Source organism: Gelidibacter sp. (assembly GCF_035515035.1).
Classification (GTDB): domain Bacteria; phylum Bacteroidota; class Bacteroidia; order Flavobacteriales; family Flavobacteriaceae; genus Gelidibacter.
In genome coordinates this window covers 1-48053 of sequence record NZ_DATJCA010000119.1, presented here as the reverse complement: position 1 = coordinate 48053, position 48053 = coordinate 1, and the positions used below count along the sequence as shown (strand labels likewise).

The following is a 48053-nucleotide window of genomic DNA, read 5'->3' as shown; positions in this document are numbered from 1 at the left end:
TTGGGTACTTCGGCATGGTATGCTCCTGGAGCTGCGGTTAGCGGATTGGTTCAAGCAATTGCTTGCGATCAAAAGAAAATGTTCCCATGTTCTGTCTTGTTGGAAGGTGAATACGGATTGGACGATATCTGTATTGGTGCTCCAGTAATCTTAGGGCGCAACGGTATTGAGAAAATAGTAGAAATTGAATTGAACGATGCCGAAAAAGCGCACATGCAAGAAAGTGCCGAAGGGGTTCGTAAAACCAATGATTTATTGTAAAAAGTTGCACAACTCTGCAGCTTATAGTGTCTGACGTCAAGAGTTGTCACTATTTTAGTTAGCTGTAATACATATCACCTAAAGACAAAAGTAAACACATGAAAAAAATATTATTTATAGTAGCCGCAACCTTGAGTGTAACGATGTTCGCTCAACAACAAATTGATGAAGGCGTTGTTATTTCAAAGCAAACCATGTCCAGTGATAATGAGCAAATGAATGCTCAGTTGGCCATGTTGGGTGATATGATTACAACCACATATTTCAAGAATGACAAATCGCGTTCTGAATTAAGCAATCCGATGACTGGAAATACGGTTTTTATTGCAGACAATAATTCCAAAAAGTCATTAGTGCTTATGGACAATGCCATGATTGGTAAGAAATATATGGAATCGGATATTTCAGCGGCCGAAGAGGATTTAGAGAATGTTTCGGTTGAAAAAACAAACGAAACAAAAACGATTCTTGGTTATGAATGCACAAAATACAATGTAGTCATGAATAAAGATGGGGCAGAGGTAAAAATGGAAATTTATTCAACAGATAAATTAAAAGCTATTTCTCAACAAGCCACATCTTTTGGAAAAGATTTTTCAGGTTTTCCCATGTATATGAATATGGCTATAGAGCAACAAGGCATGAAAATGAATATGGTCATTGAAGTTACTGAAGTTAAAGCGGAAAAAGTATCTGATGAAAAATTTAGCATGACACCACCTGAAGGTTATTCTAAAACTGAGAATCTTCCAGGAATGTAAGTCATTTGAAATGAAATAATAATACCTAAAGACTGTAGAAATACTCCCGATTGCTATCGGGATTATTTTTTTATATATTTGCGGACTGGTATTCACTGGCAAATTTCGATTTTTGAAATTTCCAATTGGATTCAAAATATAACTATTGAAACATCTTAAAGACATAATATTACAACCAAAATGGTTCATCAGTACGGCACTTATAATTATTGCTGTATTAGGTGGTGTTTTAGGTCAACAAAAATCTACGCTTCCCAATCAGGAAATTGTAGTTCAGTTTGCCAATGCGAGTATTTCCCTAAATGATGCCAAACATACCATTACCATTGTTGAGGAAGAACTGCTTAGTATAGGTGTTTCCCATATTCAGATAAGTAAACAGGAAGATGGTCGATTGGTCATCAGTTACTATAGTGAGACAAATGTTGAGGCCATAAAAAAAATGCTTTCTCAGCAAAGTGAACTTGCTTTGGGCTTTATTTCTTCTGATAAAAATGAAAAGCCATTAAAATTCCCTTCCAAAGAAGGAAGCATAGCTTATAATCTTGATGTTTATGAAATTCAGCAAGGTCAAAATTCAATTTCGGATCTTGGTGGGAAATGTGCTTTAGAATTAAAAACGAAGCACCAACGTTTTGTAAATTATAATTTTTATATTCCTTCGTGTGTCGCATTTCTAACGATCAATGATCACACTATAAAAGCTAACTTTAGCTTTCAAAGGTACGCTGCCATTGCAAAGGAATATCGTTCTCGTAAAATCCCAGAGGTCAGGGCAGGTCCTTTATCTTAAGGGGTTTAAAGTTTCATTAGATTTTAATACTTCCCTTTTTATATCCGAATCCAACAATGAGATGTTCAAATAGCAGGTCTCATTCCTATTAAGCTGCTTAAGCTTTAAACAATTCGTACATAATCATAAAAAACAATTGTCAAATCGTCCGTAAACTATATATTTGCGCGTTAAAAAATTTGACTTAAAAAAATAAAATAATGCAAAACAAAGGATTAGTAAAGCTGTTTGCTGTGTTATTTGGGTTGGTAAGTATTTATCAGCTATCATTTACATTCAAAGCTAACCAAATTGAAAATCGTGCCGAAGAAATTGCTGCACGTAAAACTGACGACCCCATTCAACGGGCTGCTTATGAAACCAATTATTTAGATTCACTATCTAATCAAGAAGTCTTTAATCTTGGTATTGCCAACTACACCTATAATGAGGTAAAGGACAAAGCCATGAATTTGGGTCTTGACCTTAAAGGTGGGATTAACGTAATTCTTGAAATTTCCGTAAAGGACATTTTAAAAGGGCTTTCAAACAACAGTAAAGATTCTGTTTTCAACAAAGCTTTAGATGATGCGTCTGAACTTCAAAAAACCAGTCAGAATGCTTATGTTGACGACTTTTTTATCGCTTTTGATAAAATAAAGGGCGATCAAAAATTGGCGTCTCCGGATATTTTTGCCAATAGAACCTTAAGTGAGGAAATCACCTTTGATATGTCTGATCGTGCCGTACAGCCCATCATCAGACAAAAAGTAGACGAGTCGATTGTCTCTGCATTTGAGGTTTTGCGTAAACGTATTGATAAATTTGGAGTGACTTCTCCAAACATCCAGCGTTTAGGAAACACAGGGCGGATTCTTGTTGAGCTTCCTGGGGCAAAAGATGTAGAGCGTATCAAAAACTTATTGCAAAGTACTGCACAATTAGAGTTCTGGGACGTGTATAAAGGTGAAGAGTTCCTTCCATTTTTGGCACAGGCCAATGAAGTTCTTAAACCTTTAGTCAATAAAGAGGGCAAAAGTGAGGTTGCCGATTCCGAAATTGTAACGGACACCATTGACGATGCCGATAGCAGAATTAAAGAATTAACTGGTGTAATTGAAACCGATTCTACTGACGTTGGGGAAAATCCTATTTTAGATTTATTAAGAGGTTACGGTTCTGGCGGTCCAGTTGTGGCAACTTTTGAAGCAAAAGACAAGGATTTGATCATGGATTATTTGAACATGCCACAAGTACGTTCTTTATTGCCAGCAGATCAACGTTACGTGAAATTTGCATGGGGTATCCAAGCTAAAAACAGTGAGTTTGTTGACTTATATGCCATTAAAGGCAACAGAGAAAACACACCTGAATTGAGTGGTGCGGTGATTACAGATGCACGTCAAGCCTACAACCAAAGAAATCAACCTACGGTAAGTATGCAGATGAACAGTAAAGGGGCCAAAATCTGGGAAGAAATGACCGGAAAAGCCTATACGCAACAAAGTCAGATTGCGATTGTTCTTGATGATATTGTGTATTCTGCTCCAGGGGTGACTACAGGTCCTATTTCTGGTGGGAATTCCGAGATTTCAGGGTCATTTACCCTTAATGAAGCTATTGACTTGGCCAACGTTTTAAGAGCTGGTAAATTACCTGCAAAAGCGGACATTGTCCAGGCAGACGAAGTTGGTGCCTCTTTAGGACAAGAAGCTATTGAAAGCGGTACATCTTCATTCTTAATTGCACTATCATTAGTATTAGTGTGGATGATCGTCTATTACGGTAAAGGTGGTTTATTTGCTGATATTGCCTTATTGTTGAACATCTTATTAATTTTTGGCGTTCTGTCTGGATTAGGTGCTGTTTTAACCCTTCCTGGTTTAGCTGGTATTGTTTTGACCATTGGTATGTCGGTAGATGCGAACGTCATTATTTTTGAACGTATTAAGGAAGAACTTGCCAAAGGAAAGGGGCAACGTGAAGCCGTCAAAGATGGGTTTAGTAATGCCTTGTCTTCCATTTTAGATGCCAACATTACTACCTTATTAACCGCCATTATTTTATTTGTATTTGGTACAGGCCCTATCAAAGGTTTCGCAACAACCTTAATTATTGGTATTGTAACTTCATTGTTTACGGCCATCTTCATCACAAGATTATTGGTGGATTGGTATGTTGATAAGGGTAAGAATTTAACTTTTACGACAGCAGTTACCAAAGGTCTTTTCCAAAATATGAATATCGATTTCATCAGTAAAAGAAAAGTATCCTATATTGTATCTGCCATTGCTATTGTTTTGAGCTTGTTTTCTTTGTTTACCAAAGGCTTGGACCAAGGTATTGATTTTGTGGGAGGTAGAACTTTTCAAGTGCGTTTTGCGCAGGAAGTGAATCCTGAAGAAGTGAAGGCTGACGTCTTGGAAGCTTTTGGAAGTGCTGAAGTCAAAACAATTGGAAGTTCTCATCAGTTAAAGATTTCTACTAAGTATTTGGTAGATGTCAACACTGCCGAAGCCGATGAAAAAGTACAATCAGAACTTTTTGAAACTTTAATCCCATACCTCCCTAAAGGCATGACCTATGAAGACTTTAAAGTAGGTTCAGGCGATAAGAAGGTAGGACAGATGTTTTCAAGTAAGGTAAGTCCAACCATTGCTGATGATATCAAAACGGAGTCGTTTTGGGCGGTCATTGGATCTTTGGTGGTTGTGTTCTTATATATTTTGTTACGATTTAAAAGATGGCAGTTCTCTCTTGGTGCGGTTTCTGCCGTCTTCCATGATGTTATTATTGTATTGGGTATTTTCTCATTCGCTTATACATTTATGCCATTCTCAATGGAAATTGACCAAGCGTTTATTGCAGCAATTTTAACGGTGATTGGATACTCCTTGAACGATACGGTAATCATCTTTGACCGGGTTAGAGAGACCGTGTTAGAACGCGGTGGCTTTGCAGGTGGACGTAATATCAATTTTGCAATCAACAGTACCATTAGTAGAACGTTGAACACCTCATTAACAACTTTGGTTGTATTATTGGCGATGTTCCTATTAGGGGCGGATTCATTGAGAGGATTACTATTTGCTATTATAGTTGGTATTGTAGTAGGAACCTATTCATCGATTTTTATTGCGACACCATTAATGTATGATACCTTAAAGAATAAGGGTGAAGTTATTGACGAAAATTCAAAAATATAAGTTCATTATAAAGTAATTAAATTGAAAAATGCCACTCATTGAGTGGCATTTTTTATGCTTTAAAGTGGTCAGACTACAATTTTTTAGCTTTGTTTGAACTGCTCAGAGGACAATTCAACACAATAGTTAATTTCTTATTAACGTAATCTTGATTGGATAAGTTACAAAGGTCTAAAACAGATGTGATATTTATGAAATCTCTTTTTCGTAGGTTGGAAATTCTCATCAAGGAATTTAAAGTATTTGAAAATGATACGATTGACCTGGAAACAATATTTCTCTTGGGATTTATCAAGAAGTAAAGACAAATAAGGTTACTTACTTAATCTTTAAACTCTAGGGTTCTACTGTAAAATCATCAAGAGAAGTTTAATTCAATTTTAACTTTCCCCTTCTGTTGGATCTTTGGACGGATACGAAACTTCAACTTCAACTTCAACTTCAACTTCAATTTCATCATCTATAACTTCACTCGACCTTACTATACTCAATTTTATCGCCTACAGCCAATTGCCATTGATCTGCCAAGCCCGCATTGATTTCCAAAACATATTTTGCAGGAACATTGGAGGGCAAAGAGCTTTCGTTATTGGGCTGTGCATTCTTTTGGAAACTCACGATCTTCTTATTGGCATCAATATAAATAATATCCAAAGGAATGTGGGTGTTTTTCATATAAAATGAGCGTAGATCCTCATCAGGAAACACAAACAGCATGCCTTGGAGTTCTCCCATTTCATCACGGTACATAAGCCCTGTTTGGGTTTTGTACTCGTCATCAGCGATTTCTATATCTAAAGTCTTAATGATGCTGTCATTAGCTGTTTTTAGTACCAGCTCAGCTTCTTTTTTAAATTCAATGACCAACGGCTTGATCGTTTTTTGCTCCTCTTTACAGCTTTGAAACTGCAAAAAGGAAATACCTAAACCAGCCAGTATTACAAATTTGAATACATAATTTCTCACTATGCCAACTGTTTTTTTGGTTTATAAATAAACATAAAATACAATCCAATAAGAATAAAAGGAATGCTCAACATTTGACCCGTATTTAGGGCTGAAGTTGCTATGTATTCGTGTTCGCTCTGTGGTTCTTTGACAAATTCCACAAAAAATCGTATGGCCCAAAGCATCACCAAGAAGAACCCAAATAGAAAGCCTTGTTGTTCGCTTTTTTGGGTCTTCCAATAAAAGAGCCAAAGTGCAATAAATACAAAAATATAACAGAAGGCTTCATAGAGCTGCGCCGGATGTCTCGGAAACGCTTCTCCGTTTTGTGCAAAAACGACCCCAAAATCAGTGCCGGTTGGTTTCCCTACAATTTCGGAATTGATAAAATTTCCAAGCCTCACAAAAACAGCACCGGCGGCCACAGGAATAACTACGCGGTCCAAGATCCAAAGAACTGATTTGCGCAATACTTTTTTGTTGTAGAGGTACATGGAGATGATCATGCCAATGGCAGCACCATGACTCGCCAAACCTTGAAATCCTGTGAATTCGAATCCGCCTTTAAACTTAAAGGGTAAAAATATGCTGAAGAAATCTTCGGAAAGCAATTCGCGTTGGTAAAAAAGAACATGGCCCAAACGAGCGCCAAGCATAATGCCTATAACCGAATAGATAAATAAGGAGTCTAAGGATTCTTCGGATTGACTTTCATTTTTATAAATGCGCTTCATGATAAGAAAACCTAAAACGAAGGCTACAATCCACATCACACTGTAAAAGTGTAATGTAAAACCAAGAATATCGATACCTTTAGTAGGATCCCAGACAAATTTAAGTGCGTGCATGAAGTAAAATTTAATTAGAAGAGTAAATATAATATTTTGAATAGTAATAAGCGCCAATGCTATTGATTTTTACAAAAGCTTTAGTAAAACGGCTTCCACTATAACTTTTAATAAGAAGTTAATTTTGTTATATAGATATCAGATGTGTGATAGGGATAAAGCACGTGTCCTTATTCTTGTTTGTCTTTCCTATCTGGGACCGGATCATATCCGAATTTTCCCCAAGGATGGCAACTGAAAATTCGTTTTGTTGCTAGCCAGCCGCCTTTAAAAAGCCCATGTTTTTCAAGAGCTTCCTTAGCGTAGGCAGAGCAGGTAGGTTGGAACCTGCAACTAGCGGGAGTCAATGGTGAAATAAAGGTTTGGTACACCTTAATAAGCAACAAAAACGGATATGTCAATACTTTTTTCATCTCAGTGAGTATGGCCTTATCCTTAAGAAAGGAATCTTAATTAGTCGTGAACGTGGTTCCTTCCTTACCGTCGTTCAATTGTATGCCTGCAATAGCGAGTTCATCCCGGATCTTGTCGGAGGTTGCAAAATCTTTATTTGCTCTGGCTTCCTGTCTTAATTGGATTAAAAGTTCTACTGCACCTGATAGTTTCTCTATATTGCTTTCTGATTCCGTAACATTGACCAGTCCTAAGACATCAAATGCAAAGGTGTGAACCGTTTTCTTCAGTAGTGTTAAATGGTCTTGGGTAATGGTGGCAGTTCCTTCTTTTATTTGATTGATGAACTTAACCGCTTCAAATAAATTTGCAATAAGTATTGGCGTATTGAAATCGTCATTCATCGCGTCATAACACTTTTGTTGCCATTCCTCAATCTTAAATGTTGAGGTGGATGATGGGGTCAATTCATCCAAAGCATTAATGGCGTCCATCAACCTTAAAAAACCTTTTTCGCTTGCTAAAAGTCCGTTATTTGTAAAATCCAAGATGCTTCTATAATGCGCCTGAAGCATAAAAAATCTCGCAACACTTGGAGAGAACGCTTTGGTGAGGTGTGGATTATCTCCTGAGAAGATCTCAGTAGGCAAAATAAAATTCCCAGTGGATTTTGCCATTTTCTTGCCGTTCATAATCAACATGTTGGCATGCATCCAATAATTGACTGGCGCTTTATCATTGCAGGCTTCGGCTTGGGCAATTTCACACTCGTGATGCGGAAATTTCAAATCCATTCCACCCCCATGGATATCGAACTGTTCACCCAAATATTTTGTGCTCATCGCGGTACATTCTAAATGCCAGCCAGGGAAACCATCACTCCATGGAGACGGCCAACGCATAATATGTAGTGGTTCGGCTTTTTTCCAAAGTGCAAAGTCTTGTGGATTTTTCTTGTCGCTCTGACCATCAAGGTCACGGGAATTATGCATCAGATCTTCCAGGTTTCTCTTGCTTAAAATTCCGTAAGGTTTGGTTTCGTTATATTTTATAACATCAAAATAAACCGATCCATTGACTTCATAAGCCAAGCCTTTTTCAAGTATGACCTTGATGATTTCAATTTGCTCGATAATATGACCCGTGGCAGTAGGCTCAATACTTGGTGGTAAAAAGTTAAATTTATTAAGTACGTTATGAAAATCCACAGTATAGCGCTGCACAACTTCCATCGGTTCGATTTCCTCTAAACGTGCTCTTTTTGCGATACGATCTTCACCAACGTCCGCATCATTTTCTAAATGTCCAGCGTCTGTAATATTTCTTACAAATCGGACTTTATAACCCAAATGTTTTAGATACCTAAATATCACATCAAAAGACATAAATGTCCTCACATTTCCCAGATGCACATTGCTATATACGGTCGGTCCACAAACATACATCCCTACATAACCTTCGTTTATTGGTTTGAACGTTTCTTTTTCTCCTGATAATGAATTGTATATTTTTATGTGATTGTCTTTGTAAAGTGGCATTCTCTGTAGTGTTTGTTGTGGGTTGTTTGTTACGGATCAATAGTTTTTGTAATACTTAAATGGTTTTCTTCGGTTGATAATTCATAAGTGGGACTTTGGATGTTACCGCTAATTAGAAAGCCTCTATCGCTATCTATAGATTTTCAAAGGAAACTTTAGGTATAATCTTAAATGCTTGAATTGTTTTACTAAAAGTAGTTTATTGTATCAGAATTAAAAAATAAAATGCGATTGACAACTTACAACTTTACAGCATTCCATTTAAAAATCAGTGTCTAATTTAATGTAATCTAAAAATTCGCGACGGGTTTCTTTGTTCTTAAACAGGCCACCAAATTCTGAAGTGACTGTACTGCTTGCCACATCTCTAATACCACGTGAATTGACACACAAATGCTTGGCATCAATTACACAAGCCACGTCTTCAGTACCAAGTGCTTCTTGCAGTTCTTTCACAATTTGAATGGTAAGACGCTCTTGAACTTGAGGGCGTTTGGCATAGTAGTCTACAATTCTATTCATTTTAGAAAGTCCTATTACGGTGCCTTTGCTAATATATGCCACATGTGCCTTGCCGACTATGGGCAGTAAATGGTGTTCACAAGTGGAGTATAAAGTGATATTTTTCTCAACCAGCATTTCACCATATTTATATTTATTATCAAAAGTAGATGCATTTGGTTTTTTATCCGGACTCAAGCCGCCAAATATTTCTTTAACAAACATTTTTGCAACACGTAAAGGAGTTCCTTTAAGACTGTCATCATTCAAATCTAGGCCTAAAGTCTCCATGATATGTCTCACGTCGTCTTTGATAATGTCTATTTTCTCGTCGGGAGATAATTTAAAAGCGTCACTTCGCAAAGGAGTGTCGGCTGAGCTGCCTATGTGGTCATCACCAAAGGCATCAATATCTTGAATGTTTTTATCTGTATTCATAGTCGTTTTGTAAATCGATCAACGTCACAAACCCTGTTAAAGGCGCAATTTTAGATGAAATAGGGTGCAAAGATAAACAAAAATAAAACCATAACATTAGGTTGCCTACATTATTGCTTTTGCATATTCCTGAATTTAAAACCTAATTCAATAGGGAACCATCTGTTTAATTCTGATGTTTTCAGAATCCCTAGTGGTGTTAAAAGAAAAAGCATCCTCGGGTTGGAGAATGCTTTTTTCAATATATTTTAAAATCTTAGAGACTAAAACCTAAAGTCAATGTGAAATTTGAGTTTTTGGAATTTATATGTGCTGCATCGGTTAAACCTACGGCGTATAACTGTTGGTTATAATCTCTTTGCGCGTGATCATAAGCAAGGTCTAATTTGACATTCCCAAAATTAAAGCCCAAGCCAACAGAATATCCATTTAAATCGCCATAAAAAGAATTATTCTCATAAGGGCTTTCCTCCAATCTGTACCCACCTCTAAGACTGACTTGCTTAATTCTATACTCCCCACCAATCCTATAGGTGGAGGCGTTTTTTAAGGTGTTATTGATAATGCCGTTCTGGACCGAAAAATAAGGATCAGATGTTGGTTTGAATTTTGTGTTAGCGTAATTCTTTAAGGAATAATCAAAACTGATCAAGCCTTGGTCGCCAAAAATATAAGCTAAACTACCAGTAACTTTTCCTGGGGTTTGTAGTTTGTAATCTGGATAAACGTTGACAACATAAGGATCGATTATTTGCGAAATATTTGAGCCACCTTCATTTCTAATTGTTCCAAGATATTGTGTGGTCTCTTCTGATATGGTGTACCAAGTAGGGGAGTTGTAAGACAATCCAGCCCGGAATTCTTCATTTATTTTTGCAATGGCACCCACTTGAAATGAAAACCCATTACCAATAGTCGACAGGGCATTTTGAAACCTCACATCCCTTACAAAAGAACCAGAATTATTGTTTGTTTCATGGAGGTCTGTGAATTTATCGTAATTGATGAAATGAGAATTCAAATTCAGTCCAATATAGAAATTTTCACCGTATTGAGTGGACGCATTAAAGCTGAATTTTCCATTATAGCCTGAAGCGGCATAGACATAACCTTGGTCGAAGCTATTTCCAACAATATTGGACGTGTAGGTTGTGTTATCATCTGCGTCCATTCCAGGCTCAAGAATATAAGACTCGTAACCTAAAAAGGCTTGTTGATTTGCAAACCCGTACAATCTATTGATTTCAGAATACGCGGTGGACAAACTTTCATTATCAAGAGCGGACATTTGATCCAATCTTACCCCTTGTGCATAACTAAGGAAATACTCGCCAATAGAGTTGGTCGGATTAATACCTCTAACATTCCAAGAATTCTCAAAATTGGATATTTTATCGTACGCAACACCTAGTGAAAATTTTTTCCAAGGAGAATTAGAGTTTGTATTATTAAACACAAAAACTGCACCTGTTTGATTCAGGTCAAATTTGGAATCTGATGACGAACTTGCCCCGTTGAAATAGTTAAGTTCATTCTTAGTACCTAAATTTGATATGGATATTGAAGCATGGCTTGTCGTGAAAACTGACGATCCCGCAGGGTTGATGCTCACGGCAGACATATCGCCACCAAGCGCTCCAAATGCCCCACTCATACTTCTAAATCTTGCAGTCCCCTGGACTTCATCATGTGAATATCGCACGGCATCAGAAATATCCTGAGCCATTATACTAGACATAGATAGGACAGCTATGAACAGTAAATTTAACTTTTTCATATTTTCAATTTATTTATTCTGAATTTTACTATCTGCCACCACGTCTTGATGACCCACCAGAACTTCTTGCCGGAGCAGAAGATCTTGAAGGAGCACTGCTAGAACTTCTCACGGCAGGTGAACTTGAGCGTGCGGGTGCTGAGTAATTTGAATTGCTCCTTGAGCTTGGTGTAGAAATATTGTTCCCACCACCTCTTGTAGAACCACCGCTACTTCTAGTTCCGGAATTATTAGTTCTGGTTCGTGGAGTCGGTTGAGTATTTCTATTGGTATTAGTTCTCGTAGCTGGTTGAACGTTTCTTCTATTGGTATTGGTATTCGTATTGGTTCTTGTAGCCGGTTGAGCATTTCTATTTGTACTGGTTCTAACTCTAGTGTCTGTAGTAGAACTTCTTCTATTGATAGTGGAGTTCACTGGATTTTCTCTTGAACTTCTAGTTGAAGAATTGATTGTACTTCGTCTTCCACTATTTGAACTATTCAAATTGGAGCTATTATTGTTATAGGTTGATGGTCGACTTGAATTGGTGTATGCACTTCCACGTCTTCCTTGAGTATATGATACATCTCTACCGTAGCGATAATAATTACCATAATATGGATAGTTGCCATAGCCATAGTTATAACCGTATGCGTACCCATAGCCATAACCATAGTACGGATAATATCTTGGGTAGTAACCATAATAATAAAAAGGATCATAGAAACCTGAATAACCCCAGCCTATGTAGCCCCATCCGCGATAAGGAGTATAATAGCCGTATCTGTAAGGATACCAACTGCTGTTGTTATAATAGATGTTTATATCTACGTTTTGACTGTTCTGGCCCCATCCAGCGTAACTGTCTTCATATTGGATGTCCCCACTGTCATCAGAATAATTTCCCTGATAATCGTCAATATTGGTGAAAATAACGTTTTCATTTTGAGCTATTTGCCCAAATTGTTGTGATTTCTCTCCGAAAAATTCTTTGTAGTAGCTATTGTTATTAGCTGGAGCCTCTTCATAGTAGACTTCATACTGAGGGACTTCAGAGCTGTAAATACCATCGTTTTCATACCCAGCGTACTGGTATGAGCCACAAGAAGCTAATACGAAATGTAAGCTTAGTGCAACAAAAAATGGCAACTTGCGATATATGTTAGATTTAAATGGCATATCTATTTGTTTTTATTGTTGAACATTACAAAAATAGTTAGTTTTGTCGAACTATTTATTTATTTAACATAAGCACAACTTTTGTGCCAAAACCCAGGTAATGAGTAAGAATCTTACAAGTAGAGCGGAAGACTATTCCAAATGGTACAATGAATTGGTCGTAAAGGCAGATTTAGCTGAGAACTCGGCAGTTAGAGGCTGTATGGTTATTAAACCTTATGGCTATGCTATTTGGGAAAAGATGCAGGCAGAATTGGACAGAAAGTTCAAGGAAACCGGTCATCAAAATGCTTATTTTCCACTTTTTGTACCAAAAAGCTTGTTTGAGGCCGAAGAGAAGAATGCTGAAGGTTTTGCAAAAGAGTGTGCGGTGGTTACCCATTACCGTTTACAAAACGATCCTGACAACCCAGGAAAGTTACGTGTGGATCCAGAGGCAAAATTGGAAGAAGAACTTGTGGTACGACCAACCAGTGAAGCCATTATTTGGAGTACGTATAAAGGATGGATTCAAAGCTATAGAGATTTACCCATTTTGATCAATCAATGGGCCAATGTGGTGCGTTGGGAAATGCGAACCCGTTTGTTTTTGAGAACTGCCGAGTTTTTATGGCAAGAAGGGCATACGGCGCATGCAACTAAGACAGAAGCTTTGGCAGAAGCGCAATTAATGAATCAAGTGTATGCTGATTTTGCTGAAAACTTTATGGCAATTCCTGTAATTCAAGGTGTGAAAACGGAAAGTGAGCGTTTCGCAGGTGCTGAAGAAACCTATTGTATCGAGGCCTTGATGCAGGATGGAAAAGCATTGCAGGCGGGAACCTCTCATTTTTTAGGCCAAAATTTTGCCAAGGCTTTTGATGTGAAATTCACAAACAATGAAGGTAAGCTCGATTATGTTTGGGCAACTTCTTGGGGAGTTTCTACGCGATTGGTCGGTGCCCTGATCATGACGCACAGTGATGATAAAGGTCTCGTGTTGCCTCCTAATTTAGCACCCATTCATGTGGTGATTGTTCCCATCCATAAAACTGATGAGCAATTGGAGCAGATTGGTGCTGTGGCCGACAGCTTAATACGTGAATTTAAGAAAAGAGGCATCAGTTATAAGTATGATGATCGTACAACACACCGTCCTGGGGCGAAATTTGCCCAATATGAATTGCAGGGCGTGCCTTTAAGGATTGCCATTGGACCTAAGGACTTAGAAAATAAAACGGTGGAATTGGCCAGAAGAGATACCTTATCAAAAGAAAATGTTTCCCTTGAAGGATTAGTTGATAAAATTGACGATTTGCTCGTAGAAATTCAGGACACTTTATTCAAAAAAGCATTAGAATTTAGAAATTCGCATATTACTGAAGTAGATACCTTTGAGGAGTTTAAGACTGTTCTTGAAACCAAAACAGGCTTTATTTCAGCACATTGGGACGGTACTCCTGAAACAGAGGAGAAGATTAAGGAGCTCACTAAAGCTACAATAAGATGCGTGCCTTTGGATCAGAAAAAAGAGGTTGGAAGCTGCGTGTTTACTGGAAAAACTTCTAGCGGTAGAGTGCTATTTGCCAAGGCTTATTAAAAATTTTAAAAAATAGTTTGCATAGGCCTTGCAACATTTAAAAATAGTTGTATTTTTGCATCCGCAATGAAACATTGTGAGTTCATTTGAAAAGTTTGCATATTGATAAAAAATGTTATTAATTTGCACCTTGAATAAACAAATGGCCCGTTCGTCTATCGGTTAGGACGCCAGGTTTTCATCCTGGTAAGAGGGGTTCGATTCCCCTACGGGCTACAATTTTTTAAAAAGAAAGAAAGAAAATGGCAAATCATAAGTCAGCATTAAAAAGAATCAGAAGTAGTGAGTCAAAGCGTTTAACCAACAGGTATAAACACAGAACTACCCGTAACGCTATTAAAAAGTTACGTGAAATGGAGAATGCGGAGGAAGCACAAACGTTGCTACCTACAGTTTCTGCTATGATTGATAAATTAGCTAAGAAGAATATTATCCACAATAATAAAGCCGCTAACTTGAAGTCTGGTTTGGCTAAGCATGTGGCTTCTTTGTAAGAAAATAAGAGATTTAATTTCTATATAGAAAATCCATTCGTTATGAATGGATTTTTTTGTGCGCCAAATTGAGCCATTGGAATATAAAAAAGCCCTAAATATTATTTTAGGGCTTTACTCATTTTATATACTGAAGGACTTCTTATCCATTCATAGACACTAAAAACTCTTCATTGTTTTTGGTCTTTTTGAATCTATCGTTGATGAATTCCATAGCTTCAACAGGATTCATGTCGGCAAGGTATTTACGCATCACCCACATTCTTTGGATGGTATTCTCATCCAATAAGAGATCGTCTCTACGTGTGCTTGAAGACGTTAAATCAATAGCAGGGAAAATACGACGGTTTGATATTTTTCTATCCAACTGTAACTCCATATTACCGGTTCCTTTAAATTCCTCAAAGATCACTTCGTCCATTTTAGAACCTGTTTCGGTTAAGGCTGTAGCGATAATGGTCAAGGATCCGCCATTTTCTATATTACGTGCTGCTCCAAAGAAACGTTTTGGTTTGTGTAATGCGTTGGCATCAACACCTCCACTCAATATTTTTCCAGACGCAGGTTGTACTGTATTGTAAGCTCTAGCCAAACGTGTGATGGAATCCAGAAGAATGACCACATCATGTCCGCACTCTACCAAGCGTTTTGCTTTTTCTAAAACGATATTGGCAATTTTAACGTGTTCATGGGCTTCCTTATCAAAGGTTGACGCAATCACCTCACCGCGAACGTTACGTTGCATATCGGTAACCTCTTCAGGGCGTTCGTCTATGAGTAAAATCATTTGGTACACTTCAGGATGGTTTGCAGCAATAGCATTGGCAACATCCTTTAAAAGCATGGTTTTACCTGTTTTCGGTTGCGAAACGATCATGCCCCGTTGTCCTTTTCCAATTGGTGAAAACAAATCCATGATTCGTGTAGAAATCGTGCTCTGTCTTTCCGCAATATTGAATTTCTCCTGAGGAAATAAAGGGGTCAAGTGTTCAAAAGACACGCGGTCTCTCACAACCTCTGGTCGTTGACCGTTAATTTTACTTACTTTAATTAATGGGAAATATTTCTCGCCTTCCTTTGGAGGTCTTACATGTCCTAGAACGGTATCTCCAGTTTTTAAACCAAATAATCTGATTTGAGATTGGGATACATAAATATCGTCAGGGGAGGAGAGGTAATTATAATCTGATGATCGTAAAAATCCGTAGCCATCTTGCATGATGTCCAACACACCTTCACTTTCAATAATCGCATCGAATTCAAAATCGGGTTCTCTGTAACGGTTTCTATTGTCTTTATTACCGTTATTTACTTTAGAGGCTGCATGAGTGCTGCTATCACGATTATGGTTGTGATCTTTAGAACTCGATTTGTTGCCATTAGGTTCACTTGAGCGCTGATTCCTGTTGTCCTTAGCTTGGGATTTGTTGGCACCATCTTTTTCTTTTGGCGTGTGCTGTTTTTTATCGCGAACCTCTACATTTTTAGGGTTAGGCGATTCCTTTCTAGAATTGTCTGAAGCATCACTAGCCGAAACCGCTTTAGATTCTTGCTTTTTAGGTTCAGGTCTTTTTATTTCAGGCCTTTTAACTTCTGGTTTTTTAACCTCCGGTGTTTTTTCTTCAGGCGTCTTTTCTTCAGGCGTTTTTAATTCTACTTTGTCGTCTGGCAACTCCATTTTTTGTTGTGCCTTATTTGGAGTTGGCTTTTTTTCAACACGCTCTCTTTTTTTCTTTAGAGGTGGTGTTGATGCTTTAGGAGCTTCGGGCTTGATATCGGTTTTAGTATCAGTGATGGCTGTGATTTCAGTTTTCACTACCTCCGGATTTGCCGCTTGTAAATCTAGGATTTGGTAAACTAGATCTAATTTTTTAAGCGTACGGTACTTAGGTACATTTAACTTTTGAGCTATTTCCTGTAAGTCAGAAAGCTTCTTTTCTTTTAATTGCGAAATTTCAAACATGTATGTTTATGAATATTTAGTATAAAAATTGAAATTGGATTTGATCCGAATCTTTTTTCAAGATTAAGAAGAGGAAAAAACCGAATGTAATTTTGAAGATTTAACAGCTTATTACTCTGCGAGTAACAGAATGTTAATGCAATAATACAATTTTATTTTAAAAATTACTGTATGAATCAAAAAGAAACTGTTAATTTTGGGTTTTAATTTTTTAGATCAAACCATGTTACAGCGCATTCAAACCGTTTATTTACTTATAGCAGCCATTTTTTCTTGCGGCTTGATATTTGTATTCCATTTATGGACCAATGCCGAAGATGTTCCTGTATATGCCCAAGATGAAATGTTGTATTTGGCTATGTTTTTTGGATCTGCTGCATTATCTTTGATTTCTATTTTTAATTATAAACACAGGAAGTTCCAATTTGTTTTGGGACGACTCAATATCATATTGAACTTTATTTTATTAGGATTATTTCTATATCTATTGCTAATGGCGCCTGGAGAGAGTGAAATCTCAGAGAAAGGCGTTGGGATTTTTATTCCTATTTTTTCTATCGTGTTTTTGGTGTTAGCCAATAAGGCCATAAAAAAGGATGAGGATCTTGTAAAATCTGTTGATCGATTGCGATAAGCCTATTATCTTAATTTTTTTAGTGCGTAAACCCGAGGTGAAGATCTCGGGTTTTTTTAGTGAAACCCATATTCCAAAAGCCGAAGGCGCATTGGAATTTGCTGGTTGAACTAATCCCGCCCCTTGGCGGGATCTCAAAGTGATTTATTTCTGGTGAAAGCCGAAGGCGCATTGGAATAATTTCCTCCCTTATTCTTTTCCAGAGGACGGAAACTGTTGCGAAGTGGTGAAACGAAATCTTTGCAATAATCATTCACGAAAAAAACCACTCAGGTTTTTGAAATCTCTGAATGGAACACTGATGAGGCTAATTTTTTATGATTTTTGTTGAAGTCTTCATAGAAATCAGCATAAAACTGCTCCATCTGCGTCATCACTGTTCTACTCTGTTGAACCATCTCATTTCTTAAACTCGATCACCTCCAAATTATCAATTTTTCCTCCATCAATCGTAAAACGCAACATCGTTCTTACTTGTTGGAACCCGTGTTTTCCAATGGCACCGGGATTCATGTGGAGCAGATTCAATTTTTTATCTGGCATGACTTTAAGAATGTGCGAATGACCGCAAATAAAGAGTTTGGGCGGATTTTGTTGAAGCAATTCCCGAACGCGTTGGGTATATTTGCCAGGATAGCCGCCAATATGAGTGATGAAAACGTCCACGCCTTCGCACATAAATCGGTTGTTTTCCGGGAATTCCATTCGGGCTTGAGTATCATCAATATTACCGTAAACCGCTCTAAGAGGTTTCAATTTTTTTATGGCATCCGTAACTTTTAAATCGCCAATATCACCAGCATGCCATACTTCATCTGCCTGCTTAACATATTTTAGAATATCGTCATCAATATGGCTGTGGGTGTCCGATAAGAGTAAAATCTTTTTCAAAATAGGATTTTCTGTGTTTTTGAATTCTTAAAATCAACAATCATAAAATCATCAATCATAAATAACTAACTTTGCAATTCACAAAAATAGTGATAAAGGCATTAAACTATCGGTAAGTAATGTATAATCCTATTTTCAAATTTTAGTTTGTTGGAGCACCGGGTTTACAGCCCTAACATTTAATAAACTTTCAAATCAATCAAAGTCGCCTTGAGATATTTTATTGAATTTTCATACAACGGAAAAGCATACCATGGCTGGCAGAAACAGCCTAATGCCATTTCCGTGCAGCAGGTTTTGGAGCATGCGTTGACCACTTTGCTAAGGTTTCCAATAAAAGTTATGGGGGCAGGCCGAACAGATGCTGGTGTTCATGCGGCTCAAATGTTTGCACACTTTGATATGGACGAACCTTTTGATAGGGAGGAGTTGATTTATAAGATCAACTGGTTTTTACCTCATGACATCGCCGTCCATCGTATTTTTGAAGTTAAAGATAAAGCACATGCAAGATTTAATGCACTGAGCCGGACCTACCACTATCGCATTTCCACTACAAAAAATGTCTTTACACATGATTTCGCCTATAAAGTCCATTTGCCTTTAAATTTGGATAAAATGAATGATGCTTGTAAGATATTACTGCAATATAAAGAGTTTCAATGTTTTTCCAAAAGTAATACGGACGTGAAAACGTATTTTTGTGACATTAAAGAAGCGTATTGGGTGTTAAAGGATACCGAATTGACTTTTGTCATAACCGCCGATCGGTTTTTAAGAAATATGGTACGTGCCATTGTGGGAACGCTGGTCAATATTGGATTGGGCAAACTTGAGGTGGAACAATTGCACGCCATAATTAAATCTAAAGACAGGAATGAAGCCGGGTTTTCGGTTCCTGCACAAGGATTGTTTTTAATGGATATTAAATACCCTGATACTATTTTTAACACGATATAATATGAGTGCCAAAAAGAAAACTATAGTTTACGACGTGAGCCTCTTCAAAAGATTGATGCAATACATCAAACCATATAAGCTTGTTTTTGCAATGACTTTATTATTTGTAACCGGATTGGCAATTTTTGGGGCTTTAAGACCTTATGTATTGCAGCAAGCCATAGATAATCAAATTGAAGTTCAAAAATATGATGGTTTTTTGTACTATATCATCATCATGATTGTCCTTTTGTTTCTGGAAGTCATCTGTCAATTACTGTTTATCTACAATTCAAGTTGGCTGGGGCAATCTGTTGTTAAAGACATTAGAGTAAAATTGTTTAAACACATTTTGAGTTTCCGAATGAAATATTTTGATAACTCTTCTGTAGGGGTATTAATTACCAGGACAGTTACAGATATGGAACGTATTTCGGATATCTTTGGGGAAGGCCTTTTTATGATTTTCAGTGATGTCTTGAAAATGTTGGTGGTTGGAGGTGTCATGCTGTTTATGAACTGGAAGCTCAGTCTTTTGGTATTTACAACCTTACCCATTGTTCTTTTTGCCACCAAGATCTTTCAGAAGTATATGAAAATTGCCTTTGAAGATGTGCGTAATGAAGTTTCCAATCTCAATTCCTTTGTCCAAGAGCGTGTTACGGGAATGAAAATCTTACAGCTTTTTACGCGGGAAGAAACAGAATACAGAAAGTTTAAAGAAATCAACGCCCGCCATAGAAAAGGCTGGTTAAAAACAGTGTGGTACAACTCCGTCTTTTTCCCGATTGCTGAGTTTTTGTCGTCATTGACTTTAGGGATGGTGGTGTGGTATGGCGGACTCAATATTATTTCTGACGATTTAGCTTCTCAAGGTGATTTGTTCGCATTTATCATGATGATTCCAATGTTATTCAGACCCTTGAACCAGATTGCAAACAGATTCAATACGCTTCAAATGGGAATTGTAGCCGCCAATCGCGTTTTTGCGGTGTTGGATACTACTTCCCAAATAGATGATACCGGAAAAATTGAAGCCGCACCCTTTATGGGCAATATTAGATTTGAAAATGTCCACTTTTCATACATTGAAAATGAAGAAGTTTTAAAAAATATTTCATTTGAGGTCAAATCAGGGCAAACCATTGCGATTGTTGGGGCTACTGGAGCGGGAAAATCTACCATTATCAACTTGTTGAACCGTTTTTACGACATCCAAAAAGGCAAAATATATATTGATGAGGTGGATATAAAGGAAATGACCTTGACCTCATTGCGAGCTCAAATTGCCGTGGTACTCCAGGATGTATTCCTTTTTGCCGATACCATTTTAAATAATATTACGCTCAATAATCCAGATATTACAGAGGCGCAAGTTCAAAGGGCTGCCAAGGATATTGGGATTCACGAATTTATCATGAGTTTACCAAACGGGTATCATTATAACGTTAAAGAGCGTGGGGTGATGCTGTCTTCGGGACAGAGACAATTGATCTCTTTTTTAAGAGCTTATGTGACCAATCCTAGTATTTTGATTTTGGACGAAGCAACCTCCTCAGTAGATTCCTATTCAGAGCAATTAATGCAAGTGGCTACGGAAAAAATCACAAAAGACAGAACATCGATTGTTATTGCACACCGTTTGGCTACGATTCAAAAGGCCAATAAAATTATTGTTATGGATGCGGGTCAAATTGTTGAAGAGGGCACCCACAAACAATTGCTTCAAAATGAAAATGGTTATTACAGAAATTTATATGAAGTACAGTTTTTAAAGAATGAAGCGGTTTAGTCTTTACATAGATTTCTAACTGTGATGAAAATGATGTTTATTAGGCCAAATCCTTTTTGATCATTTCAATCAGTTCTGCATTATCCTTAAACATCACAAATTCACCATTTTTTATATAGGAAATCTGCCCGGTTTCTTCACTAACGGCAATAGCCAAGGCATCAGTTTTTTCAGTAATCCCGACGGCTGCACGATGGCGAAGTCCAAAACGTTGCGGAATATTTCTTTCATTACTGACGGGAAGAATGACCCGTGTAGCCTTTACGACATTATTAGCAATAACTATGGCTCCGTCATGCAGTGGACTGTTTTTGAAAAAAATACTTTCAATTATGGGTTGAGTCACTGAAATATTCATTTCATCGCCAGAGCTTGTCAAGAAATCGAGATTGTTATTCCGTTCCAGGACTATCAAAGCACCGGTTCTGGTTGAGGCCATTTTTTTACATGCAGAAATAATAACGTCAACATCCGTTTGTACTTGTCCTTCAGTTTTTAGAAAATTAAGATGTCTTAAGAACTTCCGTTTATTTCCAAAGTTTGTAGAGCCCACCATTAATAGAAATTTTCTTATTTCAGGTTGAAAAACCACAATTAACGCAATAATTCCCACGTCCATAAAACCACTAAAGATGGAGCTTAGCAAACCCATTTTGAGGAATGCAGTTAATTTCCATACAAAATAGATGATGATGATGCCAATAAATATATTGATCGCAACCGTACCTTTTATTAGCTTATAGACATAATATAAAAGTATGGCAACGAGGAAAACATCAATAAAATCTATAATTCCAAAATCCCAAAATTTAAGCTCGTCCAATCCAGAAATGTTTTTATAAAATTAAAAAAATATGGTTAATAAATGAACTCGTTTTCATTAATGGTCACATTAGGCGATTTTATTTTTGAGAGTGTTGATTTGAAAGTAATATAATCCTGAAAGGTTAATTGATCATTAATACTCAGCACTAAATCGTAAACTGTTTCCTTTGGCAGTAATTCAAGATCATTCTTGAGGGTCTTTATCGTCGATTTTTTGATTATGGAATCATTATAAAGTGTCACAAATTTAATGTCATTGGGCGTCCTGAAATCCAGAATGATCCGTTTTTCTTTAGAATTATAATAATCTGACGACACGTTGGGAAGTATTGAGTTCATCTTATAAATGATTTTGGTAAACTCTAAAAATCCTAGGTTTTGAATGCTGGTATCGTTGCAAGTAAAGTAATTTTTAGAATTTTCATTTTTGTGAACTTCAGCATTGCGTTTCTTTTCCTGTAACACAACGATTTTTGGAATAACTTGACCTAAAGTGAGTCTTTTATCGATATTGACCAGCCAGTTGGTTGTACTTATAATATTGTTTCTATTGAGTTCAAGGCTGTCTGTTCTGGATTCGTCATAAAAAATATAGATCGGAGAAATATCATGAACTTCAGTAATCTCGGCATTTTCTATTTCAGGAAGTAAAATTGTTTTTTCGTTGTTACAGGAAAAAGTCAAAAGCAGTAAAAGGAGGGATAAATATTTCATGGATTATAAGTTTAATTGCTGCGTCAGTTCAATACATTCCTTAGCTTCTTTTACATCATGGACTCTTAATATAGACGCGTTTTTCTGTAAGGCAAGCGTATTTAGGACCGTAGTGCCATTCAGAGCGTGAGCTGCCGACGTATGAAGAGGTTTATAGATCATCGATTTTCTGGAAAACCCAACTAAAAGAGGTTTCTCCAACATTTTAAATAGTTCTAAATTTTTTAATAACTCATAATTTTGATCCATTGTTTTTGAAAATCCAAAACCAGGATCAACAACCACATCAACAATGCCTAAGGCTCTGGCTGCAGCAATGCGTTCAGAAAAGTAAAAAAGTATGTCCTTAATCAAATGCTCATAACTAACATTTTGTTGCATGTTTTGAGGCGTACCTTTCATATGCATCATAATATAAGGAATTTTTAGTTCCGCAACGGTGGTCAACATGTTTTCATCCATTTTCCCGGCGGATATATCATTGATCATACAAGCTCCCGCGTTGATTGATTGTTTGGCAATTTCACTCCTAAACGTATCCACAGAGATTAGAATATCAGGAAAAGCATCAGTCAGCAGATTAATAATTGGAAGCAATCGTTGTAATTCTTCTGATTCAGTGATATGCGCAGCATTTGGTCTAGAACTATAGGCGCCAATATCAATAAAATCCGCACCTTCGTTCAACATTTTGTCCACTTGCTTCAAAATATCGGCCTCATTTTTATAAACGCCCCCATCATAAAAAGAATCTGGAGTGAGATTTAAAATGCCCATAACTTTAGGAATGGTCAAGTCAATAAGTTGCCCTTTACAGTTTATGGTCATGAGGATGATTCCGATTTTTAAGTTTGAAGTTCAAAGTAATGATGGCGCAAAAGTCAAATTTATGGATATTCAATAAATTATAATTTTATATCTGTAAAACTTTGAACCTTGAACTTTGAACTCTGAACTATTTAGGCGAAATTTACGCAAAATTACCAATTTTCTATGCAAGATACTTCAAAACAATACGATGCTGTTATTGAAAAATGTAGAAATCTCTTTGTTAATAAAATGTCCGATTATGGAAGTGCGTGGCGTATTTTGAGACTTCCGTCCTTAACCGATCAAATTTTTATAAAAGCACAACGCATTCGAGGTTTGCAACAAAATGATGAGCGTAAGGTGGATGAGGGTGAGGAAAGCGAATTTATAGGCATCATCAATTATTGCACGATGGCATTGATTCAATTGGATAAGGGTGTGGCTGAAAAACCGGATATGACCGTTGCAATAGCCACTAAACTTTACGATGAAAAAATAGCCTTGACCAAAGAACTCATGATGAACAAGAACCATGATTATGGTGAAGCATGGCGGGAAATGAGGGTCAGCAGCTTAACAGATCTTATCTTACAAAAGCTGTTAAGAGTAAAACAGATAGAGGATAACGCTGGTAAAACGTTGGTGAGTGAAGGTATTGACGCCAATTACCAAGATATGATCAATTATTCGGTTTTTGCCTTGATTCATTTGAATGAAAACATATAAGCATAGTGGTCTTTACAAACTTCGCTATTGGAGTTTGGAATTTTTAACTTTTTAATTTTTATGAAATATTTAGTAGCAATCAGTAGAATATTTGTAGGCATCCTTTTTCTTATATCGGGGTTTGTAAAGCTTAATGACCCTTTGGGTTTTTCGTATAAACTTCAGGAGTATTTTGGAACTGATGTTTTAAACCTTCCGTTTTTAGAACCTTATGCTTTGGGAATTGCCGTAATGGTGGTAATCTTTGAAGTGGTTTTGGGTATTTTTCTACTTATTGGTTATAAGCCTAAATTTACCGTGTGGAGCTTGTTGCTCATGATTATCTTCTTCACCTTTTTGACGTTTTACTCTGCCTATTTTGATAAAGTAAAGGATTGTGGATGTTTTGGCGATGCGATGCCTTTGACGCCATGGCAAAGTTTTACTAAAGACGTTGTTTTATTGTTTTTTATTCTGATTCTCTCTCTTGGCGTGAAACATATTAAACCAATTTTCAGTAAACTCGGCACAACCATTATTGCGCTTGTAGCTTTCCTTGCCTCACTTTCCTTTGGGTATTATGTGCTCATGCATTTGCCAGCCATAGATTTTAGAGCTTATAAAATTGGGGATAATATACAGGAAAATATGAGGCTTGGACCCGATGCAAAAAAGGCCATTATCGATTATGTATGGACCTATACACTTAATGGCGAAGAGAAAACGTTGACGGACCGCGGACAAGGACCCGCGGCGTACGATGAGATTATTGGGGTAGAAACCAAAGAAATACAAGCTGGAGACCTTCCTAGGATACAGGATTTTTCAATAGAATCTGAAGACGAGGATTTGACTGATTATTTCTTGGAAAAGGATAAATTAGTAATGATTGTGGCATATGATTTGAAATCCTCTGAAAAGGATGGGATGGTAAAATTGAAATCCTTGGCAGATGAAGCGCTCCAAAAGGGATATACAGTGATTGGTATGACCACCTCTGATGAAGCCACAAAACAAAACATTAAGTCGGTGTACAATCTGGACTTTGAATTTTACTTGTGTGATGAAAAAGTTTTGAAAACGATTGTTCGTTCAAATCCGGGGGTGGTCATCTTAAACAAAGGGACGGTGATGCAAAAGAAACATTGGAACGACATTGAGGATTTAAAATTATAAAACAGAATATTAACTAAAATATAAGTTCTTTTTAAAAGGAGTTAAAGATAGAAATATGAGAAAAAATATCGTAGCAGGAAATTGGAAAATGAACAATGGTTTATCGGAAACGGAAACATTGATTAGAGAGCTTAAAATGCAAAACAAGATGGGCGATGTTGAGGTGATGATCGCGCCATCATTCACCAACCTTTGGCAAGCTTTTAATTCGTTAAAAGACAGTTCTATTGAGGTGATTGCGCAAAATATGCATTTTGCAGAATCTGGTGCCTATACTGGAGAGGTCAGTGCAACAATGATAAAAAGTCTTGGTGTTAAAACCGTGATTTTAGGACATAGTGAGCGCCGTGCTTATTTTAATGAAACCGATGAGCTGTTGGCAAAAAAGGTGGATGCGGCCATAAAAAATGAGATGCGTGTTATTTTTTGTTTTGGTGAAGAGTTGAAGGATAGAAAATCTGGAAACCAGGAGCATATTGTTGAAAATCAAATCAAAAACGCTTTATTCCATTTAAATGCGTCGGCATTTGAGAACATTGTGTTGGCCTATGAACCGGTTTGGGCCATTGGTACAGGTGAAACCGCAAGTCCCGAACAAGCACAAGATATGCATGCGTTTATTAGAAAAACATTGGCAGATAAATATGGGAAGGATTTGGCCGAGAACATGTCTATACTTTATGGTGGCAGCTGTAAACCCTCAAATGCCAAAGAGATTTTTTCTAAACCAGATGTTGATGGCGGATTAATTGGAGGTGCTGCACTTAATGCTGACGATTTTTTTGCCATTGTTAATTCGTTTTAATTATAAAACAATCCCGTTTTTGACGGAAATAAGAAATTTGAAAAATGTCCAATACAATTTATATAGGGTATCAGTTTAAGGTAGAACCACTTCAGCCAGGAACAGAAATTTTGATTGCTGAATTGGGTTATGCCGGTTTTGAGAGTTTTGTGGAAACTGACGAAGGTGTTACCGCTTATATTCAAAAGGACGAATGGAATGAGCATATTTTAGAGGATATTCAAATTTTGAAATCTGATGAATTTGAGTTTTCTTATACTTTTGAGGAGATTGAACAAGTCAATTGGAACGAAGAATGGGAAAAGAATTTCAATCCTATTATCGTTGATGATATATGCTCGGTCCGTGCACCATTTCACCCTAAACCAGAAACTCAATACGACATTGTTATTGAGCCTAAAATGAGTTTTGGTACAGGGCATCATGAAACTACACATATGATGATACAGCATATCCTTAAAAATGATTTCAAGGACAAATCAGTGTTAGATATGGGGTGTGGTACAGGTGTTTTGGCTATTCTTGCTGAGATGAAAGGTGCCAAGCCTATAGATGCCATCGATTATGACAATTGGTGTTATTTGAACAGTTTGGAAAATGTAGAACGAAATAACTGTAAACATATTACAGTATTGGAAGGTGATGCCAGTTTGTTGAAAGATCAAAAATATGACACCATTATTGCCAATATTAACCGAAATATACTATTGAATGATCTCGTTTCTTATGCCAAATGTCTCAACCCAAAGGGGACGATTTTTTTGAGCGGATTTTACAATCACGATATTCCCGCCATTGAAGAGGAATGCAATAAACAGGGACTGACCTACGTTGAAAGTTTGGAAAGAAATAATTGGGTTGCTTTAAAATTCGTAAATTAGCTTGAGGACAGATGTCTGATGACCCATGACGGATGACTTTTTCATCGAATAGAAACCTAATAAAAGTAATAAAATGTGCAGACTGATTACTGCATACTTAAGACTAAAAAAAATGAGTACTAAAGAGAAAATTAAAGAAGACCTTCTCGTTGATACCCTAGAACAAAATCAGAACGAGATTGTATTATATAATGATGATGTCAATACTTTTGACTATGTCATAGATACGCTTATTTATGCGTGTGACCATACCCCTGAACAAGCAGAGCAATGTTCCATATTAGTCCATTATAAAGGAAAGTGTACTGTAAAAACAGGGTCTTATGAAGATCTAAAACCGCGCTGTTCCATGCTTTTGGAAGCTGGTTTAAGTGCCGAAATAGTATAATTCAAAAAGACCTCACAACTTTTTATCCCGATACTTAGGGGGCGGTGAGGTCTTATGTTTCTTTAGTTGCACTTTAGCGATTGATTATTATTCGTGACATAGACTGTTCTTGGCTATTCTGTGAAAAATTAATGAGGAAGTTTATCTTTCAATACGCCATAGACGTAAGTACCAAAAATAGCCGCTAAAATAGCAATCAGGATGGTGAAAACTCCTGTACCAACCAAGATGTACATTGGACCTGGGCAGGCTCCAGATAATGCCCATCCCAAGCCAAATAACGTACCGCCTAAGATGTAGCGTGTAAAGCCTTTCTCTTTTTCAGGGACACCCATTAGACCACCTTCAATGTTTTTAAACTTGAATTTTTTAGTAATCAGAAGTAAAATGACTCCTGTGGCAATCGCAGTGCCAATAATGCCGTACATGTGGAACGATTCAAAGCGGAACATTTCATAAATACGGTACCATGATACGGCCTCGGATTTCACTAAAATGATTCCGAAGGCAATTCCAACGAGTAAAAATTTTAAAAATTTCATATGTGTAAATTTATTGTTTTTTGAATGTCAGATGCAGTACTTAACTCACCTTTAGGATCATTAATGATTTGCAAAACGACGGTATTAACCAAAGATTAATGGAAATATTAAGTGAATCATAATTAGTCCCCCAAGAAAAAAGCCGACCACGGCAATTAAGGAAGGCAGTTGCAAATTGCTCAATCCTGTAATGGCATGCCCAGAGGTACAGCCACCAGCATAACGTGTGCCGAAGCCTACCAAGAAACCTCCAACAATTAAAATGGATAATCCTTTGAGGCTAAGGGCGGCATCCCAACTATAAAGTTCGGCTGGCAATAAGCTTTTTCCTGCATTTTCAAAGCCTAATTGGGAAAGACTTTCTACAGTTACAGGATTTAAATCGATGTCAATCGGATTAGATAATAAAAAATGAGCGATAAATCCACCAATTATTGCGCCCAAAACGACTACTAAATTCCATTTTTGAGACTTCCAATCAAAGTCAAAAAAAGGAGTTTTTTTTCCAGCCCCAGCAATGGCGCAAAGGGTTCTCAGGTTGGAGGACATACCAAAAGTCTTCCCAAAATAAATAAGTGTAAACATGATCATGGCAAGCAGTGGACCAGAAACGTACCAAGGCCAAGGTTGTAAAATGTATTCCATTGTATTATTTTTTTTGCAAATGTAAGCGTACTAAGTCAGATTTGTAAGGAATGTTTCCCGAAAATAATCCCTGCGTGAGCTCAACATCGGTATCTAGGACAATCCCATCTTGATTTAATTGCGCAATAAGTCGTCGTTAGAGAAGCTCGAAAGGTTAAATGTGTCAAATTAAAGATGGAAAGGAAGAAGTATTTCGTGATAAATCATAGTAAACACATAAACATTTACAAATTTGAAATAAATTGTTTGGTACTAATTTAATAAAAGTGTTATATTTGCACCCACTTTAAAAGGCCTCGTCCATACTAAAATGTACCCTTCGGTACTGGTGCACTAAAGGTTATTTAAAGTAAAATTAGGCCTCGTGGCGCAACTGAATAGCGCACTTGATTACGGCTCAAGAGGTTACTGGTTTGAATCCAGTCGAGGTCACTAAAAGCTATATCAAATAGCATCAAAACCACGCAAATCTTAGGATTTGCGTGGTTTCGTGGTTTTTAAGGGTTCATTTAATTTGATATGATTTGATTTGAAATGATACCTCAGAGGTTACCTCAAAATTTAAAAGGTTACCTCGGGTGTATTTCAAACTAAAGCGATATCACTCAATTGTTTGTTTGATTTGACGATCGGAATTTAAGTTTAACTTAAAACAGCAACAATTATGAGAACAGTAAAAACACTTGGGATTCACTTTTGGGTCAACAAGCAAAAAGAGATTGATGGTGAAGTACTTCTGTATATGCGAATCACTATCGACAAAAAGCGTGTCAACATTAGTTTGAAACGAAAAGTGCCATTGGAACTTTGGGATTTCAAACACAGGAAGATGATGGGTAATTCCGCTAAAGCGAAAGAAATTAATAATTATTTAGAAGTAACTAAGTCAGAACTTTATAATAAGTATCAAATTCTACGCAACGATAATATTTCTATAACTGCCGAAAATCTGAAAAATGGATTTTTGCAAGAAGGAGTAGAATCAAAAACACTTTTTGAGCTATTAAGATATCATGGGCAAAAAATTGAAAACACTTTGGCTATTGGTTCAATTAGAAATTTTAAAGTAACTGAAGGTTATATTTCACGATTTTTAAAACAGAAAAAGCTTAATGATATTTCTTTATCTAATTTGAACTACGAGTTTTTATGTGATTTCGAGAACTATTTGAATGCCTACTATCCAAAGGGGCATCCTAAGGCGATGAGCCATAATACAGTTACTAAACACATTCAACGCTTAAGAAAAATTGTAACGCTTGCCTATAATCTTGAATGGATCAAAGATGATCCTTTCCGCAGATGGAAATCTTCATTTGATAAGGTGGATAGAGAATTCCTATCTTATAGTGAGCTTTCAAAACTTGCCACGCACCATTTTGAACTTGACCGTTTGGACCGTGTAAGGGATCTTTTTGTTTTCAGTAGCTACACTGGTATTTCTTATGTGGACATTCGGAATTTGACAAAACAAAATGTTTGGATTGGCGATGATGAAGGTCATAAATGGATTACAACGTTTAGGCAAAAAACAAATACTAAAATCAGGATTCCATTGTTGTGCCGTGCAGAACAGATTCTTCTTAAATATGAGGTGCATCCAGTGACAGAGTTTACGGGTAAGCTTTTACCATCAATAACCAATGAGAAAACTAATCTATATCTGAAAGAAATCGCCAAGGAAGTCGGAATTGAAAAAAATCTTACCTTTCACATGGCACGGCATACGTTTGCTACAACAGTGGCATTGAGCAACGGAATGCCAATCGAAACCGTTTCTAAGATATTGGGTCATTCAAAAATCACGACTACTCAAATTTATGCTCGTGTCATGGATCACAAGATAAAATCAGATATGGACGCTGTGCAAAGAAGGCTCGACAAAAAAGCTAGAAAACTTGAAGAAGAACACGAGCTGAAGCTGCTACGAAAAAAAATTGCAGATGCTGAAAAAGACAAATATGCTAAGATGACAAAAGATCAACTCCTTAAGAAGTTAAACAAGATAATTAGCGAAAAATCAGATTAGGAATAATGTGAATTTATTGGTGTTTCAGTTTTTATAGCACAAAATTAAGATAACGTTCTATAGATGCGTTGACAATTCCAATTTTATCTGGCTTAGCTCTATATTGGTAGACTGTAATTGGACTCTTGGATATCTTTTTGCCACAATCATTTTCCCTCCCGTAAAAATATGCTGTGTAGCAATATTAGCTATTTTTTGATGGGCGACAATCTATATGCTGGAAGTTGACTTAAAATGATCAAAATAGTACTTTATTGACGACTTTTAATGGATTTTGTAAATCGTATTACGTATAATCATTTGATTTATAATAAAGTACATTTTGGAGAATGTTAAATGATTGCATTTAATATCAAAGTTTAGGTTACCTATTCGGTTACCTCGGATTTTTATCTTTTAGGTTTTAATTCTATTTTGCGTATGGTTTGACTTTCGTTTTTAATGAATATTAAAAAAACGAACTATGTGAACATCAAATTTATCAATTACCTTCTGGCAGAACGTGTCAAAGAAAATATCTGGCAGTGCACCATGATATGCCAGAATCACTGCAAATGGTAAACGTTTAGAGATCAGTTTGGGTAGGTCTATTCCAATTAAGTATTGAAGTAAAACTTCAAAAGGAATGATTGGAAGATTAAACAAAAGCCAGCAGGTCAATGCCCATATTGAGCAAGTTTACTTTAAATTTTTGGAATGCCAAGACTGTTAAATCTTGAGAAGAAGGCTATAACTGTTCATGCGATAAAAACCTATTACTACGAAGATGGCAACAATCAAAAAACTTTAGTTGATTTAATTAACTACCATAAAAGGGTTATGGCAAACGTTATCAAGCCAAGTACTCTAAGCCATTATTTTACCACAGAAAAATATTTGCTTGAATTTTTTTAAAGTTCCATGAAATCAAAAGATTTCAATTTAATTGATATATCATTTGAATTCATTAGTGATTTCGAATGCTTCCTAAGAAAAAAAAGCAAGTTGAATCATAACGGGGTCATGAAGCACTTGACCAGGTTGAGGAAACTGATAAGTTTGCCTATCAAATTAGATTGTTGGTAAGAAATCCATTTGTTAATTTTAGCATAAGATTTTAAAGATGGAAACGAGACATTCCTAACAAAAACAAATTGACCGCCATTGAGGGAGCAAGCTTCGATTGTCCATGTTTAAAATTTACTAAAGATATGTTTGTTTTTTCCTATTATACAGGCTTGTCTTATATTGATATTCAAAAACTAAATAAAGATCACATTGTCAAATAATGAGGGTGGGCTTTGGATAAGAACCAAACGGGTAAAAATAAACACAGCGGTCAAAATACCCATTTTAGATAAAGCACAAACAATCTTAAATAGATATACCAAACATCATTGTTTAATCGCAAGTGATGCTGTTCTTCCAATATATTCAAATCAAAATACCAATCAATATCTTAAGGTGATTGCAGAGATCCTTAACATTCAAAAAAAGTTGACTTTTCATATTGCAAGACACACTTTTGCCATCTTAATAACCCTTTCCAATGGCGTTCCAATCGAGACAATGGCCAAGCTTTTAGGCATACAAAGTTAACCACAACACAAATATACGCTAGGGTTTGGATGAGAAATTAGTGAAGACATGAAAAGCGTTCAAGAAATTCTGAATTTAAATTCTTAGGATGTGTAAGTTTGATACGTTCTTGCCAGGCATGAAAGATGAAAAAGTGATATTCATAAGATAAGTGACGATTTTAAATCATAAAATGGAATATATCCATTACTGCTTTTATCTGAGTAGTAGAAGCGTTCTATACTTAGGAACTGGAGCTGGCAGGTTTGGGAGTGAGAGTTCTATCAGAATAATAGAATTTTGGTAAATAATCATCTCATTCCTTTGTAAATGGAGTCGAATAAAAGTTAAAAGAAAATTCAAAGTTCTTGGATCTATTGCAAGCAGAGCTAACTATTAAAATTGGTGCTTCAGGCGTGGCAAGTTGAGTTTCTATGCACGGATTATAACTTTGGTGTTGTAGTTAGCAGCTACTCATTTTGAACGGGTTAGTTATTACCTAATTAGGGACATTCGGCAGTGTTTTAATTATTTGATATTCAGACGAATAATCCGTACGTCTAATGAAATAAAGTCCCGAATATGAATCCTAAGCTCTAAAAACGGGCTTTTGAATTTCAAAAGGTATAGTCAAGGTACAAAGATTATCCGAATTCCAGCACAGTTTTCTATTTTCAACCCCTAGGGGGCAGTTTGATGATTTTTATGCACGTTTTCTCCAGAGCGACCTTGGAAAAATCCATCTTGTCATCCCTTGGGATTCTCTGGTCCGCGCCTTCGGTCTTTTGGATGCCGCTAAAGGTCCCTCATACCTATTCTACAAAACTTCAAGTTGTACCTGCAGACCGATGGTTATGCGGGATAAAATGCCTATGGCAAAAAATCAAAGGTAACACATTTAGCTTGCTGGGCACATGCAAGACGCGAATTTGAGAGAGCTCTGGATAATGACAGATCAAGGAGCGGGCATGCGTTGGTTGAAATACAAAAAACTCTATGTGGTCGAGCGCAAGGCAAAAGAACAGGGATTGAATCCAAAGCAGATCAAAGAGCTTACGCTCAAAGAAAGTGGATGTTTTTGCAGATCAATCTCACCCCGCCCAAAAGCCAAATAGGCAAAGCCTTGGCATACTCCCAATCCAGATGGGACAAGCTAACGGCATATCTAACAGGTGGAAACTTACGGATAGACAATAACCTGGTGGAAAACGTGATCAGGCTCGTTGCTCTTGGCAGAAAGAACTATCTCTTTGCGGGATCGCACGATACGGCCCAAAAGGCGGCAATGGCATATAATTTTTTTGCAAATTGTAAAAGACAGGAGGTCAACCCGTATGCCTGACTGAAATATACACTTGAAAATATACAGTCTATAAACCACAAGAACATCACAGATCAATATCCTCATAATTACAAAGAGACGATAGAGTCTACAACATCAAAATAGGGCTACACTAAAATCTTATTGAATTAACCAACATGTAGTTGCTCGGGGGATACATTATAACAGTTTAAATTTAGTAAATTCGAATTAATAACTGTATTATTCATAGGAAGCCTGCAACTCAGGTTAAACTATTAATAAAGCGCGGAGTTCCTCTCGGAATTCCGATTTTAAAAATGTTTATACAAAGACTAATGATTATTTTTGTAATATTGACGTTAGTCCATAACTAACAGTGAAATGAGGAATTATAAAATATTAAAATTTACAAGAGCTATCTTAAATATCTTTTGGTATTTGCAAATAGTAATAATAGCTCTTATTATAGTGATCGGGTTTTTACTGTATTATAATATTGATATAATAGATTTAAATCATTTAAAAGGTTTTAATATTAGTTTTAAAAAAATCACTTTTGTGGAACCATTAATTTACAACGGTGATAATTATGCCTACTCATTAACAAATGGCAAAGGAAGGCTTCATATTACGGATCTGGATCAAAAATTTATATACTTAAGGATGTTGGCAGCAATGGTTGATTCTTTAATTTATTTAATTATAATCTATTTTTTACGTAGAATATTTAAAAATTTAACAGACAATAATTATTTCATTTCAGCTAATGGCTTGTATATTAGGAAAATATCGTTGTTTATTATATTAATGTCATTTGTGGCTCAGTTGATTCAGTACGCGGCTGACTTATGGATAAAGAACACGTTAGTGTTCGAAAGTATTATTATTAAAAATGAGTTTAATTTTAGATTTCAAACAATTTTATTAGGCTTATTAGTATACGTAATAAGTATAGTTTTTCTAAGAGGAGTTGAATTACAAAAAGATAAAGACCTTACCATATAGATGGCTATAATAACAAACCTTGATGTAGTTTTAGCAAAACGAAAGATGACTTTAACCGAACTTTCGGAGAGAGTTGGTATAACCATGGCTAATTTATCCATTTTAAAAAGTGGAAAAGCAAGGGCTATACGTTTTACAACCCTAGAACTTATATGTGAAGTGTTGGAATGTCAGCCAGCTGAACTTCTCGAATATGTTCCTGAAAAATAACTTCATTTAATGGTCTCAAATTAAGTTAAAACTATGCACTTAAGTGCATCTCGCTTTAGCTTCTAAAAGTTTTGACACGAATTTCACGGATTTTCGAGAGCTTACTCATACTCTGAGGATGCCAACTCATTTTACTGTAAATTTCATGAATGCAACAGACTTTCAATCTATTTCAAAAACCTATGGCGCTTAAGTCCATTGATTTAGTTAGTTTAAATTCTTCCAGAAGAACTTTAGAACATATTTAGGGTCAAGATCTCCGTACTCATAAGATTGGGAAAATAGGACGAAAAGTAGGACAGGCGGCATTTAAAAGCTTCAACAGCATATCCTGAGCGATATCAATCCATATCAAAATATACTGAACTACTTTGATGATAGAAGCGCCAATACTTCCGCAGAATCGTTCAATGCCATGATAAAAGCTTTTGGAGCACGGTTCGGAGTTGTTAGGAGCGTAGAATTCTTCCTAATTATAGGCTGACAACAATTTATTCTTAATCTTAACATCACACAACTTTCTAACTTGATCCATACTTATTTATTTTTTTTATCAATAAACGATAATAATGCATTGTTTATCAATAATAAATTTATATATTCACTGCATGAAGTTTCACGCACAAATAAAACACGAATAAATGGATATTAAAAAATACTTATCATTATTGATTTTTGTAATGGTTTTTAAATACATGCCAGCACAAAATGCATATCAAGATATCTCTGTAATTATTGATGTTTCTAACTCGAGCATTCAAGTAGAAAACACATTTGACTTGCCAAATAATGTATTAGATAATGACAACAGTATATATATGTACTTAAATAAAGATTTAATTATTGAAAATCTTAAAGGCGCAAAAATTGTTGCAGTTGAAAATGCTAATAAAGATACACAAAGTTATGTTAATAAGTACTTGTTGACATTAGAAAAATCGTCAAAAAATTCATTTACTATTTTTTATAAGGGAGTTATTAAAGATGCTATTGAGAAATCTGCGGCTGAATATGCACGAGGATTTAGCGAAACAAAAGGAACTATTTCGGAAATAGGAGTTTATTTAGCTGGTTCAACCTATTGGCTTCCAGAGTTTGAAAATAAATTGTTGTCTAGTTTTGATTTAAAAGTGAAAATTGACAAAGATTGGTCAATTGTATCACAAGGTGAGCGGACTAAAAATGAGGTGCAAAAGAATATTAGAAATGTTCTTTACCATTCCCCGGAGCCTATGGATGAGATTTATTTGATAGGTGCGAAATGGGCGGAGTACTCGAAAATGTTAGGTAATGTTGAGGTGCAAGCATTTTTAAGAACTCCAGATAAGGACTTGGCAGATAGATATTTAAATTCAACTAGTGAGTTCTTAACGATGTACGAAAACTTAATTGGGGAATACCCTTATACAAAATTTGCATTGGTTGAAAATTTTTGGGAAACAGGTTATGGTATGCCATCTTTTACCTTGTTAGGTGAGAAAATCATTCGTTTTCCTTGGATATTATATTCTTCTTATCCACATGAATTGCTTCATAATTATTGGGGTAATGGTGTTTTTGTCGATTATTCTAGAGGGAATTGGTGTGAAGGTGTTACAGCGTACATGGCAGATCATTTGATACAAGAGCAGATGGGTAATGGTGCTGAATACAGGCAAACAACTCTTCAAAAATTTTCAGATTATGTAAATGAAGAGAATGATATGCCTATTAATCAGTTTTTAAGTCGAAATAATCCAGCTGAAGAGTCTATTGGTTACGGTAAAGTCTTAATGGTAAATAACATGTTGAGAACAAATTTAGGCGACGATATTTTTATAAAAGCATATCAAAAATTTTATAAAGACAACAAATTTACAAAAGCTTCATTTTCTGATATTCAAAAGAGTTTTGAAGGGGTGTCAAAACAAGATTTATCATCATTTTTTGAACAATGGATTGATAGAAAAGGTACTCCATCTATAGAAGTTTTGAATGTGAATTCAACTCAAAGTAACAATGAATTCAAATTATCTTTTACCTTAAAACAGGTACAGAAGGAAGATGTGTTTAATGTGGCAATTCCTATTGCAGTTTATTTAAATCAGAACTCTGAAGTGATTTGGAAGAAAGTAGATATGAACAAAAAAGAACAGAATTTTAGCTTTACGTTTAATCAAAAACCTCTAAAAATTGAGGTAGATCCAGAATTTGATATTATGCGTAGAGTAAGTCGTAGCGAAGTGCCTTCTTCCTTATCTCAGGTTTTTGGAGCTAAAGCCTTATCACTAATAATTCCTTCTAAAGGAGAATTTCAGGCAACTTATAAAGAATTGGCGAATATATGGAAAGCAACACAAGAAGCACAAGGTAAAATTGCTACAATACTATTAGATTCAGAAATTGAAAAAATCCCAACGGATCAATCTGTTTGGGTGATTGGTTTTGAAAATAAATTCAATAACAATGATTTACAGACCTCTTATGCCTCAAGCTTTGATTCTGAAACAATATACCAAATTAAAAATTTATCAAAAACAGGTGCAATAGTTTATGCAGTACCAAACTCGAGCAATTTAGCTGAAAGTGTGGGTTTTGTTGGTGCAAGTTCTCATGATGCCATAACAGCTTTAAGCAGTAAATTATTGCACTATGGTAAATACGGATATTTGGGATTTGAGGGTGACGCAGCGAACAATGTATTAAAAGGCTCATTGCCAGTTTTAAATTCTCCCTTAAATGTTAGAATTAGTGATGGGGAAATTACAGCGAAAATAATTCCAAGAAAGGCATTATTTGAAACCAAGAGATAAAGATAAAGATATTTAACCAATTTAAAACTTTCGAAATGATCAACCTGTCTAAGTATTCAGTGCTGACATGCATTTTCTCGGTATTGTTATTATCGTGTGCTGATAACAAAAAAAATAAGGAAGCAGACTTGGCAAATGATAAGGAACAAATCGTCACAGAAACGACATCATTTGAGTTGCCAGTTAAAAAGATTCCTAACGCTAGTGGAGCGGAAGCCTATTTTTCGCCCAGTGGAAAATCTGTTATTTTTAATGGTAAAATGGCGCAAGACACAACACATCACGTTTACACTGTAAATATTGATGGAACCGACTTAAAAAAGATCAATGCTTTGGGGGATGATGCATGTTCGCATTATGCGCCAGATGGCGAGCATTTAATTTGGACATCTACAAGAGATAACGTGGAAATGCATCGTGGGAATTACTCCGATCCAGAGGACTACCCTCAAGGGGCGGAGTTATATATGAGTGATTTAGATGGTAAAAACATTGTTAGATTGACAAATAATACGCAATACGATGCTGAGGTTGGCATAAGTCCGAACGGAAAAATTATCTTATTCAGTCGACAAACCGATGGAATGATTGATTTATGGACAATGAGCCCTGATGGAAATAATCAAAAGCAAATCACATTTACAGAGGATCTACAAGAGGGAGGCGCATTTATAATGAATGATAATAAAACTATTTTATTTAGAGCTTGGAAAAAATCAGAAGAAGGACAAGAGAAAATGGACATGCACATATTCACTATTGATATCGATGGAAAAAACATGAAGCAAATTACCCATAAAAGTGGCACACATTGGGCTCCGTTCCCTGCGCCAAATGGAGATCATTTTGCTTATGTAACTGTTTTTCCACCAAATAATTACGAAATTATGTTACGAAGCCTTAAAACTGGAGAAGAAGTGAGATTAACTAATAATGATGGATTTGATGGGTTTCCAACTTTTTCACCTGATGGCAAATTGATGTCATTTTCATCGAGCAGAGGGAATGAAAAAGGAGATCGTTCATTAAAATTATTTGTTATGGATGTTTCGTCTTTAAACCTTGGGCCTAAAGAATAAAATATAAACTTTTGTTATAATAAACACATGAAAAGTATTTATAAATATAGTATAATAAGTGTCTTTTTTGTTTCTGTAGCTTGTAAGAGCGACTTTAACCCGGAAATTACTGTTGAAGATTTAACCAAGACTGTAACATATTTAGCCTCGGATGAATTAGAAGGTAGGCTGCCAGGAAGTCAAGGAGGCGTGTTAGCTGGAAACTACATTGCGGAGAGATTTAAACTAATTGGTGTAAAACCTGCAGGTGAAAGTGGATATTTTCAAAATTTTAATGTAGTAACAGAAACAGAAGCTCCATTGGAAGAGAACTTTTTAAAAATCGGAAATCATACAGCCGAATTGCATAAAGATTTTATCCCTTTTAGTTATTCAAGTAATGTTTCATTAGAAGCCCAGGTTGCAATGGTTGGATATGGTTTTGATATTTCTGAAGATAGTTTGCAGTGGAATGATTATGAGAATGTTAATGTAAGAGATAAATGGGTTTTGCTCTTGAGAAATGATCCAGAGATTAGAGATCCAAATAGTTTGTTTATTCCTTTTTCCGGAGAAAAATCTAAAGTTCTAACAGCGAAAGAAAAAGGGGCTAAAGGAGTTTTGTTAGTGGCAGGTGAAAATGTTTCAAAAAAGGATAAATTGTTAGATTTAGAGATTGACCAGACCGAATCAAACTTAGGAATACCTGCATTTAATATCACTAGAGAACTTGCGAATAAAATACTTGAAAGTGTTGGGAAAACAATTGAAGAAGTGGAAAGTGGATTGGTAAATGAAATGAAACCAAATTCATTTGTTTCGGAAGCTCTGGTTGAAGCTCAATCAAAAATTGTTTTCAAAACAACTGAAACAAGAAACGTAATTGGGATAATTGAAGGGTCGGATTCTAACTTAAAATCTGAATACGTTGTCGTTGGAGCTCATTATGACCATTTAGGTTGGGGTGGTAGCACAACCTCTTCTAGAGAGCCGGATGTTCATGCGATTCACTATGGTGCCGATGATAATGCATCTGGAGTATCAGGCATGCTGGAAATTGCTGAGAAATTAGTGAATTCCTCACTTAAAAGAAGCGTAATTTTAATAGGCTTTGGGGCGGAAGAAATTGGAATTATTGGTTCTAAATATTTCACAATGAACCCAACCATTCCAAAGGATAAAATTGTCGCCATGGTTAATTTAGACATGATTGGAAGATTAAAAGACACCAAAGAAATTACAGTTAGTGGTGTTGGTACATCAATAGAGGGTGAGCAACTATTAGAGAAAATTTTGTCTAAAAAGGAACGAGACTTAGTTTTAGGAGTAGAACAGAATGGATTTGGGCCTTCAGACCATGCAAATTTTTATGTAGAAGATATTCCGGTTTTCTTTTTTAACACAGGTGCTCACGATGACTATCACACGTCAGGAGATGTATTAGAGAAAATAGATTTTGATGGATTACGCAGAATAACAGAATATGCTTATGATTTATCCGAGAATTTAGTAAATTCAGATACCGCATTAACTTTTCAGGAAGCAGGGCCAAAAGGAAAAGCTGCAAACACAAGAAAGGGAAAGGTTGCTTTAGGATTAATGCCATATTTTGGAAAATCAGAAGAAGATGGTTTGCGCGTGGACGGAGTCACTAAAGGTTTAGCGGCGGATAAAGGTGGTATGAAAAAAGGAGACGTCATAGTTGGTATAGCAGGTAAAAAAATACATAATATTTATGAGTATATGGATCGAATGACTAAAATAAGACCAGGGCAAACTATTAATGTTGATGTTATGAGAGATGGGAAGAAAGAAATATTAATTATACAAATAGATCATGATTAAAATGAGTAACATTAACCTTTATAACAGTAACATGAAACAAATTAAATTATCAGCAATTATTTTATTAATAAATATAAGTTTTGTAATAGCACAAAGTCAGCCTGCTTATGAATTGTTCAATCAGAAAGGGAAGATTGCGAATTACGATAAAATGATCAAAGATCTGGCGAAAAGTGATATGGTCTTTTTTGGAGAATATCACACCAATCCTATTTCCCACTGGATGCAAATAGAAATGGCAAAAAGTTTCTATAAAGAAAAAGGCGATAAATTATTTTTTGGTGCTGAAATGTTTGAAAAAGGAAACCAACTCGTATTGGATGAATATTTAGCTGGATTTTATGAAGAAGACAAAATGTTACCTGAAATTACTCAATTGTGGGGGAATTACGCTACCGATTATAAGCCTTTAGTTGAGTTTGCCAAAGAAAAGAAACTTCGCTTTATTGCTTCTAATATTCCACGCCGATATGCTGCCATGATTAATAAAAAGGGAATTGATGTATTAGATGAGTTAAGTTCGGAAGCATTGGCCATGATCGGTCCATTAAAAGAGCATTTTGATGCTTCGGTTTACGCTGACATGAAAGATAAAATGGGCGGACATGTTCCACCAGATATGTTAAACATACAAACTGCACAGGCCGCAAAGGATGCTACAATGGCTCATTTTTCTATAAATAATTTTAATCCAGGTGACTTATATTTCCATTTAGATGGCGCGTATCACTCTGATTATGGAAGAGGAATCATTTGGTGGGTTAATAAAATTAAACCAGGATACGCTATCAAATCTATAACCACTGTTTTGCGATCAGAATGGAATAAGATGACTGATGAAGAAAAAGCTCAGATAGCTAATTATATAATTGTTGTTGCTGATAACATGACGCAGACTAAAAGATAATCACCTAAACTCAACATTATGAAATTAAACTACATTTATATACTAGTTTTCGCTTTGTTTTTTCAGTCCGCAATTATCGCACAAAATACAAGCATAAGAGTAATTGATAGTCAGACCAATCAAGAAATTCCTTATGTCACTGTAGCACTCTACAAAATTAACGGTCAATTAATAAGAGGTTTGGTTACAGATAATAATGGAATGGTGAGGTTTGATTTAGATGACCGTGTAAATTATAATGTATCTTTTTTAGGTTTTGAAACTTTGGAAGGACAAATTGGAAAAGGTGAGCATCTCACATTAGAAATGACCGAACAATACGACACCTTAGATGATATTGTGATTACTGGTCAATATGGTCCAAAAAAAGCAGATAAATCAATTTATAAAATCAATGTGATTAGCAGTCGTGACATGCAACAGCGAGGGGTTAATAACTTGGCCGAAGCACTAAGTCAGGAGTCATTTATTAGATTGAAAACCGACCCCTCTACAGGCACCTCTTTAGAAATGCAGGGTATGGGAGGTGAAAACGTGAAATATTTGATTGATGGCGTTCCAATTATAGGAAGAGTTGCGGGAGACATTGATTTATCCCAGATAAACATGGAAAATGTTGATCATATTGAAATTGTACAAGGCCCCATGTCGGTTGTATATGGTACAAGTGCTTTGGCAGGAGTCATAAATATTATTACCAAAAAGAATACGACGTCTAAAAACATGTTCACAGTGAATGGCTATACTGATACTAAGAACAATTATAATGTTGGTGTTTTTGGTTCTATTAGCAAAGGAAGTAGCACGCTAAGTGTATCCGGAAGTAGAAATATGTTTCAAGGAATTGATTTAGATTTGAATATTGCTAACAATAATACTACTGGTAAAGATCGCTATATGGAGTTTAAACCAAAGCTCGTTTATAACGGCGATATAGAATATGCTTACAGAAAGAATGATTTTCAGGTTAGCGTGAAATCATCGATCATGAATTCAGAGTTAAAAAACTATGCCAACGAAAATCCTTTCACATTAATAGCATATGATAACAACTATATCACTTTAAGGTCTATGAATACCCTGAATTTCAGTGATCGCATAAATAAAAGTACAACCTATAATGTTGTTGGAGCCTATACCTATTTTAAAAGGACTGCCGAAGATATCCGGTCAGATCTCTCAGAATTAACTCACACGCGAACAGGAACAACAGGGACAATTTTTCATAATCTTATGACAAGAGGTACTTTTACGGTAGCACCCGAAGAATCAAAATTCAACTATCAGTTTGGTTGGGATATTAATAGTGACAAAGGGGACGGAGATAGAATTGAAAAAGAAGCTAGTATGTCGGATTACGCTGCTTTTGCTAGCATGCAATGGGAGCCAACTAATTCTATTTCTCTTCAGCCTGGTTTACGTTATATTTATAACACTTCTTTTGATACACCACTTATATTTTCTATGAATGCTAAATGGGGTGTTATTGAAAACCTGAACTTAAGAGCTTCATACGCAAAGGGGTTTAGAGCTCCTTCATTAAAAGAAATGTTTTTGGATTTTCATGATTCGAACCATAACTTAGCAGGGAATCCTGATTTAAATGCAGAAACTACTGATAGCTATAATGCGTCTCTATTGTATACCATAAACATGGGTACTTCAACAATAAAATTTGAACCGTCCGTATTTTATAATGATGGAAAGGATGTCATAGCTTTAATAAGAACTAATCCAGTAACTGAAGAATATCGAAACACCAATTTTGGTGGTAGAAAAACTAGGGGGTTCAATATAAATCTATCCTATTTAAAGAAAGGATTGAGACTTTCTGCAGCCTATAATAAGACTGGAGAATCTTATGATTATGCCGGTGATGCCACTTGGACTAAAGAGGTGAGCTATGCTAATTACACGCTTAACGGTCAATATAATTTCAGGAAAGTTGGAGTGATCTTTATGGCAAACTATAAACTATACGGAAAAACACCAGCACTAGCCACTAGTAGCGATACTTCAGGTGATTATTATTTTGTTTATAAAGAATCTATGAGTGATTTGGAAACAACGTTAAGTAAGAAATTCTTTAAAAATAAGTTGGATCTGGTCATTGGCGGTAAAAACTTATTTGATAATTATTGGTCCCGTACTTATGGCTATGAAAATGGACAGGAATTCCGTAGTCCAATTAATTATGGAAGGACCTTTTTTGCAAAAGTAAATTATCGATTTTAACCAAAAAAATGAACTTATGAGAACATCAATATTTTATATTCTATTACCGGCTTTACTGTTTTCTTCATGTTTTAAAGAAATTGATACCGTAGCACAGTTAAAATCAACAGAAGAGGTTTTTACGAGTCAACATAACATTTCCAGAAACGTTACATTTTTTAAAATTTATCCAAACACAACGCAGGAAGTATCCAACAAGTCTTTAGGCGGATGGGATATGGCTTTTCAATCAGCCGAAGAAGGTGACAATGTATTAGTAAACTATACAGTCTCTGCAAAAGTAATTAAAACAGGAACTTCTAATTTTTCAGAAGTTAATAAGGAAACGGTAAATGCTTTATTTAATTCAGATGAATGGAAATTCAATGATCCAGCATACTCAAATATAAAAGATTCAATAGGTCTAAAAAGCTGGGAAGATAAGGAGGTTTATTTGGTAAATAGAGGAAGTGCAAGCTTACCGGAAGAAGCATATTATAAAATTCAGTTTGTTTCTAAAACACCTGAATCCTACACCTTCAAATATGCTCATGTAGAAAGTACAGGAGAAATAGAGAAAACTATTAACAGAACATCGAGCTTGGCCAATGTATATTTTTCATTTACTGAAAATGCTGTTGTTGAGCATGAGCCAAATATTAATGAATGGGATTTTTATTTTGCCCCATATTTTGGTTGGTTTGAAACTCTAACTGCAGGTGAGTATTCTCCTTATAACATGACTGGAGCGATGATTAATAATGAAGGAGGCGTCCGGATAGCTCAGGTTTTTGATGGTGGAATTGATTATAACAGTATAGATTTGACCATGGCGCATAGCTTAACATATACTGATTGGAAAGGAGCGATAGGTTCCACTTGGAAAAAAATACCATCTACAGAAAATCCGATTTATCTAATGGATACCGATAAAAAATACGTTATTGAGTTAGATGATGGGAATTATTATAAACTTAGATTTTTAGATTATTATCTTGATGGGAAACAAGGATTTCCATCTTTTGAAATTAACGCAATTAAATAAATTAAATACCTTAGAACTATGAAACAAAAAATCAAAACAATTTTATTAATCTTCACAATGGCTTTAGTGGTTACAAGCTGTTCCGATTCTGAAGATTCAAACCCACCAAAAGCAGGATTTACATTAAGCTCCACGGATCTAATCCGTTGGGACTCTGCAACAATTTCGAACTCGTCATTTTCATCAATTGAGACTGAAAGTTTGACATATACTGTTACAGGTGGTGCGTACGAAATGGAAAACAACAGCATTCAATTTCTTGATTCCGGGAGTTATACGATTACCCAAACAATTAAAAATGCTGATGGTTCAGATTCAACTAAAATAACTGTTGATGTTGCTGCTCCTAAAAATGCCTATACATTAGATGATGAAGAATTAGCTATAGGAACTACAGATCAACCTAACGTCTATTGGTATGATGGAACCTCCCAAGGAGGCACATTGTATTTAAGAATGTTAGGAAATGTTTCTGGTCAGGATAATCCAAATTTAATTAAATTACTTCCGGTTGCGGGTCCAAATCCTATACAAGCGAATTATACATGGTCTGATTCAGGAGATATTGGAACTTATGATGTTGGTATGACAGCTAATTATGCTGGATTTAGTTATGATTGGACGACTGATGGAGACAAAGGCGAAAACCTTTCTATCAAGTTGATCTATAAGGCCTCTAGTAGCGCTAATAACATATATGAGATAACACTACCATCGTACACTTTAAATTACGGTAATTATAATTGGGGCGCAGGTACTTTTGATATTGATGGCACAAAAGAGTTATCTATTTTTTATAGAGGAAAAATTGATCCATCTAATTAGTCGATAAATGATTTTTGAGTTAGGAAGTTGAAAACCTGTAGTGCTTTATAAATTGAATTTTGCAAAACCATTGAAGTAGTAAATTACATAGATTTGGAAGTAGTAACAATTTGTCACTGCAGGTTTTATTAACGTGTTTAAATCATGTTTTAGGCCGACCAACATAGATGAATATTGATTTTGTTAAAAGGATTTCTCTGGGTTCTCCAGGGCTTAATGATATGACAGAGTGTAAAATGAACTAAGTTTGATTAAAGATTGTAGTTCAAAAAACGGATTAGAGTGAGTTGTTAAATTTTGAAACACTCTTAAAAAGATATAGTCTTCATTATAAATATATTTTAGAAACTGTTAAATCTGTGTAGTACTTAATAATGACTTGGGTTAGATCAACTCAAGTCATTTTTATTTACACAATTATGAAAACAAAAGATTTATTTCCAGACGAGTTTTTCAAGCAGTTTAAAACTGGAGTAGAACTTAGCAGCTTTTTAAAGGAACTACAAGAGCGTGGAGTTGAGATAATTATCGTATGAAAACTCGATGTGCATTTGGACTACAACAAACATGACCGGTTTTTCCCAGTCCACGATCGCACGTATCACGGAAGCTGTCTTGGCAGATATTTTAGCTTGGCAGAACCGTCCATTGGAAGCAGTTTATCGTATGGTTGGATGGGATTGTTTTTATGGTAAGGCTCCAAGGTCATCAATAAAACAATCTATATCACATAGGTCTGAGGGGTGATGGACTCAAAGAAGTTTTGGACCTTTTGGATGAGTCTTCTAAAGGATTTCAAAGCACATGAGACAGAAGACTTATTGATCACGTCCACGGATAATCTTAACGGTTTTACCTATGGCATCCGTATTGTCATCCCTGAGTTCAAAACACAAATATGTGTGGTGCACCAAATACGTAATGCCTGTAGGTAGGTGGTCTAGAAAAATAAATGGCAGTTTACCACGAATATGGAAGAGATCTACAATGCTCCCACAGAACAAGCTCCTGAAACTGCCCTGAACGATTTGCGGCAAGGTGGGGGCTAAGAATTCTTATGCCATCCAGAGAGATCTTACCATATTCTTTTAGTTCTCTACAGATGAGGTTGTTCTGAGATTCGTATATTTAACTATACGGGAAGTCTCAAAAACGGGTCTATGCCTGTCAGAAATTGAGGGGTTATTATTGATCAGTTTTTAATCGTTTATGAAAAAAGGTTTAGATTTTAAATAAAAACTTAACCAAGTTTATTTTTTGACTTACCCATTTTATGATACAATACCCATAAGCGAAAATTTATAACGTTAAATCTGGATCCAAAAGACTGTTGAGTGCGCTCAAGAGCTTATTCCCTGATCCAGATTTTTCCACGACGTCCGTTACATATAATTTCTTTTTATTAATGCATCACAGCAATAATGCTTAAATTCAACTTGAGATCATTTAGCTTTTCTAAAATGATTAAGAGAGAAGAGTTCCAATTTTTGTATGAAAGGATAATTACGAATTCTAAATTCCTTCCTGGAAGAATTCTAAATTTAATCTCGATATTTTTTTATTCATCCAACTCATTTAAAATGGCTTCATCCACCAGATTTGGAAGGGGAACTTTTAAGTTTGGTGTGCGTTCCATTTCGCGTTCTATAGCAAAACGTGCCTCTTGGTTTCGGGCCCAGCTTCTTCTAGCAATTCCATTATTTACATCAAAGAACAGCATGTTTTTGATCTGGTCCTCCGATTTTTGCGAGCCATCTAAGAGCATCCCAAATCCACCATTGATAACCTCACCCCATCCCACACCGCCACCGTTGTGTATGGAGACCCAAGTCGCACCCCTAAAGCTGTCGCCTATCACGTTGTGCACCGCCATGTCTGCGGTAAAACGACTTCCATCGGAAATATTGCTTGTCTCCCGAAACGGCGAATCTGTTCCACTCACGTCATGATGATCGCGGCCCAACACGATTGGAGCGGTTATTTGTCCGCTTTTTATGGCCGTATTAAAGGCCAGTGCGATCTTTTGCCGTCCCTCAGCATCAGCGTAAAGAATGCGTGCTTGGGAACCCACGATCAAATTGTTCTTTTCAGCATCTGTGATCCAGGTGATATTGTCTTGAAGTTGTTGGCGGATTTCTGGCGGTGCGTCTTCTTTCATGGCTTCCAAAATGGTTTTTGCCAAAGCATCTGTGGTTTTTAAATCTCTGGGGTCGCATGACGTGCATACCCAACGAAACGGGCCAAAACCATAATCAAAACACATAGGGCCAAGTATATCCTGTATGTAGGATGGATACCTGAAATCGATGCGATTCTCGGCCATAATCTCGGCTCCAGCACGAGAAGCCTCCAATAGAAATGCGTTTCCGTAGTCGAAAAAATATGTGCCTTTTGAGGTGTGTTTGTTTATGGCCGACACATGTCGTCTCAATGAATTTTGAACATTTTTTTTAAAGGATTCAGGATCATTGGTCATTAATTCATTAGCTTCCGAAAAAGTGAGTCCGACCGGATAATAACCGCCTGCCCATGGATTGTGCAGCGAGGTTTGGTCTGAACCGAGTTGGATGTGGATGTTTTCGGTGTAAAACCGCTCCCAGACCTCAACAACGTTACCCACGTAAGCAAGAGAGACCACTTCCATGTCCTGTTGTGCCTTTCTTGCGCGCGCAACCAGAACGTCCATGCTTTTTATCAGTTCATCGATCCAGCCCTGTTCGTAACGTTTGAGTGCTGCTTCTAGATTGACCTCGGCACAAATGGTAATGCAACCGGTAATGTTTCCTGCTTTAGGCTGCGCGCCGCTCATGCCGCCTAATCCAGCAGTAAGGAAGATATTCCCTAGGGGTGTTTCATCTGTTTTTTTTTTTTTTTTTAA

At 36.1% G+C, this 48053-nt stretch carries 40 protein-coding genes, 2 tRNA genes and 3 pseudogenes; 30 read left to right on the top strand and 15 right to left on the bottom strand.

Annotated elements, in window-relative coordinates:
• The 4 genes and pseudogenes from VLZ86_RS10460 to secDF form a co-directional block, all read left to right on the top strand.
• Positions 1-261 (top strand): annotated as a pseudogene (locus VLZ86_RS10460) (malate dehydrogenase); the annotation flags it as partial.
• A gap of 98 nt (positions 262-359) precedes the next feature.
• Positions 360-1022 carry a hypothetical protein gene (locus VLZ86_RS10455; protein WP_325451058.1) on the top strand — a complete coding sequence of 221 codons (663 nt, stop codon included), beginning with the start codon at positions 360-362 and terminating at the stop codon, positions 1020-1022.
• Between the two features lie 145 nt (positions 1023-1167).
• Positions 1168-1815, top strand: a complete 648-nt coding sequence (locus VLZ86_RS10450; protein WP_325451056.1) for a hypothetical protein — start codon at positions 1168-1170, stop codon at positions 1813-1815.
• 200 nt (positions 1816-2015) lie between these two features.
• Entirely contained in the window at positions 2016-5000 is a 2985-nt protein-coding gene (secDF, locus tag VLZ86_RS10445; RefSeq protein ID WP_325451054.1) for a protein translocase subunit SecDF, read from the top strand.
• Between the two features lie 468 nt (positions 5001-5468).
• On the opposite strand, the gene VLZ86_RS10440 is transcribed toward secDF, so the two are convergent.
• From VLZ86_RS10440 to VLZ86_RS10410, 7 genes are all read right to left on the bottom strand, one after another.
• The gene (locus VLZ86_RS10440) at positions 5469-5966 is read right to left on the bottom strand and encodes a DUF192 domain-containing protein (protein ID WP_414652549.1); all 498 of its coding nucleotides are present in this window, start codon (positions 5964-5966) and stop codon (positions 5469-5471) included.
• The gene (lgt, locus tag VLZ86_RS10435) at positions 5966-6796 is read right to left on the bottom strand and encodes a prolipoprotein diacylglyceryl transferase (protein ID WP_325451052.1); all 831 of its coding nucleotides are present in this window, start codon (positions 6794-6796) and stop codon (positions 5966-5968) included. Before lgt ends, VLZ86_RS10440 begins: the two co-directional genes overlap by 1 nt.
• Positions 6797-6966: 170 nt before the next feature.
• Positions 6967-7209 carry a membrane protein insertion efficiency factor YidD gene (gene yidD / locus VLZ86_RS10430; protein WP_325451050.1) on the bottom strand — a complete coding sequence of 81 codons (243 nt, stop codon included), beginning with the start codon at positions 7207-7209 and terminating at the stop codon, positions 6967-6969.
• Positions 7210-7245: 36 nt separating this feature from the next.
• The gene (gene cysS, locus VLZ86_RS10425; protein ID WP_325451048.1) at positions 7246-8727 is read right to left on the bottom strand and encodes a cysteine--tRNA ligase; all 1482 of its coding nucleotides are present in this window, start codon (positions 8725-8727) and stop codon (positions 7246-7248) included.
• Between the two features lie 261 nt (positions 8728-8988).
• Positions 8989-9666 carry a GTP cyclohydrolase I FolE gene (gene folE / locus VLZ86_RS10420; protein ID WP_325451046.1) on the bottom strand — a complete coding sequence of 226 codons (678 nt, stop codon included), beginning with the start codon at positions 9664-9666 and terminating at the stop codon, positions 8989-8991.
• Positions 9667-9922: 256 nt separating this feature from the next.
• Positions 9923-11443, bottom strand: coding sequence for an OmpP1/FadL family transporter (locus VLZ86_RS10415; protein ID WP_325451044.1), 1521 nt, complete (start codon positions 11441-11443; stop codon positions 9923-9925).
• Positions 11444-11471: 28 nt separating this feature from the next.
• On the bottom strand, positions 11472-12602 hold the full coding sequence (locus tag VLZ86_RS10410; protein WP_325451042.1) for a hypothetical protein: 1131 nt from the start codon (positions 12600-12602) through the stop codon (positions 11472-11474).
• A 100-nt stretch (positions 12603-12702) separates the two neighbouring features.
• Here VLZ86_RS10410 and proS point away from each other — a divergent pair, with 100 nt between their 5' ends.
• From proS to rpsT, 3 genes are all read left to right on the top strand, one after another.
• The gene (proS, locus tag VLZ86_RS10405) at positions 12703-14181 is read left to right on the top strand and encodes a proline--tRNA ligase (protein ID WP_325451040.1); all 1479 of its coding nucleotides are present in this window, start codon (positions 12703-12705) and stop codon (positions 14179-14181) included.
• A 144-nt stretch (positions 14182-14325) separates the two neighbouring features.
• Positions 14326-14397 (top strand) — tRNA-Glu (locus VLZ86_RS10400).
• Positions 14398-14423: 26 nt separating this feature from the next.
• Positions 14424-14675, top strand: a complete 252-nt coding sequence (gene rpsT / locus VLZ86_RS10395; protein ID WP_325451038.1) for a 30S ribosomal protein S20 — start codon at positions 14424-14426, stop codon at positions 14673-14675.
• A 142-nt stretch (positions 14676-14817) separates the two neighbouring features.
• On the opposite strand, the gene rho is transcribed toward rpsT, so the two are convergent.
• Positions 14818-16638, bottom strand: coding sequence for a transcription termination factor Rho (rho, locus tag VLZ86_RS10390; RefSeq protein ID WP_325451036.1), 1821 nt, complete (start codon positions 16636-16638; stop codon positions 14818-14820).
• A 223-nt stretch (positions 16639-16861) separates the two neighbouring features.
• Between rho and VLZ86_RS10385 the strand changes: the two genes are divergently transcribed.
• Positions 16862-17272, top strand: coding sequence for a DUF4293 domain-containing protein (locus tag VLZ86_RS10385; protein WP_325451060.1), 411 nt, complete (start codon positions 16862-16864; stop codon positions 17270-17272).
• Positions 17273-17671: 399 nt separating this feature from the next.
• Here VLZ86_RS10385 and VLZ86_RS10380 read toward each other — a convergent pair whose 3' ends face one another.
• Entirely contained in the window at positions 17672-18163 is a 492-nt protein-coding gene (locus tag VLZ86_RS10380; RefSeq protein WP_325451034.1) for a metallophosphoesterase family protein, read from the bottom strand.
• Positions 18164-18373: 210 nt separating this feature from the next.
• Between VLZ86_RS10380 and truA the strand changes: the two genes are divergently transcribed.
• The gene (truA, locus tag VLZ86_RS10375) at positions 18374-19123 is read left to right on the top strand and encodes a tRNA pseudouridine(38-40) synthase TruA (protein WP_325451032.1); all 750 of its coding nucleotides are present in this window, start codon (positions 18374-18376) and stop codon (positions 19121-19123) included.
• A gap of 1 nt (position 19124) precedes the next feature.
• A complete protein-coding gene (locus tag VLZ86_RS10370; RefSeq protein ID WP_325451030.1) occupies positions 19125-20894 on the top strand; it encodes an ABC transporter ATP-binding protein in 1770 nt (589 codons plus the stop codon).
• A gap of 40 nt (positions 20895-20934) precedes the next feature.
• Here the strand turns inward: VLZ86_RS10370 and VLZ86_RS10365 are convergent, their stop codons facing one another.
• From VLZ86_RS10365 to folP, 3 genes are read right to left on the bottom strand one after another with little or no spacing between them, the layout of a single operon-like run.
• Positions 20935-21717, bottom strand: coding sequence for a diadenylate cyclase (locus tag VLZ86_RS10365; RefSeq protein ID WP_325451028.1), 783 nt, complete (start codon positions 21715-21717; stop codon positions 20935-20937).
• A gap of 35 nt (positions 21718-21752) precedes the next feature.
• Positions 21753-22433, bottom strand: coding sequence for a hypothetical protein (locus VLZ86_RS10360; RefSeq protein WP_325451026.1), 681 nt, complete (start codon positions 22431-22433; stop codon positions 21753-21755).
• A gap of 3 nt (positions 22434-22436) precedes the next feature.
• Positions 22437-23261 (bottom strand): dihydropteroate synthase, encoded by an 825-nt coding sequence (folP, locus tag VLZ86_RS10355; RefSeq protein WP_325451025.1) that lies wholly within the window; start codon positions 23259-23261, stop codon positions 22437-22439.
• A gap of 165 nt (positions 23262-23426) precedes the next feature.
• Between folP and VLZ86_RS10350 the strand changes: the two genes are divergently transcribed.
• The 5 genes from VLZ86_RS10350 to VLZ86_RS10330 all read left to right on the top strand — a co-directional run bounded on the left by VLZ86_RS10350 (position 23427) and on the right by VLZ86_RS10330 (position 27198).
• Complete coding sequence (locus VLZ86_RS10350) at positions 23427-23969, top strand: DUF1599 domain-containing protein (protein ID WP_325451023.1); 543 nt, start codon at positions 23427-23429, stop codon at positions 23967-23969.
• A 60-nt stretch (positions 23970-24029) separates the two neighbouring features.
• A complete protein-coding gene (locus tag VLZ86_RS10345; RefSeq protein WP_325451021.1) occupies positions 24030-25124 on the top strand; it encodes a BT_3928 family protein in 1095 nt (364 codons plus the stop codon).
• 55 nt (positions 25125-25179) lie between these two features.
• The gene (tpiA, locus tag VLZ86_RS10340; protein ID WP_325451019.1) at positions 25180-25929 is read left to right on the top strand and encodes a triose-phosphate isomerase; all 750 of its coding nucleotides are present in this window, start codon (positions 25180-25182) and stop codon (positions 25927-25929) included.
• Positions 25930-25973: 44 nt separating this feature from the next.
• Positions 25974-26810 (top strand): 50S ribosomal protein L11 methyltransferase, encoded by an 837-nt coding sequence (gene prmA, locus VLZ86_RS10335; protein ID WP_325451016.1) that lies wholly within the window; start codon positions 25974-25976, stop codon positions 26808-26810.
• Between the two features lie 112 nt (positions 26811-26922).
• Positions 26923-27198, top strand: a complete 276-nt coding sequence (locus VLZ86_RS10330; protein ID WP_325451014.1) for an ATP-dependent Clp protease adaptor ClpS — start codon at positions 26923-26925, stop codon at positions 27196-27198.
• 128 nt (positions 27199-27326) lie between these two features.
• Here the strand turns inward: VLZ86_RS10330 and VLZ86_RS10325 are convergent, their stop codons facing one another.
• Together VLZ86_RS10325 and VLZ86_RS10320 are read right to left on the bottom strand one after the other, a co-directional pair.
• Positions 27327-27740, bottom strand: a complete 414-nt coding sequence (locus tag VLZ86_RS10325) for a DUF6691 family protein (protein ID WP_325451012.1) — start codon at positions 27738-27740, stop codon at positions 27327-27329.
• 84 nt (positions 27741-27824) lie between these two features.
• Entirely contained in the window at positions 27825-28385 is a 561-nt protein-coding gene (locus tag VLZ86_RS10320; protein ID WP_325451010.1) for a YeeE/YedE family protein, read from the bottom strand.
• A 358-nt stretch (positions 28386-28743) separates the two neighbouring features.
• Between VLZ86_RS10320 and VLZ86_RS10315 the strand changes: the two genes are divergently transcribed.
• The 15 genes and pseudogenes from VLZ86_RS10315 to VLZ86_RS16330 all read left to right on the top strand — a co-directional run bounded on the left by VLZ86_RS10315 (position 28744) and on the right by VLZ86_RS16330 (position 46353).
• Positions 28744-28817, top strand: a tRNA-Arg gene (locus VLZ86_RS10315).
• A gap of 232 nt (positions 28818-29049) precedes the next feature.
• Complete coding sequence (locus tag VLZ86_RS10310; RefSeq protein WP_325451008.1) at positions 29050-30414, top strand: site-specific integrase; 1365 nt, start codon at positions 29050-29052, stop codon at positions 30412-30414.
• A 900-nt stretch (positions 30415-31314) separates the two neighbouring features.
• Complete coding sequence (locus VLZ86_RS16315) at positions 31315-31479, top strand: phage integrase SAM-like domain-containing protein (RefSeq protein WP_414652548.1); 165 nt, start codon at positions 31315-31317, stop codon at positions 31477-31479.
• Positions 31480-31671: 192 nt separating this feature from the next.
• A complete protein-coding gene (locus tag VLZ86_RS10305) occupies positions 31672-31992 on the top strand; it encodes a tyrosine-type recombinase/integrase (RefSeq protein WP_325451006.1) in 321 nt (106 codons plus the stop codon).
• A gap of 862 nt (positions 31993-32854) precedes the next feature.
• Positions 32855-33313, top strand: a pseudogene (locus tag VLZ86_RS10300) (IS66 family transposase); the annotation flags it as partial.
• 342 nt (positions 33314-33655) lie between these two features.
• The gene (locus VLZ86_RS10295) at positions 33656-34279 is read left to right on the top strand and encodes a DUF2975 domain-containing protein (protein ID WP_325451004.1); all 624 of its coding nucleotides are present in this window, start codon (positions 33656-33658) and stop codon (positions 34277-34279) included.
• Positions 34280-34489, top strand: a complete 210-nt coding sequence (locus tag VLZ86_RS10290; protein ID WP_208234853.1) for a helix-turn-helix domain-containing protein — start codon at positions 34280-34282, stop codon at positions 34487-34489. It abuts the gene before it with no gap.
• 641 nt (positions 34490-35130) lie between these two features.
• Positions 35131-37281, top strand: a complete 2151-nt coding sequence (locus tag VLZ86_RS10285; protein WP_325451000.1) for a M1 family metallopeptidase — start codon at positions 35131-35133, stop codon at positions 37279-37281.
• Between the two features lie 128 nt (positions 37282-37409).
• Entirely contained in the window at positions 37410-38360 is a 951-nt protein-coding gene (locus VLZ86_RS10280; protein ID WP_325450998.1) for a hypothetical protein, read from the top strand.
• Positions 38361-38387: 27 nt separating this feature from the next.
• Entirely contained in the window at positions 38388-40184 is a 1797-nt protein-coding gene (locus VLZ86_RS10275) for a M20/M25/M40 family metallo-hydrolase (RefSeq protein WP_325450996.1), read from the top strand.
• A 31-nt stretch (positions 40185-40215) separates the two neighbouring features.
• Entirely contained in the window at positions 40216-41091 is an 876-nt protein-coding gene (locus VLZ86_RS10270; protein ID WP_325450994.1) for a ChaN family lipoprotein, read from the top strand.
• An 18-nt stretch (positions 41092-41109) separates the two neighbouring features.
• Positions 41110-43326, top strand: a complete 2217-nt coding sequence (locus VLZ86_RS10265) for a TonB-dependent receptor (RefSeq protein ID WP_325450993.1) — start codon at positions 41110-41112, stop codon at positions 43324-43326.
• A 16-nt stretch (positions 43327-43342) separates the two neighbouring features.
• Positions 43343-44350, top strand: a complete 1008-nt coding sequence (locus VLZ86_RS10260; RefSeq protein ID WP_325450992.1) for an HmuY family protein — start codon at positions 43343-43345, stop codon at positions 44348-44350.
• 18 nt (positions 44351-44368) lie between these two features.
• Positions 44369-45175, top strand: coding sequence for a hypothetical protein (locus tag VLZ86_RS10255; RefSeq protein WP_325450991.1), 807 nt, complete (start codon positions 44369-44371; stop codon positions 45173-45175).
• Positions 45176-45594: 419 nt separating this feature from the next.
• Positions 45595-46353: pseudogene (locus tag VLZ86_RS16330) on the top strand (transposase).
• Positions 46354-46733: 380 nt separating this feature from the next.
• On the opposite strand, the gene VLZ86_RS10240 reads toward VLZ86_RS16330, so the two are convergent.
• Positions 46734-48053 (bottom strand): urocanate hydratase (locus tag VLZ86_RS10240; RefSeq protein WP_325450987.1); only part of this gene is annotated, 1320 nt, incomplete at its 5' end.

What these genes read in the sequence shown, in the direction of transcription:
- VLZ86_RS10350 (WP_325451023.1), top strand. Translation starts at nt 23,427, where the DNA reads ATGCAAGATACTTCAAAACAATACGATGCTGTTATTGAAAAATGTAGA.
- secDF (WP_325451054.1), top strand. Translation starts at nt 2,016, where the DNA reads ATGCAAAACAAAGGATTAGTAAAGCTGTTTGCTGTGTTATTTGGGTTG.
- VLZ86_RS16315 (WP_414652548.1), top strand. Translation starts at nt 31,315, where the DNA reads ATGAAATCAAAAGATTTCAATTTAATTGATATATCATTTGAATTCATT.
- VLZ86_RS10255 (WP_325450991.1), top strand. Translation starts at nt 44,369, where the DNA reads ATGAAACAAAAAATCAAAACAATTTTATTAATCTTCACAATGGCTTTA.
- proS (WP_325451040.1), top strand. Translation starts at nt 12,703, where the DNA reads ATGAGTAAGAATCTTACAAGTAGAGCGGAAGACTATTCCAAATGGTAC.
- VLZ86_RS10290 (WP_208234853.1), top strand. Translation starts at nt 34,280, where the DNA reads ATGGCTATAATAACAAACCTTGATGTAGTTTTAGCAAAACGAAAGATG.
- VLZ86_RS10295 (WP_325451004.1), top strand. Translation starts at nt 33,656, where the DNA reads ATGAGGAATTATAAAATATTAAAATTTACAAGAGCTATCTTAAATATC.
- folE (WP_325451046.1), bottom strand. Translation starts at nt 9,666, where the DNA reads ATGAATACAGATAAAAACATTCAAGATATTGATGCCTTTGGTGATGAC.
- tpiA (WP_325451019.1), top strand. Translation starts at nt 25,180, where the DNA reads ATGAGAAAAAATATCGTAGCAGGAAATTGGAAAATGAACAATGGTTTA.
- prmA (WP_325451016.1), top strand. Translation starts at nt 25,974, where the DNA reads ATGTCCAATACAATTTATATAGGGTATCAGTTTAAGGTAGAACCACTT.
- folP (WP_325451025.1), bottom strand. Translation starts at nt 23,261, where the DNA reads ATGACCATAAACTGTAAAGGGCAACTTATTGACTTGACCATTCCTAAA.
- VLZ86_RS10285 (WP_325451000.1), top strand. Translation starts at nt 35,131, where the DNA reads ATGGATATTAAAAAATACTTATCATTATTGATTTTTGTAATGGTTTTT.
- VLZ86_RS10325 (WP_325451012.1), bottom strand. Translation starts at nt 27,740, where the DNA reads ATGAAATTTTTAAAATTTTTACTCGTTGGAATTGCCTTCGGAATCATT.
- VLZ86_RS10260 (WP_325450992.1), top strand. Translation starts at nt 43,343, where the DNA reads ATGAGAACATCAATATTTTATATTCTATTACCGGCTTTACTGTTTTCT.
- rpsT (WP_325451038.1), top strand. Translation starts at nt 14,424, where the DNA reads ATGGCAAATCATAAGTCAGCATTAAAAAGAATCAGAAGTAGTGAGTCA.
- VLZ86_RS10415 (WP_325451044.1), bottom strand. Translation starts at nt 11,443, where the DNA reads ATGAAAAAGTTAAATTTACTGTTCATAGCTGTCCTATCTATGTCTAGT.
- VLZ86_RS10310 (WP_325451008.1), top strand. Translation starts at nt 29,050, where the DNA reads ATGAGAACAGTAAAAACACTTGGGATTCACTTTTGGGTCAACAAGCAA.
- VLZ86_RS10330 (WP_325451014.1), top strand. Translation starts at nt 26,923, where the DNA reads ATGAGTACTAAAGAGAAAATTAAAGAAGACCTTCTCGTTGATACCCTA.
- VLZ86_RS10345 (WP_325451021.1), top strand. Translation starts at nt 24,030, where the DNA reads ATGAAATATTTAGTAGCAATCAGTAGAATATTTGTAGGCATCCTTTTT.
- VLZ86_RS10410 (WP_325451042.1), bottom strand. Translation starts at nt 12,602, where the DNA reads ATGCCATTTAAATCTAACATATATCGCAAGTTGCCATTTTTTGTTGCA.
- VLZ86_RS10320 (WP_325451010.1), bottom strand. Translation starts at nt 28,385, where the DNA reads ATGGAATACATTTTACAACCTTGGCCTTGGTACGTTTCTGGTCCACTG.
- VLZ86_RS10270 (WP_325450994.1), top strand. Translation starts at nt 40,216, where the DNA reads ATGAAACAAATTAAATTATCAGCAATTATTTTATTAATAAATATAAGT.
- rho (WP_325451036.1), bottom strand. Translation starts at nt 16,638, where the DNA reads ATGTTTGAAATTTCGCAATTAAAAGAAAAGAAGCTTTCTGACTTACAG.
- VLZ86_RS10265 (WP_325450993.1), top strand. Translation starts at nt 41,110, where the DNA reads ATGAAATTAAACTACATTTATATACTAGTTTTCGCTTTGTTTTTTCAG.
- VLZ86_RS10455 (WP_325451058.1), top strand. Translation starts at nt 360, where the DNA reads ATGAAAAAAATATTATTTATAGTAGCCGCAACCTTGAGTGTAACGATG.
- yidD (WP_325451050.1), bottom strand. Translation starts at nt 7,209, where the DNA reads ATGAAAAAAGTATTGACATATCCGTTTTTGTTGCTTATTAAGGTGTAC.
- VLZ86_RS10385 (WP_325451060.1), top strand. Translation starts at nt 16,862, where the DNA reads ATGTTACAGCGCATTCAAACCGTTTATTTACTTATAGCAGCCATTTTT.
- VLZ86_RS10275 (WP_325450996.1), top strand. Translation starts at nt 38,388, where the DNA reads ATGAAAAGTATTTATAAATATAGTATAATAAGTGTCTTTTTTGTTTCT.
- VLZ86_RS10370 (WP_325451030.1), top strand. Translation starts at nt 19,125, where the DNA reads ATGAGTGCCAAAAAGAAAACTATAGTTTACGACGTGAGCCTCTTCAAA.
- cysS (WP_325451048.1), bottom strand. Translation starts at nt 8,727, where the DNA reads ATGCCACTTTACAAAGACAATCACATAAAAATATACAATTCATTATCA.
- VLZ86_RS10360 (WP_325451026.1), bottom strand. Translation starts at nt 22,433, where the DNA reads ATGAAATATTTATCCCTCCTTTTACTGCTTTTGACTTTTTCCTGTAAC.
- lgt (WP_325451052.1), bottom strand. Translation starts at nt 6,796, where the DNA reads ATGCACGCACTTAAATTTGTCTGGGATCCTACTAAAGGTATCGATATT.